49 protein-coding genes (1 of these 49 running past the window's edge) are annotated in these 57,671 nt (G+C 42.7%); 38 read left to right on the top strand and 11 right to left on the bottom strand.

The window, feature by feature from the left end:
• The first annotated feature begins 74 nt into the window (after positions 1–74).
• From MHB64_RS20100 to nagA, 9 genes are all read left to right on the top strand, one after another.
• Positions 75–2,102 carry a DUF5107 domain-containing protein gene (locus MHB64_RS20100; RefSeq protein ID WP_341135238.1) on the top strand — a complete coding sequence of 676 codons (2,028 nt, stop codon included), beginning with the start codon at positions 75–77 and terminating at the stop codon, positions 2,100–2,102.
• Between the two features lie 178 nt (positions 2,103–2,280).
• Positions 2,281–3,693 carry an ABC transporter substrate-binding protein gene (locus MHB64_RS20095; RefSeq protein WP_341135237.1) on the top strand — a complete coding sequence of 471 codons (1,413 nt, stop codon included), beginning with the start codon at positions 2,281–2,283 and terminating at the stop codon, positions 3,691–3,693.
• A 339-nt stretch (positions 3,694–4,032) separates the two neighbouring features.
• On the top strand, positions 4,033–4,659 hold the full coding sequence (locus tag MHB64_RS20090) for a carbohydrate ABC transporter permease (protein ID WP_341135236.1): 627 nt from the start codon (positions 4,033–4,035) through the stop codon (positions 4,657–4,659).
• Between the two features lie 160 nt (positions 4,660–4,819).
• Positions 4,820–5,527, top strand: a complete 708-nt coding sequence (locus tag MHB64_RS20085; protein ID WP_094878220.1) for a DNA alkylation repair protein — start codon at positions 4,820–4,822, stop codon at positions 5,525–5,527.
• A 111-nt stretch (positions 5,528–5,638) separates the two neighbouring features.
• Positions 5,639–6,928: an L-cysteine desulfidase family protein gene (locus MHB64_RS20080; protein ID WP_076299336.1), complete on the top strand. Its 1,290-nt coding sequence runs from the start codon at positions 5,639–5,641 to the stop codon at positions 6,926–6,928.
• Positions 6,929–7,124: 196 nt separating this feature from the next.
• Positions 7,125–8,591, top strand: a complete 1,467-nt coding sequence (locus tag MHB64_RS20075; protein WP_341135235.1) for a protein adenylyltransferase SelO — start codon at positions 7,125–7,127, stop codon at positions 8,589–8,591.
• Between the two features lie 38 nt (positions 8,592–8,629).
• Positions 8,630–9,109, top strand: a complete 480-nt coding sequence (locus MHB64_RS20070; protein ID WP_341135234.1) for a DinB family protein — start codon at positions 8,630–8,632, stop codon at positions 9,107–9,109.
• A gap of 164 nt (positions 9,110–9,273) precedes the next feature.
• Complete coding sequence (locus MHB64_RS20065; RefSeq protein ID WP_280786482.1) at positions 9,274–10,062, top strand: DeoR/GlpR family DNA-binding transcription regulator; 789 nt, start codon at positions 9,274–9,276, stop codon at positions 10,060–10,062.
• A 23-nt stretch (positions 10,063–10,085) separates the two neighbouring features.
• Positions 10,086–11,228 (top strand): N-acetylglucosamine-6-phosphate deacetylase, encoded by a 1,143-nt coding sequence (gene nagA, locus MHB64_RS20060; RefSeq protein ID WP_094869272.1) that lies wholly within the window; start codon positions 10,086–10,088, stop codon positions 11,226–11,228.
• Positions 11,229–11,255: 27 nt separating this feature from the next.
• On the opposite strand, the gene MHB64_RS20055 is transcribed toward nagA, so the two are convergent.
• Together MHB64_RS20055 and MHB64_RS20050 are read right to left on the bottom strand one after the other, a co-directional pair.
• Positions 11,256–12,029 carry an AraC family transcriptional regulator gene (locus MHB64_RS20055; RefSeq protein ID WP_341135233.1) on the bottom strand — a complete coding sequence of 258 codons (774 nt, stop codon included), beginning with the start codon at positions 12,027–12,029 and terminating at the stop codon, positions 11,256–11,258.
• A gap of 18 nt (positions 12,030–12,047) precedes the next feature.
• Entirely contained in the window at positions 12,048–12,629 is a 582-nt protein-coding gene (locus MHB64_RS20050; protein WP_094869274.1) for a LysE family translocator, read from the bottom strand.
• Between the two features lie 86 nt (positions 12,630–12,715).
• Here MHB64_RS20050 and MHB64_RS20045 point away from each other — a divergent pair, with 86 nt between their 5' ends.
• Complete coding sequence (locus MHB64_RS20045) at positions 12,716–13,336, top strand: GNAT family N-acetyltransferase (protein ID WP_341135232.1); 621 nt, start codon at positions 12,716–12,718, stop codon at positions 13,334–13,336.
• A 185-nt stretch (positions 13,337–13,521) separates the two neighbouring features.
• Here MHB64_RS20045 and MHB64_RS20040 read toward each other — a convergent pair whose 3' ends face one another.
• On the bottom strand, positions 13,522–15,105 hold the full coding sequence (locus MHB64_RS20040; RefSeq protein WP_094869276.1) for a helix-turn-helix domain-containing protein: 1,584 nt from the start codon (positions 15,103–15,105) through the stop codon (positions 13,522–13,524).
• Between the two features lie 211 nt (positions 15,106–15,316).
• Between MHB64_RS20040 and MHB64_RS20035 the strand changes: the two genes are divergently transcribed.
• The 14 genes from MHB64_RS20035 to MHB64_RS19970 all read left to right on the top strand — a co-directional run bounded on the left by MHB64_RS20035 (position 15,317) and on the right by MHB64_RS19970 (position 34,833).
• Positions 15,317–16,327 (top strand): ABC transporter substrate-binding protein, encoded by a 1,011-nt coding sequence (locus tag MHB64_RS20035; RefSeq protein WP_341135231.1) that lies wholly within the window; start codon positions 15,317–15,319, stop codon positions 16,325–16,327.
• On the top strand, positions 16,324–17,367 hold the full coding sequence (locus MHB64_RS20030) for an NAD(P)/FAD-dependent oxidoreductase (protein ID WP_341135230.1): 1,044 nt from the start codon (positions 16,324–16,326) through the stop codon (positions 17,365–17,367). The genes MHB64_RS20035 and MHB64_RS20030 overlap by 4 nt, the downstream gene beginning before the upstream one ends.
• 192 nt (positions 17,368–17,559) lie before the next feature.
• Complete coding sequence (locus tag MHB64_RS20025) at positions 17,560–18,564, top strand: Gfo/Idh/MocA family protein (protein WP_094869279.1); 1,005 nt, start codon at positions 17,560–17,562, stop codon at positions 18,562–18,564.
• A gap of 27 nt (positions 18,565–18,591) precedes the next feature.
• The gene (locus tag MHB64_RS20020; protein WP_094869280.1) at positions 18,592–19,512 is read left to right on the top strand and encodes a helix-turn-helix domain-containing protein; all 921 of its coding nucleotides are present in this window, start codon (positions 18,592–18,594) and stop codon (positions 19,510–19,512) included.
• Positions 19,513–19,529: 17 nt separating this feature from the next.
• Positions 19,530–20,612: a Gfo/Idh/MocA family protein gene (locus MHB64_RS20015; RefSeq protein WP_094869281.1), complete on the top strand. Its 1,083-nt coding sequence runs from the start codon at positions 19,530–19,532 to the stop codon at positions 20,610–20,612.
• A 140-nt stretch (positions 20,613–20,752) separates the two neighbouring features.
• Complete coding sequence (locus tag MHB64_RS20010; RefSeq protein ID WP_094869282.1) at positions 20,753–21,457, top strand: response regulator transcription factor; 705 nt, start codon at positions 20,753–20,755, stop codon at positions 21,455–21,457.
• A gap of 3 nt (positions 21,458–21,460) precedes the next feature.
• Entirely contained in the window at positions 21,461–22,843 is a 1,383-nt protein-coding gene (locus MHB64_RS20005; RefSeq protein ID WP_094878211.1) for a sensor histidine kinase, read from the top strand.
• Positions 22,844–22,936: 93 nt separating this feature from the next.
• Positions 22,937–23,470, top strand: a complete 534-nt coding sequence (locus MHB64_RS20000) for a hypothetical protein (RefSeq protein ID WP_094869284.1) — start codon at positions 22,937–22,939, stop codon at positions 23,468–23,470.
• Between the two features lie 128 nt (positions 23,471–23,598).
• Entirely contained in the window at positions 23,599–24,720 is a 1,122-nt protein-coding gene (locus MHB64_RS19995) for an FtsW/RodA/SpoVE family cell cycle protein (protein WP_094869285.1), read from the top strand.
• Positions 24,721–24,750: 30 nt separating this feature from the next.
• Complete coding sequence (locus MHB64_RS19990; RefSeq protein WP_094869286.1) at positions 24,751–25,770, top strand: LCP family protein; 1,020 nt, start codon at positions 24,751–24,753, stop codon at positions 25,768–25,770.
• 177 nt (positions 25,771–25,947) lie between these two features.
• On the top strand, positions 25,948–27,123 hold the full coding sequence (locus MHB64_RS19985) for an MFS transporter (protein ID WP_341135229.1): 1,176 nt from the start codon (positions 25,948–25,950) through the stop codon (positions 27,121–27,123).
• Positions 27,124–27,447: 324 nt separating this feature from the next.
• Positions 27,448–30,489 (top strand): RCC1 domain-containing protein, encoded by a 3,042-nt coding sequence (locus MHB64_RS19980; RefSeq protein WP_179281543.1) that lies wholly within the window; start codon positions 27,448–27,450, stop codon positions 30,487–30,489.
• Positions 30,490–30,794: 305 nt separating this feature from the next.
• Complete coding sequence (locus tag MHB64_RS19975; RefSeq protein WP_341135228.1) at positions 30,795–33,971, top strand: GNAT family N-acetyltransferase; 3,177 nt, start codon at positions 30,795–30,797, stop codon at positions 33,969–33,971.
• The gene (locus tag MHB64_RS19970; protein WP_094878208.1) at positions 33,958–34,833 is read left to right on the top strand and encodes an amidohydrolase family protein; all 876 of its coding nucleotides are present in this window, start codon (positions 33,958–33,960) and stop codon (positions 34,831–34,833) included. The genes MHB64_RS19975 and MHB64_RS19970 overlap by 14 nt, the downstream gene beginning before the upstream one ends.
• On the opposite strand, the gene MHB64_RS19965 is transcribed toward MHB64_RS19970, so the two are convergent.
• Positions 34,830–35,225: a hypothetical protein gene (locus MHB64_RS19965; protein ID WP_341135227.1), complete on the bottom strand. Its 396-nt coding sequence runs from the start codon at positions 35,223–35,225 to the stop codon at positions 34,830–34,832. The genes MHB64_RS19970 and MHB64_RS19965 overlap by 4 nt on opposite strands.
• Positions 35,226–35,482: 257 nt before the next feature.
• Here MHB64_RS19965 and MHB64_RS19960 point away from each other — a divergent pair, with 257 nt between their 5' ends.
• Positions 35,483–35,872 carry a BlaI/MecI/CopY family transcriptional regulator gene (locus MHB64_RS19960; protein ID WP_094869292.1) on the top strand — a complete coding sequence of 130 codons (390 nt, stop codon included), beginning with the start codon at positions 35,483–35,485 and terminating at the stop codon, positions 35,870–35,872.
• The gene (locus MHB64_RS19955) at positions 35,872–37,698 is read left to right on the top strand and encodes a M56 family metallopeptidase (RefSeq protein WP_341135226.1); all 1,827 of its coding nucleotides are present in this window, start codon (positions 35,872–35,874) and stop codon (positions 37,696–37,698) included. The genes MHB64_RS19960 and MHB64_RS19955 overlap by 1 nt, the downstream gene beginning before the upstream one ends.
• A gap of 256 nt (positions 37,699–37,954) precedes the next feature.
• On the opposite strand, the gene MHB64_RS19950 is transcribed toward MHB64_RS19955, so the two are convergent.
• On the bottom strand, positions 37,955–38,581 hold the full coding sequence (locus MHB64_RS19950; protein ID WP_341135225.1) for a glycoside hydrolase domain-containing protein: 627 nt from the start codon (positions 38,579–38,581) through the stop codon (positions 37,955–37,957).
• A 253-nt stretch (positions 38,582–38,834) separates the two neighbouring features.
• Between MHB64_RS19950 and MHB64_RS19945 the strand changes: the two genes are divergently transcribed.
• Together MHB64_RS19945 and MHB64_RS19940 are read left to right on the top strand one after the other, a co-directional pair.
• A complete protein-coding gene (locus MHB64_RS19945) occupies positions 38,835–39,953 on the top strand; it encodes a copper amine oxidase N-terminal domain-containing protein (RefSeq protein WP_341135224.1) in 1,119 nt (372 codons plus the stop codon).
• 16 nt (positions 39,954–39,969) lie between these two features.
• Entirely contained in the window at positions 39,970–40,245 is a 276-nt protein-coding gene (locus MHB64_RS19940; RefSeq protein ID WP_341135223.1) for a hypothetical protein, read from the top strand.
• 78 nt (positions 40,246–40,323) lie between these two features.
• Here MHB64_RS19940 and MHB64_RS19935 read toward each other — a convergent pair whose 3' ends face one another.
• Complete coding sequence (locus tag MHB64_RS19935) at positions 40,324–40,878, bottom strand: helix-turn-helix domain-containing protein (protein ID WP_094869297.1); 555 nt, start codon at positions 40,876–40,878, stop codon at positions 40,324–40,326.
• A 122-nt stretch (positions 40,879–41,000) separates the two neighbouring features.
• Here MHB64_RS19935 and MHB64_RS19930 point away from each other — a divergent pair, with 122 nt between their 5' ends.
• From MHB64_RS19930 to MHB64_RS19905, 6 genes are all read left to right on the top strand, one after another.
• Positions 41,001–41,582: a LysE family transporter gene (locus MHB64_RS19930; protein WP_373455815.1), complete on the top strand. Its 582-nt coding sequence runs from the start codon at positions 41,001–41,003 to the stop codon at positions 41,580–41,582.
• Positions 41,583–41,679: 97 nt separating this feature from the next.
• Positions 41,680–43,080, top strand: coding sequence for an ADP-ribosylglycohydrolase family protein (locus MHB64_RS19925; RefSeq protein WP_341135222.1), 1,401 nt, complete (start codon positions 41,680–41,682; stop codon positions 43,078–43,080).
• Positions 43,081–43,167: 87 nt separating this feature from the next.
• Positions 43,168–43,971, top strand: coding sequence for a CAP domain-containing protein (locus tag MHB64_RS19920; RefSeq protein WP_256989746.1), 804 nt, complete (start codon positions 43,168–43,170; stop codon positions 43,969–43,971).
• A gap of 472 nt (positions 43,972–44,443) precedes the next feature.
• On the top strand, positions 44,444–45,994 hold the full coding sequence (locus tag MHB64_RS19915; RefSeq protein WP_341135221.1) for a spore germination protein: 1,551 nt from the start codon (positions 44,444–44,446) through the stop codon (positions 45,992–45,994).
• A complete protein-coding gene (locus MHB64_RS19910; protein WP_280786463.1) occupies positions 45,984–47,168 on the top strand; it encodes a Ger(x)C family spore germination protein in 1,185 nt (394 codons plus the stop codon). The genes MHB64_RS19915 and MHB64_RS19910 overlap by 11 nt, the downstream gene beginning before the upstream one ends.
• Before the next feature lie 30 nt (positions 47,169–47,198).
• Positions 47,199–48,305 carry a GerAB/ArcD/ProY family transporter gene (locus MHB64_RS19905; RefSeq protein WP_179281545.1) on the top strand — a complete coding sequence of 369 codons (1,107 nt, stop codon included), beginning with the start codon at positions 47,199–47,201 and terminating at the stop codon, positions 48,303–48,305.
• 126 nt (positions 48,306–48,431) lie between these two features.
• On the opposite strand, the gene MHB64_RS19900 is transcribed toward MHB64_RS19905, so the two are convergent.
• Genes MHB64_RS19900 through MHB64_RS19885 form a run of 4 tightly spaced genes read right to left on the bottom strand, consistent with a single transcriptional unit; the run spans position 48,432 to position 52,571 of the window.
• Positions 48,432–49,547 carry a GerAB/ArcD/ProY family transporter gene (locus MHB64_RS19900; RefSeq protein ID WP_094869303.1) on the bottom strand — a complete coding sequence of 372 codons (1,116 nt, stop codon included), beginning with the start codon at positions 49,545–49,547 and terminating at the stop codon, positions 48,432–48,434.
• A 23-nt stretch (positions 49,548–49,570) separates the two neighbouring features.
• Positions 49,571–49,813 (bottom strand): hypothetical protein, encoded by a 243-nt coding sequence (locus MHB64_RS19895; protein WP_341135220.1) that lies wholly within the window; start codon positions 49,811–49,813, stop codon positions 49,571–49,573.
• Between the two features lie 5 nt (positions 49,814–49,818).
• Positions 49,819–50,985 carry a Ger(x)C family spore germination protein gene (locus tag MHB64_RS19890; RefSeq protein ID WP_179281546.1) on the bottom strand — a complete coding sequence of 389 codons (1,167 nt, stop codon included), beginning with the start codon at positions 50,983–50,985 and terminating at the stop codon, positions 49,819–49,821.
• Positions 50,986–50,990: 5 nt separating this feature from the next.
• Positions 50,991–52,571, bottom strand: a complete 1,581-nt coding sequence (locus MHB64_RS19885) for a spore germination protein (protein WP_341135219.1) — start codon at positions 52,569–52,571, stop codon at positions 50,991–50,993.
• A 157-nt stretch (positions 52,572–52,728) separates the two neighbouring features.
• Here MHB64_RS19885 and MHB64_RS19880 point away from each other — a divergent pair, with 157 nt between their 5' ends.
• The 3 genes from MHB64_RS19880 to hcp all read left to right on the top strand — a co-directional run bounded on the left by MHB64_RS19880 (position 52,729) and on the right by hcp (position 56,217).
• Positions 52,729–53,187, top strand: coding sequence for an SHOCT domain-containing protein (locus MHB64_RS19880; RefSeq protein WP_094869307.1), 459 nt, complete (start codon positions 52,729–52,731; stop codon positions 53,185–53,187).
• Positions 53,188–53,430: 243 nt separating this feature from the next.
• Entirely contained in the window at positions 53,431–54,831 is a 1,401-nt protein-coding gene (locus MHB64_RS19875; protein WP_341135218.1) for an MFS transporter, read from the top strand.
• Positions 54,832–54,924: 93 nt separating this feature from the next.
• Complete coding sequence (hcp, locus tag MHB64_RS19870; RefSeq protein ID WP_094869309.1) at positions 54,925–56,217, top strand: hydroxylamine reductase; 1,293 nt, start codon at positions 54,925–54,927, stop codon at positions 56,215–56,217.
• A 329-nt stretch (positions 56,218–56,546) separates the two neighbouring features.
• Here the strand turns inward: hcp and MHB64_RS19865 are convergent, their stop codons facing one another.
• Positions 56,547–57,020 (bottom strand): hypothetical protein, encoded by a 474-nt coding sequence (locus MHB64_RS19865; protein WP_341135217.1) that lies wholly within the window; start codon positions 57,018–57,020, stop codon positions 56,547–56,549.
• Between the two features lie 269 nt (positions 57,021–57,289).
• Between MHB64_RS19865 and MHB64_RS19860 the strand changes: the two genes are divergently transcribed.
• Positions 57,290–57,671 carry the 5' end (the start) of a hypothetical protein gene (locus MHB64_RS19860; protein WP_341135216.1) on the top strand. 896 nt of this gene lie beyond the right edge of the window, so 382 of the gene's 1,278 nt are visible here — the first part of the coding sequence; the start codon lies at positions 57,290–57,292; the stop codon falls past the right edge of the window.

The raw sequence follows: 57,671 nt of genomic DNA, 5'->3' as shown, positions 1-57,671 counted from the left end.
AATTCTGTTAATGGTAGCTTTAGTATTTAGCAGTGTAAAATTGGATTAACTATATGGGATTGGATGTGACGTGAATGAGTGTGGTCATTTCAACATTAACTCTTGAAGGTGCATTATTAGAAGGAGAGAATCCTCTTCCAATGTTCAGAAACAGAGACCATCATACTAAAGTAGGGGATAATGGTACACTTACTCCAGAATTGAGACAGCAGCTGGGTGAACATACAGGTGGGAGATATTTACCTTATCGCATGCAGGATCGGTATACACGTGAAAGAAAACTGCTGGTTATGAAGTCGATTGTATTGGAAAATGACATCTTAAAAGCAGTCTTTTTACCTGAGTATGGAGGTAGACTCTATTCGCTTAAAGATAAACGTACGAACAAAGATATATTGTATACAAACCCTGTCTTTCAACCGGCTAATTTAGCTATTCTTAATGCTTGGTTCTCTGGAGGAATCGAATGGAATGTGGGACAGGTAGGTCACACCTTTACGACTGCATCTCCCGTACATGCTGCCAAATTGATGGATGATAAGGGCAATGAATTTCTAAGAATTTATGAATATGAGCGTTGTAAAAACATTTTTTGGCAGATTGATTTTCATCTTCCTCAAGGGGCAAAGGAGCTCTCTGTCTATGTAAGAATCATTAATGATAACGAAGCGTCGGTTCCTATGTATTATTGGACAAATATTGCAGCACCGGAAACTTTGCAATCAAGAGTATTCTCATCCACTAGTAAGGTTATCTATATTGATCATCAAGTGAAGGGGTTTGGATTGGGAGATTTGCCAGTGCTTCCTTCAGTTCCAAATGAAGACTCGTCATATCCAATGAGAATTCCCTTCTCTAACGAGTATTTTTTTCAGACAGAAGCAGATTATAAATCCCCGTGGGAAGCGATTGCCTATGAGGATGGTAGTTTATTCTACGAACGTTCGACTAGCCTCTTAAGATATCGTAAGTTATTTTGCTGGGGCAACCATGCAGGTGGTAGAAGATGGTGCGATTTCTTAGCGAAGCCAGGCGAAGGTAATTATGTTGAGATACAAGCTGGGCTTGCTCCAACACAGATGCATGGACTAGACATGCCTGCAAATTCAATATGGGATTTCACTCAAATATTCGGTGTTACTCAGGTGGATGCACATAAGGCAAATCAAAGTGACTGGTCTGAGGCTCGGGATTTTATTGAAACGCAAGTCAATGAACAATTGCAAGAAGATGAGGTGTATATTCTTCATGAGAAGTTGCAAGCTTATGCTAATTTAACACCATCAGAACTATTGCACTCAGGCTCAGGCTGGGGAGCACTCGAGGACATTCGCAGAAAGGCCCATGCTGAAAGGTCTATTCCGGATGGATGTCTATTCTTGAAATCCAGTATTGCAGCACCGCAGCTTCCATGGTTAGCCCTGTTACAAGAGGGAGGCTTGCCAGAGGGAGATGTACAAAATATTCCGGCCTCTTGGATGGTCCAAGAAGAATGGATGGAATTGCTTCGTACCAGTCTAGGGGATGCAGATAATCAAACGTGGACTTCCTACTTGCATTACGGCATTATGCTCTATGAGTATGGAATGGAAGACCAAGCTATGACTGCATGGCATCAATCGCTTGAATTGCAGCCGTCTGCTTGGGTTTATCGTAATCTGGCGATTACCTCTGAACAGAGAGGAGAGGCAGATCAGGCTCTGGTCTATTATGAACTGGCGTATTCTTTGTACAATGGCTTTCCAGACAGTGCATTTGCAGATGAGTATATTAGCATGTTAATTAGAAATAAACAATTTGCTAAGGCATGGAGTGTGTACGAATCACTTCCTGAAGAGTTCAGGCAAAGTGATCGTCTCCAAATTATTATTGGAGCTGCTGCTCAGGCGTTGGATCATAATGAATTCCTATTAAACTTATTCCAGAAAGAATTTGCTGTGATTCGTGAGGGCGAAGTTACGATTGTGGAGCTGTGGTATGAATTTCAAGCTAAAAAGCTAGCGGAGAGCCGAAATACTGTATTATCTGAAGAATTAATGAAGGAAGCTATCACCCTATATCCACCGCCTAATAACATTGATTTTAGAATAATTGGCGCTTAAACGAAGAGAGAGTTTCGATGATTTTAATCGAAGCTCTCTTTTTTAGGATGCTGAAGGTGATTAAAATTTAGATAAAATTGTGCATGCTTTGTTCAATATCGTCGATGTTAGACCTGACTTGCTTCGTTATATACTTACTTGTGAAAGCACTTTCATATTAGAGGGGGATGCTACACACGTGAAAAAAAGACAAAAGAAGCTCACCGGTTTGTTGCTTGCTATGTCGATGGTACTAACGTTATTGGCTGGTTGTGGATCAAGCAATACAACGAACAATGCTGCCCCGCCTGAAGCAACTAAGGAGAACACCCCTACTGCTACAACTGAGGCTACCACCGAAGTTAAAGCTTCTGGACTAGAAGGTAAGGTAGTATTCTGGTCGATGTGGAGCAGCACAGAACCACAAGCGAAGGTTATTGAGTCAGCCGTTGCTGAATTCAAGGCAGCTAATCCAGAAGTTGAAGTGGATCTGAAGTTTACCGGTCGTGATATCTTAAAATTGATCAAGCCTGCTTTGGATGGAGGAGAGAAAATTGATATCTGGGAAGCCGATCCAGGTAGCCCAGCTGGTATTCAAGGCATGAAAGATTACGTTATGAAGCTTGATGATTTGCTTGCGGAGCCGTCCATCGGAATGGAAGGCAAGTCAGTAAAGGATTCAATAATTCCAAGCTTATTAAGCTGGATACAATCGCTATCCACAAAGTACGGTTTAGAAGAAGGTATTTATTCGATTCCGCAGCAACCGTATGCAGTGCTCTTTTTCTATAACAAGGAAGTGTATGAGAAGGCTGGGATAACAAAAGCACCTGCCTCTTGGGAAGAGTTTCTTGCAGATGCTGAAAAAATCAAAGCAGCAGGTTCAGCACCGCTTACCTTTGATGACGCATATCGGGACTTATTTATTGGATCTTATCTGGCAAATGCGATGGGGGCAGATTGGGTAAGCCAGCTTGTGCAAGATAAGACCGGTGAGATGTGGAATGATCCAATCATTCTTCAATTCGCTAAAGATATGGCTAATTTAAACGCTAAAGGTTTTTTCTCTAATAAAATTGCTGGAAGTAAATATCCTGCGGCTCAGCAGGATCTCGTGCTTGGTGGGTCTGCCGCTTATCTAAATGGAACATGGCTTCCGAATGAAGTGCTTGCCACCTCAGGACCAGATTTCAAATGGGGCACGTTTCAATTCCCGGATGTTCCAAATGGAAACGGTAAAGGTGGAAAACAAGGGCTGATCTTTGGATCTCAAGGGATGTTCATTAATAAATCAAGCAAGAATGCAAAAGCTGCTTTTGAACTTATCAAACATATCGTTAGTAAGCAGATACAAGAAAAAATGGCGAAGGATGCACTTGCGATCCCAGCAACCATTGATTCTGAATGGCCTGCGATGCTTGCAGAAGCAGAGGCTGCTTTTCTAAATGCAAAAGAAAATATGCCTTGGGGTGGAGGTATTGGTGATGGAGGCGACTTTACGCTTGCTACCATTGTACCTACCTTCATGGAACTTATCACTGGCAAACTGAAGCCAGAAGAATTCGGGCCGAAGCTAAGTGCGGAAGCTAAGAAATTCTACGCCGGTAAATAAAACTGTAGTCTATATGTGGCGGTCAATAGCGGCAGCTGCATATAGATTATTTAGAGTATAAGAAAGAATAAATTGCAATTTACGCGTTCTATTTATTCTGGTACTTGAAAAAGGATTCTAACTAAAAATTAGAGGTTGACATGGCGTGTGGACAGAGCGGAGGGTCGGAAGAACCCTCCGAACCCGTAGCGGCTGGTTCATAAACGGTCAACATGCTAATTTTGGTTTTGAGCCTTATAATTTCCTTGAAAATGATGCGGGGGATACAAAGATGAGAATTAGTAAACCGATTATCATGCTATTCCTTCTGCCTGCTATCCTGGGATCGGATTGTACTTTTTGAACAGTCTAGTTTACACGGTAACCTCTTGCGTAGGTATTATTGTTGTTGCAGCTCCGGCTGCTTATATATTGGGACGAATTCAGTTTAGGGGAAAACGGTTAGTTGATTTAATGTTTATCTCGGCATTATCGGTTCCGGGGCTACTGATTTCTATTCCATTGTTTTCGTTATTTTATTCATTGAATTTAACAGGCTCAACATTTACGTTAATCTTTGTATACATTTTTACGAATGTCCCTTTTGCTGTATTTTTGCTTACAGGGTTCTTTGCATCCATTCCGAAAGAACTGGAGGAATCAGCAGCGATCGATGGATGTGGGCCGATTAAAGCTTTTATCAAAATCATCTTACCTATGGCACAGGCCGGTATTTTGACGTTAACGATTTTTAATGTGATGGGGATTTGGAATGAATATTTTTATGCTCTGATCTTTGCAAATAATCCGGATCGACATCCAATAGCATTAGCGCTTCAATCCATCGTAGTAGGATATACGAATACTGGTAATTATTCGGGTATTTTTGCTGCATCACTTCTGGTATTTTTGCCCACGTTTATACTTTATCTTCTTGTGTCCAGAAAGATCGTTGCTGGAATTACAATCGGTTCTGTAAAAGGTTGAGGTAGTAACCACCTAGTAATATAGGTGGTTATTTGCGCACCCATAAGGATTTCTTCAGAAACTCAACTTGCGACAAGGAAACCCATACAGTACACTTTCTTTAACTAGTACAAACCTAAGATAGCTTGGGAGAGAACTTTGAAAAAGGAAGTGTTAAATAGTGGATCTAGAGATGGTCATGCAGGAGCTGGAAGCGCTTGGCAAGGAACGAACTAAGAAAATATATATATCTAATGGAGCGAAGGAACCGCTATTTGGCGTGGCTACCGGAGCAATGAAGCCAATCTTCAAGAAAACAAAAATAAATCAGCCATTGGCTGAGGAACTTTACGCGACAGGGAACTATGATGCCATGTATTTTGCCGGCATCATTGCTGATCCCAATGCAATGACGGAAGCGGATTATGACCGATGGATGGATGCGGCTTATTTTTATATGCTGTCCGACTTTGTAGTGGCAGTAACCTTGGCAGAAGCAGATATTGCACAACAAGTTGCCGATAAATGGATTGCGAGCGGTGAAGAGCTGAGAATGTCAGCGGGCTGGAGCTGTTACTGCTGGCTGCTTGGCAGTCGGCCGGATGTTGAGTTTTCCGAAAGCAAGCTTGCCGGTATGCTTGAGATGGTGGAAAATACGATTCATGATTCTCCAGAACGTACCCAATACGCAATGAACAACTTCATGTACACAGTGGCCATATCTTATTCGCCACTTCATGATAAGGCCAGTGAAACCGCAAGAACTGTAGGGCCCATTGAAGTTGATAAGGATAAGGCAAAAAGTAAATTGATTCACGCGTACGCAAATATTCAAAAAGCAGTCGACAAAGCTCAGCTTGGTTTTAAACGTAAGCATGTAAGATGTTGATCTAGCAGAAGCTTCTAGAGAAGAAAAAGGAAAAAGGATTCCCTGAAACTTCACTCTGCGTTACTATATAGAAATGACTCCAAGTGGGAGAGAGAAGGGGGAAAAGCATACATGGGCAACTTATTGGAAATTTTGCACAAGGAAGTCGTACCGGCAGAAGGCTGCACAGAGCCGATCGCAGTTGCGTATGCCGTCTCCTTGGCGGCAGAGCTTCTCGAGGAAGAAATAACGGGGATTCAGCTGCATCTCAGCGGTAATATTATTAAAAATGCAATGGGAGTGGGCATCCCTGGGACAGGCCAGACAGGTCTTCCTATCGCAGCAGCCCTCGGTGCGGTGGTCGGACGGTCGCACAAGGAGCTGGAAATTCTATCAGGCCTGACTCAGGATGAGCTAAAGCTGGCCAATGACCTGCTTGATCGAAAGCTGCTAAAAGTGGAGATAATGGACACTCCTGAGAAGTTATATATTGAAGCACAGGTGAAGACAGAGAATCATACAGCGACTGCCATCCTTGCTAAAGAACACACTAATATAGAATATCTGGCTCTGGACGGGAAAAAAGTGACACCTAAGAAGTCTAAAGCAGATTGTGGCAAGCCTGGACTTTCTGATACTGAAGCCTATGAAGGCTCTGTAGATCGGATATTCGAGTTTATAACTACGGCTCCATTTTCAGATCTTAGCTTCCTCTTGGAAGGCGCCCGGATGAACAAAGCGATTTCCGAAGAGGGACTCCGGGGCGATTATGGGTTGCAAGTAGGGAAGAAGATGAATCAGCAATCAGCTGTGAATTTGTTCGGCAATGATGTAGCGAACAAAATAATAGCGGCCACTGCTGCGGCTTCAGATGCTCGTATGGATGGCAGCGCAATGCCTGTGATGACAACAGCGGGCAGCGGTAATCAAGGCATTGCATGTACGCTTCCCGTTATTTCTTTGGCGGAATTACTTGGTAAGGATGAAGAGACGCTAGCTCGGGCGCTTGCACTAAGTAATCTGGTCACTGTGCATATCAAGCATTATATCGGGCGGTTGTCGCCTTTATGTGGTTCAGGAATTGCAGGTGGAGTTGGAGCGAATAGCGGGATCATTTATCTCATGGACGGCACTCTTGAGCAGATCAAGCATGGGATACAGAATACGATAGCCTCTTTATCAGGCATGATTTGCGACGGTGCAAATTCAACCTGTGCGCTGAAGATATCTACCTCCACTAATACGGCGATTCAGGCAGCCACACTGGCGATGAACAATATTGCTCCTACGACCAAGGATGGAGTTATTTTCGAAGAGGTGGAAGATACTATCCGCAACATGGAGCGACTGGTTCAGGAAGGTCTGGCGGATACTGACAAGACCATTCTAAATATCATGCTCTCCAAAGGCGGAGCGAATTAGCTTCCTTTAAGGTCATAACAGGTTAGAACATCATAATATAAGACCGTCCGGTTCCCTACATGAATGGCAGGAGACTGGACGGTCTTTTTATCTATTCAGTAAGGGTATTTGTCATTGCGAAGATTTGCATTAAATTTTAACATAACTTATTCTGAGATCATAAAGGCATAAACTGATGGTATAAAAAGGAGATATTATGACGGAGAAGATAGATATAGGATGGAACTTTGAGAACAGTTATGCTCATCTGCCGGAATCCATGTTTACAAGGATTAAACCAACTCCTGTACGTAAGCCGGAGTTAGTTATTTTAAATGAACCATTGGCTGCTACCTTAGGGCTGAATAGTACAGCACTACATAGTAAGGATGGTGTTCAGTATCTTGCAGGGAATGAAATCCCTGAAGGTACTGTGTCGCTTGCTCAAGCGTATGCTGGACATCAATTCGGACATTTTACCATGTTAGGTGACGGCCGAGCTGCGCTTATTGGTGAGCAGATCACACCCCAAGGTGACCGCGTAGACATTCAGCTTAAGGGTGCGGGAAGAACACCCTATTCTCGTGGTGGCGATGGCCGAGCCGGACTCGGACCGATGCTGCGTGAATATATCATTAGCGAAGCCATGCATAGCTTGGGTATTCCCACCACTCGCAGCTTGGCAGTGGTAACTACTGGAGAAACGATCATTCGAGAAACAGAGCAGCCTGGTGCTATTCTGACCCGGGTTGCTGCAAGTCATCTACGGGTGGGTACCTTCCAATATGTTGCAGCGTGGGGTACTGTTGAGGATCTCCGTACTCTGGCAGATTATACATTACAAAGACATTATCCGGAAGTTGATTCTAAGGAGAATCGTTATCTTTTCCTGCTTCGGGAAGTGATTGGACGTCAGGCTGAATTGATTGCCAAGTGGCAGCTGGTAGGATTTATTCACGGAGTGATGAACACCGACAACATGGCGCTTAGCGGAGAAACGATTGATTATGGTCCTTGCGCCTTCATGGATGTGTATCATCCAGAAACGGTATTCAGTTCCATTGACCAGCAGGGTCGTTATGCCTATGGCAATCAACCGGGCATTGCCTCTTGGAATCTCGCGAGATTCGCGGAGACTCTCCTGCCATTGCTGGCTGATGATCAGGAACAGGCGATTCGGCTCGCTGAAGAGGAAATTGCAGATTTTAAAGAGCGGTCTTACCATCATTGGCTCACAGGTATGAGGGCGAAGCTCGGAATCTTCAACGAAGAGGTAGAGGATGTAGCGCTAATTGAAGATTTGCTAGATTTGATGCAGAAGTATCGGGCGGACTATACCAATACCTTCCGTGCCCTAACTTTAGAAAAGCTGGAAGAAACCGCTCTGTTTGGTGCAGCGGAATTTACGAAGTGGCAGGAGTTATGGCAGGCTAGACTTAGCAGACAGCAGCAATCGAAGGAGGTTTCGATACAGCTAATGCGCAGTAGTAATCCTGCGATCATTCCGCGGAACCACAGGGTAGAAGAAGCACTCCAAGCGGCAGTACAACAGGTAGATTACAGTGTGATGGAGCGATTGCTTAAAGCTCTTTCCAATCCTTACGCTTATTCCCCTGAACAGGATGAATACTCGGCACTACCTAAGGAATCAGCACGTCCATATCGAACCTTCTGCGGTACCTGATTTGCTGATAATGATCTAAATAATGAGGTGAAGTAAGAATGTTTCATGCATATGATGTTCTGGCTAACCAGTTGCTAGCTAATGCGAATGATCCAAGTTGGTATGTGCCCTTTGAGGTAGCCATAAAAGACCTAAGCGAAGAAGAAGCTTTTTGGAAAGTAACGGAAGAAAGCAACAGTATTACTGAGATAGTGCAGCATCTGCTCTACTGGAATGAAACTTGGCAAACAAGATATAAAGAAAAGAGTATCCATGCGGTTCCTTCAGTGGATAACAATAATACCTTTGTCGTTGCAAAAGGAGTAACGTTCCAAGAGCTTCAGCAACAACTCTTAGAAGTTCTTTTACGTTGGCAGGAACTGATTACAAAGGAACAATTGGATGCCGATGTTCAAGAATTCCAAGGCAGTCAGTGGTGGGAAGTAATGGGCAATGTGACAACACATAACGCGTATCACGTGGGGCAAATCGTTTTTATTCGAAAGATTCAAAAGAGTTGGAATCGCACTAAGAAATGAATTGAAGGACGTTAACAGATGTATGTTCATCTGGCTAACGTCTTTTTTTTGCGAATATCAATGAAAATAAGTTGTGTGAAAATACTTATAGATACTTATAATCACATATATAATACTTGTAAATACTTAATTAATAACTTATGATGACTTTAGGAGGTGCATACATGATGTTTCAAGAGGAGAGATTGTTAAAAATACTCGAATATTTGAAACAACACCAATCGATGAGTGTTCAAGAGATCTGTACGCAATTTGATGTATCCAGAGATACCGCACGTAGGGATATTGTTAGATTAGTACAAGAAGGTGTTGTGATCCGAACGCATGGAGGGGTATCGTTACCTGAGTTACAAAAAGAATTGTTATCTTATCAGGATCGTTTGATCGATGAATCTGAGAGTAAACAGAGGATAGGAAAGGCTGCGGCGCAGCTTATCCAAGATCATGAGACTGTGATTTTAGATGTATCTACCACCGTGCAGTTTGTAGCAGAACAAATCAGCGCGAAGGATATTACGGTGGTCACGCACTCGATTGATAATGTAGGGATCTTGTCCAAACGGGAGGATCTGCAAATTTATGTTCTTGGTGGTTACTTGAATGTGAAAAATCGCTTGTTATATGGCCCTTCTATTATCGATAAACTTAGTGAAATCCGTGCTGATAAAGCCTTTATTGGAGCATCCGCGATCTGTGCTGATGGGCTCTACTATCCATATGAAGAAGATGTACGGGTGAAGAGAGAAATGGCCCGAAGATCAGAACAAGTCATCTTAGTGGCTGATCACACCAAATTTATTGGCAAATCATTTTTCCGTCTAGACTTTGAGTTCGTTGACATTCTAATTACCGATCGGGAACTCCCAAGTGAGATCAGAGAAATTCTAGATCAGATGAACATCACAGTGATTGAATGTCCAGAAGAAACTGAAGAGGCTCGAGAGCAAGACTGATAACGAAACAGAGGAGGATATTTATGTCTTATATTCTGCAAAATGTACAAGTGGCGCTTCAGAATCGTATTGTCCCAGCCGCTAATGTGTGGATTTCTGAAGGGGAAATTATGAAGATAGATACAGAGGATCTTTCGATTCCAGAGGGACAACATGAACGGATCGATGGTGGTGGACATTTGTTAGTACCCGGGATGATAGATGTTCATATTCATGGCGCCAATGGCTTCGATATGATGGACGGTACGGAAAAGAGTATTCAAGAGGTCTCAAGTGCTTGTGCTTCATCTGGCTGTACCTCATTTTTGGCTACATCAGTGAGTTCTACGCTAGAAGATCTTTTAGAAATGATTCGTAGTGTCAAGCGTGTGATTGGACATGAAGTGGGCGCAAAGATCGCAGGTATTCATTTAGAAGGACCTTACTTGAATCCGAAGCGAAAAGGAATGCAGAACGAAAAATATCTACGCCACCCCAACTTAGAGGAAATGAACCTGATTTTTGAAGAAGCGGGTTCACTCATTAAGATGGTTACAATTGCTCCGGAGCTGCCGGGAGGGATGGAGCTCATTTCCTTTTTGAAAGAAAAGGGTGTAGTTATAGCCATCGCTCATTCGGATGCCACATATGAAGAAGCTAAACAAGCCTTTGCGTCGGGGGCAAGTCATGTTACGCATTGTTTTAATGGCATGCGGCCTATCCATCATCGGGATCCAGGGGTAATTGTAGCTGCTTTTGAAGAGAAGCATGTAAGTCTTCAGGCGATTGTGGACAACGTCCATCTGCACCCTGCAATTATTCGATTAATGCATACCTTGAAAGGACCAGAAGGAATGGTCTTGATTACAGATGCACTGCAAGCTATGGGATTAGGTGATGGGGATTATATGTTCGGAGGCCATCATGTTACAGTATCCGAGGGGGTAGCGAGACTGAAGGATGGAACGCTAGCTTCAAGCACAGTGACTATGAATGAAGCTTTACGTTATACTGTCGAAACTGGGATTCCATTGTTAGACGCCGTAAAGATGGCTTCAACTACGCCGGCCAATATTCTTGGACTTCAACAAAAGGGGACAATAACATCTGGTTTTGATGCTGATCTGGTCCTCTTGGATGATGAATTTAAAGTGTGCTGGACAATGGTAGATGGTCAAATTTTATAAATCATGATGAATACAGGTTACTTCTGCTCAATGCAGCTGTAACCTGTATTCATGTGCGGTTATGCCAAACACGCTTTTAAAATGCCGGTTCAAATGAGTTAAATCCACAAATCCACACTCTACTACAGCGGCATAAATATCCTTAGTTTTCTCAATGGATTGCTTGGCATGCTCTACCTTGCAATTTAAGAAAAATTGATAAGGTGATATTCCAGTATGTGTCTTAAACTCTCGGATAAATTGATATTTGGAAAGTCCAAACTCTTTACAGAGATCATCTAGTTTCAATACATGTTCTAAACTGCAGTACATCATTTCCTTTGCTTTTTTGACAAATTTATTATTACTCCTGTGCTCTGTAACTAGTTCAGTATTAGATACAACATGAACCAGGTTTAACAACAGCTCACTGCATAAGGACTCCTCTTTACCATTCTGGATGGCATGACTTAGCGCTAATATGCACTGTGCCAATTTGTCATCATATAGGATGGGAGAGGAGAAGCGGAGTTCTTTTTTTCGTAGGATCTCTTGTATCAAGGTTGGCTTGATATATAGCATGACATAATCAATACCTGCTTTATCATATGAATTGCCGTCATGCGTTTGCTCTCGATTAAATAGCATTACGCCATTTTTATGAGAGGATTGCAAGCTACCCTCAAGATTATATTGCTGAATGCCACGTAAGGTGACACCAATTGCGTATTCTTCATGGCAATGTTTTTTATAAGTGAAATCACTCATGCTAGCTGACAATGTTAGGATATCTGCCGACTTTTTATAGTTGAAACTCTCCACGCTCTTAACCTCCAAGACTTATAGGATTCCCGATATCATAATGGCAGAGTATACTAAAAATAATGCCATCAGAGTATTTAGAACTTTTTGATGATTTTGCAGAAATGCTCTGAAGATTGCCCCGAATACAACCCATGTCGTAAAAGCAAAAAATCCGATCACAGTTATAATTATAACAAACATAAATAAGGTAAGAGAAGAAGTATAGAATGGCATTACATAGCTGGGAATGACTGTTAAAGTAAATAAGAGCACTTTAGGATTCACAAGCTGCATAAGTAAACCCGAGCGAAAATTGGCATTTGGATTAGGCTTGTCTTCCATTGATCCCATCTTATAGATTTTGTAAGCTAGGTAGAGCATATATATACTCCCAATGACTTGCATAATGATCAGAATATTTGGGATGATCTCTACCAGAACACGATTCATTAAGGTAGAAAGGATAAGCAATAGCCCAAAAGCCATCGTAGCCCCGTATACATACCGCATGGTTTTCTTAGCCCCTGAATGTTGCACGGAAGAAAGAATAACAATATTGGCAGGACCAGGTGAACATGTAACTACAATGCAATAGAGAAGAAAGGAAATTATATTCATGATGACCTCCAGTAAAAGTTGTCTTATGAATATAAACCTCCTACCTTGATTGTTTATAGTACATTATTGCAGAGGAGATCAACATAATGAATAAGACGAAGCATCTAACTATTAGTACACTCACTGAGGGTGATTATGTATCTACATGCCGGGTTTTTGAAAAATCAATATCAGATGCCTTTAACAAAGAGGGATTAGGTCACTTACAAGAGGACATACAAAGTGAAACCGATCATAAAAAGCAAAAGGCGCTATCTTCACTGAAACAGGCAAACACGGATATTTATTTCTTTATCGCTAATATCAATGGGAAGGTTGTGGGTACAATTTCCTATGGTCCATGTGGTGAGACTATTCAAATCTGTGCAGAACATCAGTTGGATCATTTGGGAGAATTGGGTAGTTTATACGTGTTGCCAAGCTATCAGGGACAAGGGATTGGTTCGGCATTAATTAAGCAAATGATGATATTTCTACACGAACATGGGATCGAGCAATTTTGTTTGGACAGTGGCTATAAACGCGCACAAATCAAGTGGCAGCGTAAATTTGGGGAGCCTTATAAGGTAATAAAAGATTATTGGGGACCCGACTCCGATCATATGGTTTGGTTGTGTAATGTAAGTGATCATTTAGAAAAAGAGACTTGTAAGAAATGTTTAACCTATAAGCCTTCAATGAGTAAATTCGCTTCCAGTAAATTGTGAAATAAAAAAGACAAAGTGCCTTCCTTGCATCATTCCCGAAACAGCTGCTGGCAAGAGAATGGTAGTTATGATGCCAGCAAATGCTGCTTTTATGATTTGGCCAGCTATGATAGCTGGCTTTTTTAAGCGTGATCTTGGTTTCGTTTGATAGAGTAAAGAGAATCTTTAGCCAGATTGCTTTCAAACTAGCGAGCAAGCAGTAGCTTCATCTGCACGTCCATTTGGCTGTACATGGAGATGGGGTCGCTGACAGCGAAATGCTCTGGGTCTATGGAATAAACACGATTATTTTGTACAGCCTTTAACTGCTTCCAGATGAATGTCTTCTCCAGCGTTCTGAATCGAACCGGATCAAGAATGCTCACAAATAATCGGTCGCCTGCGTATAGCGAAAGTTGCTCCTCAGTAATCAGGCGATAAGCCTCACGGTTTAGCATCTCTTGCTCAATAATGGGAGGGGCTGTCATGCCCAGGCCATCATATAAATTATAAGCTCCACGACACCAGAAGTTGCCAAACACATAAATGGAATCGGTGCGTATTTCGATAACAGAAACCGTTTCTTCTTTGGATATGAATCCTCGTAATTCGGTTCTGTGACGCTCAGCTTTCTGTTCATATTGCAAAATTAGCTGCTGCGCGATCCTCTGTTTATTAAAAGCTTCGCCAAGCATTGCCAGTAAAGTCATTGGTTTATGGTCGTTTTGGGAGAAGATCATCGTAGAGGCAACGGATGACAGTTCTTCACATTCCTGTTCGTTTGATACAAGTATATATTCCGGATTTAACTCGGCGATCTCTTCCAGTTGATAAGGAATATTGTTTATACGGTGAATATCCAGACTAAGGTTTCGCAAGTAGGGTCTGTTGGTTAAATTCTTTGCGGCTGCGATGGGCCGGATGCCAAGTGCGAGTAAATGCCCAAGGCAGGTTAGTGCACAAATATGAGCTGGTTTGTTCTCATAGTTGCGGACAAATTGTCCGGGAGTTAGGCCCTCCGTCTGCTTAAAGCGGCGGTTAAAATAAAATTCATCCCGATAGCCAACCTTGACGGAGATCTCTTGCAGGCGCTCGCCTTTTAATAAGAGCTGTTTTGCTGATTCCATCCGCAATGCCGTGATGTACTCCAAAACATGTTTTCCAGTAATTTGCTTAAACCAGTGGGTGAATCTGCGTTTGCTGATTTGGGCTCGCGCAGCAAGCTCCTCTACGGATATCTCCTCGGTAAAGTGCTCTTTGAGCTGTTCAATAATAGCTAGTACAGATTGACGTGTTGTTTCGGAAGCAGGCTGATCTTCCGTGCTCTCTATCATGATTCGCATCAACTTTTGGAATCTCGTGTGATTGTCCATTTGCCGTGCAGCAGACTTATCATTCTGATATTTGCTGATTTCCCTGACGATGCGCAGCGGAACTTTAGTAGAGGAAATACGGCATTCACCGACTTGCAAATAGGTTGCGACGGGTCTGGCTGTGTTGCCTAGGATAGAAAAGTTGAGCAACCAAAACAAGCTGCCCTGACCGTGAAATATGCTCATGTCGATAATCGATCCAGGATTAAATAGCCAGCAGCTTCCGGCCTTTAACGTATACTCTTCATCATTCCACCCTAGCGTGCCCTCACCTTCCTCTGTGACTAACAAGGTATATGAGGTCAACGGTTGCGGGGGGATTCCACTTGATGGGGAAGTAACAACATGTTGTAAATGGTGCAATTCAAAATAAAGGGTATGTACCGGCTTTGTAACCTCTAAACCGTTCCTGTCCAAGTGAAAACCTCCAAGCTTAGTTGAGAATCGTTATCAATTAAAGGAATCATACAGCAAAGCTACATAGATATCAATCGATTCCTTCTAGTTATTAAGCAGCCCAATAGTATAAAATAACGTCCCATCCTATCCTTGTCGGAGTTAAGGGCAAAAACTATACTGGCTATAGTTGATAATGATTATCAATAAAACAGAGAGATGGGCGGAGACAATGATGGTAATTCAAAGCAAGAATATACGGAAAGGTCTAACTGTACTTTGTATCGCAATGGCATTAAGTGCGTGTGGCAGCAACGGCGGAGGCAGCGAAGCAAAATCGACAAATACAAGGGCGGCTGCAACAAACCAAGGAAGCGGACAAGAAAATATATCAGCAACCAAGTTTGTGATGGATGCTTACGATAAACAGGTGGAGATTCCAAGTTCGCCCAAGCGGATTATTTATACAGATAACACAGTCGGGGATATTTTGCTATTTGGCGTTCAACCTATTGGACTGATTCAGGATGGGCTTCAATATGCCGTGTACAGGGATGAAGTGAAAGACGTTGCCGATGTGGGCTGGCCGCCGAGCCCGGAGAAGTTGATTGAGCTGGAGCCTGATCTAATTATTACCTCGATGACGGATGCGCAGCAGCTTGAAGTTATGAGAAAAGTTGCGCCAGTTATTCAGACGAATGAGTGGGATCCAATGCCTGTACGTGTGAAGAGGATTGGCGATTGGCTAGGCTTTGAGAAAGAGGCGGATGAATTTCTAGCGAAGCATGAGGCTGACATTAATGAAATGTGGGATTCTCTGCTGCAGAAGGGCACCATTCAGAGCGGTGAGACGGCTTCTGTCTTTCAATATATGCTAGGTCAAAATAGACTTAGCGTGTATACGACCAGCTATTTGCCAACGTTTGTCTATCATGAGAAAGGATTCAAACCGACAGCAGGTATCCAAGAGCTGATTGATGATCCAGAGAACTACGGATACTCGGACATATCTGCTGAAGTGCTTCCGAATATAGCAGGAGACCGAATCTTTATTGTTTATTTTGACGGTCCTGAGCTTAATGAGGTTAAGCGAATGATCAACGAGCCGATCTGGAGAGATTTGCCGGCCGTAAAAGCGGGGAAAGTTTATTTTGTAAACGGGGGGCTGGGCATTACAACAGATCCGCTCGCGAGAGAAGCGCTAATTAAGCAGCTTCCAGTTATGTTGGGAGAGCAGTCATGAGCCATTCTCTGGAATTATTCGATGTTACGATTATTGGCGGCGGCCCTACGGGATTGTACACGGCCTTTTACAGTGGCATGAGAGAACTGAAAACCAAGCTCATAGAAACTCAGGACGAATTGGGTGGACGCATACTGACCTACCCGGAGAAAATGATTTGGGATGTTGGAGGGATCACCCCTGTCCGCGGGGAAAAGCTGATCGACCAGTTGGTTCAGCAAGCACAAACCTTTGAGCCGATGATTGTGCTCGGCCAGCGTATCCAGCATTGTGAGCGGCAGGAGGATGGGAATTTTCTGCTGACGACAGATGCTGGTGAGCAGCATCTCACTCGGACGGTTATTCTGGCCATCGGTTATGGCGCTCGCAAGCCGGCAAAGCTGGAGATCGAGGGAGCAGATCGTTTCGAAGTGATCAATCTGCATTATACGGTGCAGCAGCTGGACGGCTTTCGCGGCAAGCGGGTATTGATCTCTGGCGGCGGTGATGCCGCGGTGGATTGGGCTGTTGAGCTGGAACCGATTGCGGCCAGCGTGACGATAGTCCATCGACGCGGTGAATTCGGAGGACACGAAAGGACTGTAAGCCAAATGAAACAGTCTTCCGTGACGATCCTTACCCTCTTTACGGTAGAAGCGCTTCATAGCCAGGATGGTACAACTATAGACACTGTCACCGTAGCTCATACTGTTACAGGCGAGCAACAGAAGCTTGAGGTCGATGCGGTGGTCGTCAGTCACGGGATGAGGTGCGATTACGGTTCGATCCGTAATTGGGGGCTTAATATGAATGAATGGAACATGCAGGTAGACGACCAAATGGTTACCAACATTCCGGGTATCTACGCGGCGGGTGATTTCGTTACTTATCCGAGCAAGGTGGAGCTGATTGCGGGTACTTTCACCAGCGGTATTTTAGCGTTAAATAGTGCGAAGAAGTACATGGAACCGGAAGCCCCTTACATGGCCTACGTCTCGTCCCATAACGACCGTTTCAAAGAGAAGAACCGTGCGCTAGGCGTTGTGGAGGAAGAGGAATAAAATAGCTGATGAACTTGCATGCAGACAGGGCTGCCCGAATGGGGTGGTCCTTTTTGCTCATTTATAACTTAATTACTTTTGTGTCGTAATATTATATATTAAATGTCGCATTTCCCTACTAATAAAGGGCTTTGTTATGTGATATTTTATTAGTAGATGTCAGAATAACATATATACAGGAGGCACAAGCAAATGACGATAAAAATTGGTAAGATTAGCTATTGGCATGTACATGCTTGGGACTATACGAAGCAAGCTCAAGAACATGAGGATACTGTATTGGCTGCGGTTTGGGATGAAGATGCAGAGCGTGGGAAAAAAGCTGCCGAAAGCTTAAATGTTCCTTTTTTCGATTCACTGGAGGACCTGCTTGCGCAAGAGGATATAGATGCTGTCATAGTGGATGCGCCTACCAATGTGCATAGAGATGTAATTGTTGCTGCGGCTAAAGCGGGCAAACATATTTTTACGGAAAAAGTAATTGCCCCTACACATAAAGAAGTTGAAGAGATCATAAGCGCAGTGGAAGAGAACGAGGTGAAGCTGACCGTATCCTTGCCACGTCTAAATGATGGATACGCGTTAACGATTCAAGAAGTTCTAAGTCAAGAACTGCTCGGAGAGATCACCTACGTTAGAGTACGCTTATCCCATAATGGGGCTACAGAAAACTGGCTTCCCGATCATTTCTATAGCTTGGAACAATGTGGTGGCGGAGCTTTGATTGATCTGGGCTGTCATCCTATGTATTTGACGAAGCTTTTCTTAGGTCAAGAGGTGACCGGTGTAAGTGCTAATTTTGGTTATGTCACGGGCAAGGAAGTAGAAGATAATGCAGTGGTAACATTATTTACGAATTCAGGAGCAATTGGTGTGGTCGAGGCTGGTTTCGTGAATAGTCATTCGCCGTTTACCATCGAGGTACATGGAACCGAAGGAACTCTTCTTTACGGAACACCAGAGGATAAGCTTCTCCTTAGAAGTAACAAATCCGCTGACAAAGAGGAAGGATGGAAAGAAGTAGCGCTACATGCTAATCGTGAAAGCGCATTCCATCAGTGGGTTAATCATATCCAAAAGGATACTTTCGCCACCGAGAATGTTCAAATTGCTGTGGACCTTACGAGATTAATGGAAGCGGCGAATCGTTCTGCTAAAGAAGCTCGTATGGTTCGGTTAGCAGATCTAGACGCTTAACCGGTCTCCACCTGTCAGGAGGATGTTATATTGAGTAACTTTCCCTATGAGATGATGTTTGAGAAACATGATATGCTCGAGAGATTGGATATTTCAATCCAATGGGGACATTACGAGATTACAGTTCTTAGATTTCATTTGATCTCTTTTCCGCCGGGAAGAGTCATAGATTTCCATAATCATTCTGAGTTCGAGTTTCATTTTATTCCACGAGGAAAGGGAGAAGTTATTCTTGGCGATCTGCAATACCCTTTGTCGGAGGGAATGCTCTATTTAACCGGACCGGGTGTCATGCATCGCCAAGAGGCGGATCCAGAAGAATCCATGGAAGAACTGTGTCTACATGTGGACATCAAAGAGAAGATCAGAGAGGACGTAGATCCTTGGGAGGTTGCGGAGGCTGAGACCTGTGTTCAGAAGCTAAAGCAGTTACCGCTAGTTCCAGCACAAGATTATCACAGCGCTATGAAATGTTTTCTTGAAGCCTATGAAGCTTGTGAAGGTAAATTAACGGGATATTATACTTCCATTAAACATCTCGTAATTAGCATTTTATTAAAGGCAGTAAGAGCGTATGATGCTGGTGGAATTCGAACAGAAGCGCCTGTTAGAGATATGTCAACTTATCGGTACCAATATGCCATTCAATATATGGAAGCTAATTATTCAGGAGCCGTTACTTTGGAGAATGTTGCTGAAAAGCTGAATATTAGTTCAAGGCAGCTGCAGCGAGTGTTTAAACAAGTTAACGCCGAACAATCTTTCAGTAGGGCGCTTGAGGATATCCGGTTGAAAGCGGTCTGCCGTAAGCTTGAAGAAAGCAATTATCCGATCGAACAAATCGCTCAATCCGAAGGATTTACGAATGCAACGTATTTGCATATCGTATTTCGCAAGCGTTTAGGCATGACTCCAGCAACTTATCGAAATACAAAACAAACTAATTAGAAGTGAGGGTGAATGAAATGAGTAAAGTTTTTCGCGTAGGAATTATTGGGTGTGGTGGAATCGCGAACGGGAAGCATCTACCAAGTTTGAGCAGACAAAGTAAGGTTGAGATCGTTGCCTTCTGTGACATTATTAAAGAACGTGCGGAAGAAGCGGCGGAGAAATACGGAAGTTCTGAAGCTGTAGTCTATACAGAATATACTGAATTGTTGAAAGATCATTCTATTGATATTATTCACGTGCTAACGCCGAATGACGCTCATGCAGAGATCTCAATTGCAGCCCTTGAAGCAGGAAAACATGTCATGTGCGAAAAACCAATGGCTAAAACGGCAGCAGATGCCAAACGAATGGTGGAAGCGGCGAAACGTACAGGCAAGAAGTTAACCATTGGATATGACAACCGCTACAGAGAAGACAGCTTATATTTGAAAAAAGCATGTGAGTCCGGGGAGCTTGGTCATATCTATTTTGCAAAAGCACATGCCATCAGACGGAGAGCGGTACCGACATGGGGCGTATTTCTCGATGAAGAGAAGCAAGGTGGAGGGCCACTGATCGATATCGGAACCCATGCGCTGGATCTAACGCTGTGGATGATGGATAACTATAAACCGAAAGTCGTGCTGGGCACCAAATATCATGAACTCTCGCAAAAAGAAGAGGCCGCCAACGCTTGGGGACCTTGGGACCCTAAAAAGTTCACCGTGGAGGACTCAGCGTTTGGGATGGTCGTAATGGAGAATGGCGCCACAATTATGCTGGAAGCGAGCTGGGCACTCAATTCATTGGACGTACATGAAGCGAAGTGCAGCTTAAGCGGAACTGAAGCAGGCGCTGATATGAAGGACGGACTTAGAATTAATGGAGAGAAATTCAGCAAGCTGTACACCAATAAAATTGAGCTTGGGGCAGGCGGCGTTGCTTACTATGAAGGAAAAGCAGAGAGTGCACCTGACATCGAATTAAGAAAGTGGATCGAAGCTATTGAACAGGATAAAGACCCGGTTGTAACACCTGAACAGGCATATGTTGTTTCGCAAATATTAGAAGCGATTTATGAATCTGCACAAACGGGTAAGGCTGTGTATTTGGATTAGATTTTTGACAAGCATAGCGATATAGAGTAATATCCACTTGTGATTTAATTACAGGGATCTGAGACAAGACTCTCTCTTTACCGGGAGAGTTTTTTTGTTTTTTTTGCTTGTTTGAATACTGGTTTATAGGGGTGAAGAGCATGAATACTGTAGAGCGAAATCAAGTTCTTATTGTGGAAGATGACGATAATATTAGACGGTTTATAGCTATAAATTTAACGAATAATGGGTTTATGGTTAGTGAAGCTGCTTGTGGAGAAGAAGCATTGCAGAGCTTTGAGGCGAACCGGTCAGACGTTATTGTTCTGGACATCATGCTGCCGGATTTGAATGGGTTTGAGATTTGCCGGAAGGTAAGAGAGCAGGACCCTGGGGTCATCATCATTTTTTTAACAGCACGAGGACAAGATCTGGATAAAATCAATGGCCTTGAAATGGGTGCCGACGATTACATTGTGAAACCTTTTAATCCATTAGAACTGGTGGCACGGATTAAAGCGATATTGCGCCGTACAGAAACAGCTCTAAAACCGCAAAGAACTATCCTTCAAGCCGGACCGATTCGCCTGGATCTGAACTCGAACAAGATGTTTAAACACGATGACATTATTGAATTAACCCCGAAGGAATTCCAGTTGCTGAAGACCTTTCTAGAGCATCCGGATACAGCACTATCTAGGAATGAATTAATGAACCTGGTCTGGGGTGAGGATTATATTGGCGATCCAAAGACAGTAGATGTTCACGTGCGTAAGCTAAGAGAGAAGATTGAAGAGGACGCCTCTAACCCGCATTGGATTGAGACTGTATGGGGGCTCGGATACCGCTTTAGAAAGGATGGTTGAAGAATGGGTATTCAGAAAAGATTAGTAGGAAGCTATTTTGTAGTGATCTGTCTTACGGTGCTCATTCTTGAGATTATCCTTAATTTATCTGTACGTTATTATTATTTTCATAATATAGAGCAAACCCTGATGAATCAGGCGGAACTGTCGGCTTCTTTTTATCAGCAATATTTTAGCGACGAGGATTTAGAGGCACAATCGGATCGGTTGTTAAAGGGCTTTGCCAGTCATTCCGATGCACAGGTACAGATTATTAATGCTGAAGGTCGGCTTTTGCAGGATTCGAACGGAATCCAAGGCGATTTTGCGATGACAGATAACATGGATGTACAAGCAGCCATAAAAGGGCAGCCTAACAGTTGGAAGGGTGAGGACCCTGTAACCGAGGAAGCTATTTTTACGGTGTCCTATCCTTTACAAGCCAAAGATAACATCATTGGGGAAGTTAGGTTTATTACCTCTTTAACGGAAACGATACATACAGTTAATCAAATTGCGGTTTTGCTGATCGGGGTAGGTATGCTCGTGATTGGTATCGTCACCTTGCTTGGATTATTACTATCTTGGACCATAACCAGATCCATTAAAGATCTGAAACAGGCGGCAGACCAAATGTCCGAAGGAGATTTCAGCATAAGAGTACAAAAGCGCTATCAAGACGAGCTTGGATCCTTGGCGGATACATTAAATATGATGGCCAGTCGAATCTCGAACAGTGAACAGCTTAAGAATGATTTTATCGCATCCGTATCCCATGAACTGCGTACGCCATTGACCTCGATCAAAGGCTGGGTAATCACCTTGAAGGCGGGTGGGGAGAGTAATCAGGCTCTATTTCATGATGGGCTAGATATCATTGAATCTGAGAGTGACAGGTTAACTCATATGGTAGATGAACTGCTCGATTTCTCCAAATTGGATAACGGAAGAATCGCAATTCACCTTACAACTGTGGATCTAACAGGGCTGTTGCAGCATATTGGCAGACAACTCACCCCTAGAGCAACCCGACAAGGCATCTTGCTCGAAGTGAAAATAGAAGAGAATTTGCCTGTCATTCAAGCTGACGAGAATCGTGTGAAGCAAGTCATGATTAATCTCATTGATAATTCGCTCAAATTCACTAGTTCCTCAGGTCGAATTCTTATTACTGCCCATACGGTTTCAGGGAAAGTTGTAATTACAGTTGAGGATACTGGGTCAGGCATCGCAGAAGCGGATTTAGAGAATGTGCGGCGAAAATTCTACAAAGCGGACCAACAGGCGTCAGGCAGCGGTTTGGGTCTGTCTATCTCGGAACAGATCATTACATTGCATCATGGGGAACTACGAATAAGCAGTACTTTAGGCAAGGGGACGATTGTCCAATTTGACTTGCCGATATAAATAGAGCTCAAATTTAACTATTTCATAACCACTTTCATCTCTTTCACAGATAAAATACTATATATGCGGACAAGCGAGGAGTCGATGATCCAAATGCCGAGCAAATTCATAAAAATAGGTGCTATGTTAACAACGTTAATTTTGCTCGGAGGATGCGGAGTGCCGGCAACACCAGGAGAGCTGATTAAGCCTCCATCATCAGAAGCAAGCCTGCAGCGAGACAAAACGAGTCAGGAATTTATCAAATGGCTTCCCGACAAAGCTCAATTGATAACTCCGTTGGAAGGACAAGAGGATCATGCTATCTCCTTTGGGGATATGGATGGAGACGGTATTGACGAAGCTGTAGTTGTATATGAGTACAGCAAAAACAAAGGTTCTTCTATAAAAGCGATGCTGCTTAGGCAGGAAAATGAAGCGTGGCAAAAGATTTCGGAGGTTGAGGGGTTTGGGTATGGCCTGGATTATGCCGGATTCTATGATGTCGATGATGATGGCCATAACGAACTCGCACTGGGCTGGTCATTGGGCGAGGCAGGGAACGGACTGGATATTTACACGCTGAGTGAAGATAAATTAAAGCTGTTATCGAAGAAGGCGTATCAGGACAAATTTGATCTGAGATAATCATTCCACTTTATAATCCGCTGCACTTCAGCTTCATCTTGAAGCAAGATGTATTTGTGCACAGGCGGATTATTTATGATGCTCATTTTACAACAAGAAAAATACAGAAATTAAATAGAGGTTGTTTCATGTTTATCTCCACCAAAATTGCAAAGCTGGACAGATCCGTACTTTTTCTCGTAACAGGCCTAGTTGGTATTGGTACTGTTGCTATTTATGGAGCGACTACGGATACACGGTTAGACGGACTTTACATCAGTTCATTGTATTTATTTGCTTTATTTTGCATACCCATGTTATTCATCGCATTGGTAGATTATAAGATTCTATTAGGCTGGTTAGCGTATCTCTTTTATAGCGTGGGTATTGGTCTACTTGTGCTAGTTAAGCTGGTTGGGGAAAACCTCAATGGTGCCGTGCGTTGGTTAAGTATTGGGAGCTTTCAGCTCCAGCCCTCCGAGCTGGCTAAAATATGTACGGTATTGCTCATTGCTCATCTATTGGGTAAACGAGAAGGACAGCAGCTTCGCTTTTTTCAAGATTTAGTACCGGTTTGTTTCATTTTTTTAATTCCTTTCATTTTGATCATGGATCAACCCGATTTGGGTACAGCGCTCGTTTTTGCTGGCATATTGCTTAGTATGCTTTGGATTGGTAACATCCGTGCTCTATATATGATTTTGATCCTCGGTGTGGTGATTATTTCGATCGGCACGATACTATGGCTCTACTATGCCAATTTCGACTTGTTATCCAAGATTGTCGAGCCCCATCAATTGTCAAGAATTCAGGCTTTTTTAGACCCTCAGAGTGATCCGGATAAATCTTGGCATGTCAAAAACGCAATGATTGCCATTGGCTCCGGTGGATTATCGGGTAGTGAAGGTATTTTTTTGCGAAAAGGATATATTCCTTACGCGTATTCCGATTCGATCTATGTGGTCATCGGTGCAAAATACGGTTTTATAGGTTCATCTGTGCTGCTGATGCTTTATTTATTGCTCGTCTATCGAATGATCTTTATCGCACTAGAAAGCAGGGATCGTGCAGGAGCATATGTTGTCACCGGATTTATCGCCATGATTATCTTTCAAGTTTCTGTTAACCTTGGAATGCATCTTGGATTGCTGCCCCTAACGGGGATATCCTTGCCGTTTATTAGTTATGGAGGTAGCTCGTTACTTACTAATATGATTGCGATTGGCATAGTGCTAAGTGTGAAAGTCCATAAGGATGAAAGCACGGTTTGAAAAAGCTACTGGAACTGAGTGGAGGGAATTATGACTAACAAACGCAAATGGACAACAACTCGTAAAATTCTGACGAGCATTGGACTTGTCTTAGGCGCAACGATTATCGGAATTGGAGTATATGCAGGGTATTTATACAAAAAAACGGATAACGCGATAGAGCGCATGGCTGCTCCAATCAACGTCCAGCCAACCGCTGCCCTAGAGGAAAAAAAGGAGACGGTATCGGTTGAACCTATGATTTTTCTGCTTGCCGGGGTAGATAGTCGGGACGGTGGTGGTGGGGTAATGAATACCGATGTGTTAATGCTTGTCAGCTTCAATCCTGACACGAAGTCGACGAGTTTCTTATCTATACCGAGGGATTTGTTACTAAAACCTAAATCATTGCCCTCTCGAAAAGCTAATTATTATTATGCATACCATTACATAAAAGATAAAACTGAAGCTATCCCTAATACAAAAGAGTTTTTCAGCAATTTACTAGGTCTGCCAATTGATCACATGGTGGTGGTGAATTTTGATGTGCTGAAGGAGACGGTGGATTTGCTTGGCGGGCTAACCATTGATGTCGATATGGATATGAAATATATCGATTCGGCAGATGGAACGAACATCGACTTGAAGAAGGGCTTGCAGAAGCTGGATGGCAAACATGTGCTTGATTTTGTGCGATACCGCAAATCGAATCAAGGAACGGCTGAATCCTCCGATTTTCAGCGCAATGATCGACAGCAGCAAGTAATTAAGCAGATTCTGGATAAGCTAGGGAATTTCCAAGGCGTGTCCCAATGGGGGAATGTATTGGACATCATCGGTGAAAATGTGAAGACAGATATTCCACAAGCAGATCTCCAGCAATGGTTGTTGAACTTCCCTAAACTCAAACCAGATCATATCAATTCCTTACATGTGGAATCTCTTTGGAAGAGTCCATACGTGTATGTGAATAAAGAGGATCTTAAACAAGCACTTACTACTCTGAGTACGGAAGCGGGCGTTAGCTCCGAAAGTTCATTGCACTTGGAGAATATTGGGACGGTAGATTGAAAGGTTATCACTTAAACTGCTCTTAGGAGCAGTTTTTTTGTGTTCTACTAATAATCCCGATAACCAGTAAAGTAATCCGCCATCGGGTAGAGGCCTGACTTCCAGGCATAGTACGATGAACACAGCGATTATGAATCGTATATTGTTTTGGTTTACTTGAGAGGAGAAGGGGATTTCATGAAATACAGACTGAGTATTATGTTTCTTATCGTACTTACAGGGATGATATCGATAGCCGCATTTAATCCGATTATTGGCCCGCTTGCCCGAAATTTGGGACTTAGTGATTTTCAATCAGGATGTTTGGTATCGGTAGCGGGACTTTGCTGGCTGCTCGGAGGATATTTCTGGGAAAAACAAACATTCATGATCCGAAAATGGCTGCTCGCTTCGATTATGTTCGTCTATATGGCAACACTAGTCATTTTTGCATTGCTGGCTGATTATGCAGTACATGCTGAGAGCAAAACCAGCCTATTTTGGAGTTTCTTTATCCTTCGTGCAATCGCCGGCTTTTTCTTTGGAGGTATTCCGGCATTAGCACAGGCTTATGTTATGGGCTGGAGTACAAAAGAGACCCGTACTCAGGGAATGGCATTATTCGGTGCAGCCAATGGACTTGGCTTCGTAGTAGGACCTGCAATGAGCGGAGGAATGGCTTCGCTGGGACTCACCTCGCCAATGTACGCCGCAGCGATATTATTATTCACCTTAGCTATTTTGTTTCTAGTGTTTATTCCTAAAGAAAAGAATATCGAGATTGAACGGCAGGCGATTTCACTTTCACCCAACGACAGACGGATACGCCTCTATTTATGGATTGGACTTTTGCTATCGTTTGCGCTGAATATCGTGCAGGTTACTATCGGATTTTTTGTGCAAGACAGCCTTGGATATAGCACCCAGCAAGCCACTCAGTTAATTGGAACGGGTCTGGCTATCTCTGGAGTAATGGTGGTGCTCTCGCAAATTGTGATCAGCAAATATCTCAAATGGCATCCTAAAAAGGTGCTGCTCGTAGGGCTATTATTTGTGGCTTTGGGTCTGCTAGGTTTGTTATTGTTTATCAGATTTGCTTATGTGGACTTTACATTCTTGGGAATCGGCATCGGCTTTACATTGCTTGGCTACAGTGCCGGTGCTTCAATGGCGGTTCAAGACCATGAGCAAAGAAGCGTTGCTTCCTTTATTGCGGCCCTACAAGGTGGCGGATCATTCATAGGTCCAGTTATAGGCACAGCTTTATACACCGCTAATATGGCACTTCCTTATTCTTTCTGCGTGCTGTTGATTGGCATTGTAGGTATCGCGAATTTGAAAAATAGATCAGCAGATCGTGTGGAGAGTTGTTAAATAGAATGGCTGCTCCTAGAGTAGATTCGAAGCTGTCGAGGGAGACTCGACAGCTTTTTATTATACTACGCAAAATAAATTAGCTAATACAGAAGGCATGGTCTTATTTTCGTTACTCAATAGTTTTACAAAACCTCCTTTTTTTCAATAAGTGTTTTATGGAAATGATAGTATAATATTCCTGAAGGAGAGTGGTGAAGTTTAATACTGCAAGAGGTCCCATGTTCAGAGATTAGGAAGAAACATTGGTTAATTAAGGATGCGAAGGAGTTTAGAGAACATACTATGAATTTATTTAAGAGAGTAGTCCCAAGGAATATAACATTGATAGTTTTAATACTACTGCTAATTACCGGAACGTTTATTACCGCAGTTCCTTCTGCTAAAGCCTTAGAAGTAGGGAATCAGGGAGCTAATACCGGTGTGAAAGTGCAAAAGATTGTTGCCAGCAATCTTCAATCCTATGCTTTAGATATCCAAGGGAATCTGTGGGCTTGGGGTCAATATAATAGCTTTGGGGAGATAGGGAATGCAGCTCCTCAAGAAGTTTCTTTCTTTAAAGATAAGCCGATTAAAGATATTCAAGGTGGTAACCAATTTCTACAGGTACTTCTAAAAGACGGTACGGTATGGGGACGGTTTAACTATTCAAAAGATACTGCATCATTTAGTCAGATTAAGGGGCTTAAGCAGATCGTACAGATCAGCGATGCCAAGGCATATGTCTATGCCACACAGAGTGATGGTACCGTCTGGATGTATGTGCCTTCTGAACCCGGCAAAGCAGCGGTAAAAAGACCTGAGCTTTCAAATGCTGACTTTAAGGCATTCTTTGATACATACGCTATTAAAAACGACGGAACAGTGTGGAGTATCGGCAATAAATCATCGGTTCCTATCCAGGTTGAAGGTCTTTCTGGTATCAAGAAGATTATTGATGGGCAAACGAACCAGCCCAATTATGCCTTGTCAGAGGATGGACAGGTATGGGGTTGGGGTGTCTCAACCATTTATACTTCAAGTTCAAACACAGGTGTAATCAATCTCAAGCTTCTGCAGGGAGAAGAAGGGGCAGTTGAACGGATTGAAGGATTAGAGAGCATTCAGGATATTACTTCTGGAGAGAACTTTTACACCGTTCTGAAAGAGGATAGGACAGTCTGGGCCTGGGGTTTCAACGATCGAAACCAACTGGGAGATGGGACCACCAAGTATTCTGTGGAACCGGTCAAGGTTTCAAATCTGAACAATGCCGTTGGATTGAGCAACGGATGTATGGCGGCTCATTCTTTTGCGCTTCTGGCGGATGGAAGTGCAGTAACTTGGGGAGATAACTCCAAGCAGCAGTCTGGTACCGGGTCAGATCAAAAGACTATTGCTACTCCGGAAAAAGTTGCCTTTTCCGCGTTAACAGTGGACGCAGAGAAGCAGTTCACATTTACTTATGATGGTGTTAAGGGAAACGAGCTAGGGCAAGCTGCCAGCAATGGTAAGGGCCTGGTTATTATTCCTAAGTTGACGGGATTCCTTGTATCAAAAGATTGGGGTGCAACCTGGAGTACAAAGCCTTTACCGATCAATTCAAGCAAAATAAGTATCACTTATCAACATGATCGCTTCTTTTTAAGTGATCAGAATTTAAGCTTACCTCATCTGTATTATTCTCTGGATGGAGAAAAGTGGATCGAAACAGCAGTTGAACTACAGTCATCGGTATTGAAAGCTTACACGATCACTTGGCAGAATAATCAATTCATTCTGTTGTCTTATCCGGATCAAACCATGAAGACGGAAGTTTACACTTCCACGGACGGAAGCATGTGGAACTTGCAAGGCACGGTTGGTGAACGTCTCGATCAGATTTACTGGAATGGTAAACGTTATATGATGACTTACGGGGGATATGCGTACTATGGCTCCGCTAGTACTCGTAATCAATTCCTTTATATCCTGAGCGATAAACGAAATGTTGAGCTGATTGTGTATACATCTGATAATTTAAGCCAGTGGACTCAACAGTCTGGTAAAGTAAATAACAATCTGAAATATAAAGCAACAATAAATGGAAAACCGATTCGTAATTATTGGTTGACTTTTGATGAGCTTCAGTCAGATGGCACGCTAGTATTTTATGATACCGAAGGCAATAACCTCAGTACTAAGGATGGAATTAATTTCAAGCTTGTCAGAACTTCAGAGATGTTCTCCGGTCTGTACAGCCGCAGCAAAATATTCTGGAATGGCAAGCAATACCTAATCTACGCTACTCGATTTCGCGAAGAGGGTATAGTATTTGTATCTACCGATAAAGTGAAATGGCAGCAGCAGAAAATTCCTAATATGCCTTTGGGGATGATGGTGACCTATACCGGGAAAGGTTTTGTTGGTTATTCAGGTACCCGTCTGGCCGTATCCAAAGACGGTTTAAAGTGGGATTTGAAGCAGAGTGCGAAGCCTGATGCTTCCTACAGTCAAGTTGTAAAAGGAAATGGAACATATGTCGCCGTTGGCTCACTTTATACGTATGCAGTTCCAACTGTTGCAACGAGTAAGGACGGAAAGAATTGGCAGCAGATGCTGCTGGGTAACAGGGAGGATACTACAGTAAACGGTCTGACCTCCGTGGCTTGGAATGGTAACGTTTTTGTAGCGGTAGGATTGCAATATGCCTGGACATCCAAAGATGGTATTGCTTGGAACAGAAACAATAAGCCTCTGGATGCCGAAATGAAACACGTGATTTGGACTGGCAAACAGTATGTAGCTATCGGGCATGCTAAAGGCAATGATAAGAAGTCGATGATTTACTCTTCAGAGAACGGAACAACCTGGAAAAAAATCTACAACTGGTCTGGTAAGCTGACGGACATTGCTACTCATAACGGAACCACTGTTGTAGTCGGAACTAATGGCAGTAAAGCCATCGTTTTACAGAGTACTAATTTAACCAAATGGAATCTGCAGACCTTTACGCTGGGGAATGATCTCCCTAATTGGAAGCAACAGCAGAACGACTATGAAGAAGCTTACACTTTCTTGAATGTACAATGGGCGAAGGATAAATTCATCATTGTATCGGATCATATTTATAGCTCAGCTAATGGTCTGCAATGGACATCAGTAAAGGGACAATATGATCAATATATAGAAACCCATGCCGCCAGCAGTAACGCTAGTAGATTGGTTTGGACCGGAAAAGATTACCGTTTCATAAGCAGCAACAGAATCGGAGTCTCGAAGGATTTAAAGAGTTGGAACTTTTATGAGCATAATGAATTCTATAATTTTAATGAAATGCTTTGGACAGGCACTGACATGTTGGTGACTGGAGCTGATGGATTGCTAGTGCATTTGCGCGAAAACTAATAGATTACGTAACAGGCGATTCTCACAAGTGATTTAAACTATTAGAAACCTTATGAAAAGACGAAACGTATTACATCAACAACTATGCGTTTCGTCTTTTTGTATGCATAAAATAAATAATCAGACAAATGAAATTTTGATGGAGCAGAAAGAATTTTTTATCAAGTTTTTTACCTCGTAACTGCCTTCCAATTAATAGTATAATAAGAACTCGTAGGAGTTATTTGAATAAAGTTGTAGAGATGTTATCTAGAATAACTTTTTGCGAATACATACTCATATTTGAGGAATAAGGAGATGAGAGCATGACTGTAAAGACTACAGCGGAACAAATCCGCATTATCGAATATGATCCTTCTTACGCTAAGGCGGTCGCAGAAATGTGGAACCGTAGCAACGAAAGCTGGGGAGGAGGCACCAATCAGAGAACAGAGGATACCGTGCGCCGCGAGATGGAAATCTCGTCCAATCTGAATGTGTTTCTCGCCGTTGATGGTGAGGAAGTGGTCGGCTTCTGCAGTTTTGCTCATTACCGTCAAGACGAAGGAGCTTTGTATGTTCCGCTGTTGAATGTGCGACCTGATTATCACGGATACAAGGTAGGTCGTAACCTGATTTTGAACGCTGTTCGCCGAACAGTTGAAGCGGGCTGGCCGCGACTTGATCTGTTTACTTGGGCAGGTAATACGAAGGCCGTACCGATGTATAAGAAATGTGGATTCTTTTGGGAAAAAAATGAGGATTACGTCCATCTGATGAACTTCATTCCGACGGTTCTGCAAACGGAAGCACTCGCTCCTTATTTTGAGCAGCTGGATTGGTATGCAGATAGCACCCGTGAACTGCCCATTCAGCCGGATGGTCGCCGGGAGCGTGGTTTTGATTTCTTCGATTACACTTGGCAAAAGGGAGAACTTTCCTTACGTACAGAATTCGAGAAGACCGGTCGCGGCTTGACGGCTCTTGATACACCTGACTATGAAATCTCCACGGAGATTGACGATCACGATCTTGTATTCGGTTCCACCTACAAGATTCGCTATCACATCAAGAATCGTTCGGCGTCTGATCTGGCTATTGAGATCAAAGGCCAAAATGACAAAAATATTCGTTTTGCCTTGTCTGCTGCACCAACACTGGCGCCAGGAGAAACAGTTATTGTAGAAGGTGAGTTCGAGCTTGATCCGATTCGTGAAGAGCAAAACGACAAGAAGACTCACCCCGTGGTTATGAGCAAATGGATCATCGGTGGCAAGCGCGTTGAGTTCCGTATAGGTGTTACTCCTAAATTCCCGCTGAAAATGCTGATGGAGTTGCCAACACGTGAGCTGTATCCGGGTCTTCCCGCTGAGATATATTTGAATGTTGAGAATAATTTTGCAGCGGAAGCGGAATTTTCTTTTGATTTGCCAGAGGAAGAATTTTTGACGTGGGCGGATCGGGCAGTGAGCTTCTCGGTTCCAGCTAAAGGTAAGGCTTCCATCCGGGTGCCCTTTACCCTAAATTCATATGGCCTTTATTCACGGGATATTGAGGTAACGGCCGTTCCGGCTGGAGAGAAGGCAGTGTCCTTCATCAGCCAATTATCTGTGCTAATGAAAGGAACACATGGCCGCTTTGGTGGGGAAAACGGGGATCAGTGGGTGGCTGTAAACGGCGCCTACTCCGTACATCTTAATAATAACGATAATGGGATGTGGATTGAATATCCCGGCTCGAGCCATAATTTCTGGCTGACCCATCCGAAGTTAGGTAAACCATTCGCCGAAGAATTCTCGAAGAAACAGGCTAAAGAAGTGAAGATCTATTCCGAAGGAGAGGGCCAAGTTTTAGAGACCCTTTATGAATCGGATGAATTCCCGGGTCTGGAGATAAAAAGAGTGGCTAAGCTCTTTGCAAACGGAATCGCTGAGTTTTATAGCGAGGTATGCAATACTAGTAACCAAACGTTGGAAGAGGATATGTATCTGCTAACCAATTTCGGATTTTTTGGCAAACGGCTCATCCTGCCTTATCAGGGTCATTACGTAGACATGGGCGATTCTTATTCGGGTGATCCGGGTAATTGGGACAGCGCTCAAATTACGGAAAATTGGTTGTTTAGCAAGGAAGAAAATGTCACATGCGGCGTTTGCTGGGATCCTTCGCTGAAGCTGCTTCGTCCGGAGTATCCACTTGGTCTGGAGCATAAACTTGGTCAAATCTCTGCTGGAGATGTCGTACGAACAAAGACACTGGTGTTCGCTTTAAACACCTTCCTGAAGTGGTCGGATTTCCGCACCTTTGCACGGAAGCAGGTGGATCCGATCACACCAGTGTTGGATGATCATCTTGAACTAACACTCGGTGGTGGAAATCCGTTTGCGGCGGGTGCGCTTCATGCGGAGTTAATCGAACGAAAGATGACTTCGCTTAATGGAAGCCTCGAACTGTATGTACAAACGGATAGAGGAGAGGAGCAGAAAGTCGCTGAGATGGAGCTGCAAAGAGAGCAGAATCTGCACTCCGCGGGCTTTGAGCTCTCACCTGAGGAAGTGGAATCTTCTTTAGAACACAGCCAATCAGGACAGAAGGTTCGAGTCGTCTATCGTGGAGAGGATCGTATTCAAGAGCGAACAGGCCTCTGGTTCCCTCAAACGGAAACAGCAGCTGTTATCTGTGGCACAGAAGAGGGACCAGCGGGGCCTATTTACACTGTGAGCAACGGAGTTCTTTCTATTGCAGCTGCTCCTGATTTCGGCAGTGTTGTGCATTCCCTGAAGCACCATGGAGAAGAATGGCTGGATAGCTCCTATCCTGAAGCAGCACCACGTTCCTGGTGGAATCCTTGGCACGGTGGACTCGGTGTGGGGATTTCAGGCATAGGTGGATTTAGTCGGTTGGAGGAGCCAAGAAGCGCAGCTTGGACCGAGAAAATGGATATTCAGAGCAATGTATGGAAAGGATTACGTATCACTACTTCGATCGAGAAGCAGGAAAAGAACCGAGGAATTATTGTTAATCAGCATTACCTTATGCTCCCAGGTGTCCCTGTGCTCTGTGTGTTGCATTCGGTGACCAATAACAGCGGAATGACCCTGCCGAATTATTCGTTGTCGGAGGAAAATTATATCAAACCTTCACCAGTCTATGCCGAAGGATGGATGGAATTCTCCAAGGAGGGCAAGTTCTTATTAGGCACGGTTGAAACCTATCTTGAGGCCAAGGGACTCTTGCGAATTGGTGCAACTTCGCGTAAGGATATGCTGCATATGGTGAGCAGTCATCCGAATCAGAGTGCCTCGGCGTATGTGAACAATAAAGTATTTAATCACGGGGTGCATCATCATCTTCCACTTCTAAATGGAGAAACCGTTTGGACACAGCCGTCCTTCCTGATCATGGGAGAACTCGCTCTGAATTCAGAGGATGTCCGCAGTCTTTTGAAGCTGACCTTTGCTAGACCTACTGACGAAAAGGAGATCTTAAATGCCGATCATTGATATTCACATTCATCTGTCGGACATCGACAGCTTTCATCAAACAGCACAGGATCTCTCTAAAGTCGATTACACTGCTGCTGGGCTCAAAGCGGAGTTTGATAAGAACGACGTTATTCTCGGCATTGGAATGGGGGTCACGGAGCAGACGAAGGGAGCTTTCCCTGACTCGACTTCCCCTAATCCGATGAGCCTTGACTTGGAGGACACTGTTCCGCCTTTCTTAATGGAATGCGTGGGGATCAATCCGAACATGCTTGGAGGAAAGGATGCACTAGAGGAGCTGGATCGAATTGAGGCACGGCTGCAAGCTCCCGAGGTAGCTGGTATTAAGCTCTACGCCGGGTACTATCATCATTACGTTTATGACAAAATCTATTCGCCGATCTATGAGCTGGCAGCAAAGTATGGCACGCCTGTGGTCATTCATACCGGTGATACGTACTCGATGAACGGATTGCTAAAGTATGCACATCCACTTACCGTGGACGAATTAGCGTTTCAACGACGTGATGTGAATTTTATGATCTGCCATCTTGGCGATCCGTGGGTGATGGATGCCGCCGAAGTGGTGGCCAAAAATCCAAACGTCTATGCCGATTTGTCCGGTCTTGTGGTCGGTGATCGGCCTCATTTTGAACGGTTCATGAATGAACCTCTGTTCATGGATCATTTTCGCCGGGCGCTGGTGTATTCCGACCACTATGAGAAAATGTTGTTCGGCACGGATTGGCCACTCGCTCCTATTGACCTGTATGCGGAATTTATCCGCCGGCTTGTCCCTGAGCAGCACCATGAAAAAGTATTTTACGAGAATGCCTTCTCCTTATTTCCACGCATCCAGCAGCGGATTGCAGCGCTCTAAGTATTACGAACAAGAGGTTGACCCAAAAGCCATGAAATGGCTGCTTGGGTCAACCTTTTTTTACGTAGGATATACTTAGGCTTTTTGAGTGGACGCTCCGCGAGCGGACCATTGTTCCAATCGCTGTGCTCTCCAGATTTTTTCATTCCTCTTAGTGGTGAAAATCTGGAGACCAAGGGGACACCTGTCACTTTTCCACAATCAGTCCGTTCTCTCCGCTGTTTAAGCGGAAAATTTTTTACAATTTCAATTGAAATATAACCGGAACTTCCGGCGATTTCTGCTTCGCGACAAAGAAAAAGTGACGCTAGAGGTCGGTTGGCTTTCGCCTTGCCTACAATCAACTTAAGCAGGCCGCCATCGACCGGAAATATAACAGAGCACGTCTCCAATAACCCGGTGACGTGCTCTGTTGTTGTATTATTTTTTATAGCTTTGAAGTCAGGAAGGGCTGTCTTTTGAATAAAGAGACCTACTTATGGGACAGCCTTTTGTTTTTTTGTAAAAGGATATTAACTTATCTAGCAACTCTTTAGTGCATATAAGCGTCTATGATGTATACATTAACGCTGAAACAATGGGCTTGCTTTTTTATTATACAATTGTATAATGATTTTATTACACAATTGTATAACGAGGTGAAATAGTGATGAATAACAAAATCAAACGGCTGCCCGATGCTGAATTGGAAATTATGCTGGTGATTTGGAGGGCGGAAGATTGGGTTAACTCCTCCTACATTTTGAATCAGCTGGGGGATAAGCGTAAGTGGGCACTTGCAACTTTATTGACTGTGTTGTCACGTCTAGTTGAAAAGGGCTTTTTGTTTTGTGAAAAAGAGGGACGTAGCAATCGTTATCTTGCCGCAATTTCGGAAACGAAATATAAAGAGAGCGAAGGGAAGTCCACGCTTGAGAAGCTGTTCGGTAACTCTGTGCAAGATATGGTGATGTCTTTATACAACGGAAAGGCAATCGATAAAGGTGATCTTGCAGAGCTGAGGGAAATGCTGGATAGAGTAGAAAAGGAGGAAACCTGATGATAACAAGTCTTTTTTTAGATTTTCTGGTTATTTCATTAACTACAAGTCTAGTTATTATCGGTTTGATCTTGTTAAGGCCTATGTTAAGGAGACATTATTCAGCGAAATGGAGTTATTGGATATGGTTGATTTTAACCCTGCGATTATTGCTGCCGTTCAACTTTTCCTTTACTAATCCTCCTGTAGCCATTCAAATACCAGAAGGTCAGGGGATGGCCGCAGTCTTTCAGGGTACACCTTCTCAGAATTTACAGGCTGATCCATCTGTAATCACTCAAACAGCTCAGGCAGGGAATGTAAGCCATATCCCATCAATTCTGGACATTTTAGCATTCATGTGGCTTGCTGGAGCTGTGTTATTTTTAGCGTATCATTTGCTGAGCTATTTCTTTTTCAGAAAACAGGCACTGCGTTGGAGCAATCCTATTCTTGGGGAGAATATAGTCACCAAGCTCAAACAAGTTTCTAAAGAAATGAACGTAACAGCCTCCATTCCAGTTTTGATAAGCAGTAAAGTTCCCAATCCGATGTTAATGGGCTTTTACAAGCCAGCTTTGTTTTTGCCTCATGAACAATATAGTGATGAAGAACTGGAGTTTATCTTAAAACATGAGTTGGTTCATTACAAAAGGCTTGACATCGTTTATAAGCTGTTGTTGCAGATAGTGCAGGCACTACATTGGTTTAACCCGTTTGTTTGGTTAATGATGCGCGAAGCTGCCCACGAGATTGAGATTTACTGTGATGATACGGTTGTACGTGAGCGAGGCGCGGCCTATCGGAAGAGATACTGTGAAGCGATTTTATCGGTCATGCAAAGCAGTGCCACTCGGCATGTAGCTTTGTCAACGAATTTTGCAGGAGGAAAACACTCGATGAAGCAGCGATTCGGTAGTATTTTAAATATGAAAGAAAAACGAAATGGAGTAGGGGCTTTTTTTACAGTCATAATGTTGGTTGGAGTGACAGCAATATTAGCTGCATGTACGAATCTAAATGGTCAATCTACAGATAAGACGCTCAAACCAGGTACGATTTATTCCTATAGCTCCAGCGGTGAACAAGTTGTTGTGCATAATGCTGGAAATGAATATTCCGTTGACGAGAACGGTAATGTCTCTGTCTCCTATCGGGAGGGGGAGATCCAAGCGCCAACGCCTTTAAAACTTGATACAACTGGAACAGAAATGGGGATGGGGAGAGGAGAGACTGGCTTTTTTATTTCCGAGGATAAAACCGCTATTGTCTATGGATTTGCAGATGGAAAAGAATCTCCACTTCAGGTATTAATCAGTGATAACATGGGAGAAACGTGGAATACCTACAACATTGAAGGTTCAAAAGGTTATGACACGAAGTTCATCGGATTTACAGACAAACAAAACGGCTGGATTGTCTCCGGAGGTTCTGCGGGTGTGGGACGTTCGTTGAATTATGTATATCTGACCTCTGATGGTGGGAAGACATGGACGGAGATTGGTAATCCTAACGATTTGTACGCGGAAAGTTTAACAGGAGCTGGCTTCTCTAGCAAGGATATCGGCTTCTTGGGGTTCAGATACTATGAAGATAATGGGCCAGTTATTTATTGGACCAAGGATAAGGGGCAGTCATGGGAAAAGCTCGCGGTGACTCTTCCGGATGTCTTCAATGATTATAAAAAAACGCCGCTTTCACCTATTTTCAATGGAAAAGAAGGGTTGTTTCCTATTCTGCTCACTAAAGAGGGAAATACAATCGGTACCATCTACCTGTCGAGTAAGGGCTACGGCTTAGAGTGGACATATGATTCAGCATATGATCAGCTTGAGGATTCTAAATAGTAACAAAAGGCTTTTAATTGTATTGAATACAGTTAAAGTGAGAATTCAGCCCTTTGTAGACGAAATAAGTGTACAGAATGCAGTTATCTCGTTAAAAAATATACGGAGAGGGGATAGCGGAACGTCGATCGACTTCCACCTCTACGCATGCAACCAGCGGCATACCCAAAACACAAGGCAGCGATTCTCCAATAAGGAGAACCACTGCCTTGTTGGTTTTACAGGTACCCCTTGCTCTGGCGTGCAATGAATGAGCTTACTTTTTCCAGCCACCGCCGCCATTCGATGAGGATTCTACATAATCTACGTTGATTTTGCCAGTGCTAGATCCGAGCTCAGTGTTGAAATTATATTGTCTGAGATTCCAATCATCGAAGGTTCCCAACCAGCTATTATCTACGATGAAGGTGTAGCGTGTTGTAGCAGAATAAGTGCCACGGATATAAGAACAGACCGCTCTTGATCCATATACACCCATTTTATAGCCCTTGGGATTTTTGGTACTGCTGTCTAATACGGATTTTATGCCTTGAAAATAAGGCACAAAATTGTTTGTGATTTCTGATGAGGTCATATCACGGTCTATGGCAAAATAAATAGGAGTGCTGCTGGTTTGTCCCATATCGCTTGCTAATCCTACAGCAGTTTCAGCATCTGCAACACCGTTGGCATTCGTAAAGTGATCGAGCGATTTACTGATTTGGTAAAGGGATACGATATATAATCCTCCGTCTGATATTCGTGTCACCTCGGCTGATGTGAGACCATCCTGATAACCTTCTACACGATTCAAATATCGGCCAACAAATGTGAAGCTATTGTTTTTAAGTGTAGTTAATCTTGCCGCTGTTACATTAGTAGCAGTATCACAACCTAGAGCCATTTTATCTGCCTTCTTTCTATTTGTTTGTTCAAGGTTTGGCGCCAACCTCTTCAACAATATATGAAAAAAATTTCACAGATTCTTGGGGGAACAAGCAAAAGAGGGGAAAAAGGCAGAAGGAGAGGGTCGGTTCGTTGGGGGAAACTGATATTAAATTTACTAATATTGAAAATTTATAGGAACGTTTGGAAAAAAACTGCGTCAATACAATATGAAGAGTTTATAGTTCGCTAACATGGAGGCTGGTCAATGTATGGATAAAAGATGGTTGCTAGCTCCAATATTTGTTGTATCATTGCTTACTGCTCCAGTAGCGAATGCGGCATTGCCCGCTTATTTCACTTACATTATGGATGGAGGCGGGAAAGTAACGAGTTCAGCACTAGTAAAGGAAGGAATGACTTATGTTTCAGCTAGCCACTGGGAAGCGGCAGGACTTAAGGTAGTATGGGATAAATCCCATCAAAGAGCAGAGTTTACTGGATGGGGGAAAAAGATAGCCGTTCGAATTGGAAGTAAACAGGGAGTCCTCGATGGTAAGCTTGTAAACGCGGAGGGTGTTCCATTTGAGCTTAATGGCCAGCTCTATGTACCAGCACGCTTTCTTGTAAATTCATTAGGAGGAACAACGATTAGCTGGGATGCGACGAAGAGGATATATACTGCAACTGGACTATTGAGCTTTGCAAGTGCCAGTGCACAATTCGGTGGATCTACTTATACAGTAGATAAGAAAACTGGGAGTTTATATTTAACAGATTCCGCAGGACATACTCGCTTACTAGCGAACCTCGGATCGCAGCTGTTCGATGCTGTTCAGTTCAACTTTCAGAAGACGCCAAAAGGTCTACTCTATCTAACCTTAACAGATGTTTACGGAGAACCACATATCAATAATAAATGGTATACGATGATTATTAAGGATGCAATGGTCATTCGCCAAGCGAGTGTAGGATATTATATTCGTTACGGTGACAATGTGAAAATAGCTGGCAATCAGCTCCTGCTTACCGATGGGAAAATATTACGATTAATTGAAGATGGAACGGGTAACGTAACGGAGAAGATTGATCTGACCACACTAGGGGATATTTCGGATAATTATTTAGTGGAGGGAATGGACGAGGATTATCTGATGATACGGTCCAATCAACAAGGTTTCCTCATGATGATAGATCGTAAAACAGGGACCAAGACATTGTTGTACAAGGAACTCCTTGACGTAGAACAGCAAAAATATGCTGAAACAAACGACCTCCCTTATTATGGAGACAACCTGAAGTTCCTGAAAAGAGAAGGTGATGCCCTACTTTTTAATAATGATTATGTACAGGACGGTAAGATTTACAAATTTATGTTGGGCGGCTCATAACTTGCAGGAGGATGTTATGAAAATTTCAAACAAAAGATTTAGCTTTTGGCTGTCTCTACTATCCATAATGATTTGTCTAATTAATTTATCCGGTGAAGATGATAAAAATTTGCTGCTTTTTTTTACGTCACCGACATTAATGTGGTTAAATCCTTGGCTTACAGATCTGCACTATGCTATGGAAAATGAGCGCATTTGGCAATTGATTCTCTATGGCATTCATTTTGGGACTGCCATCTTGGTTGGTTTGGTGGCAGATTTGCTATTATCCCGATATAGGAGGAAGATATAAGCAAACGGAACTTCAAATATCCGCAGGTTATCATTGAAAGACGGGATCCCAAGGCTCAAGTGCCTTGGTTTTTTTTTGCTAAGAGGGGTAGTATAAAATCATGCTTAAACGGGTTATTGTTGGTCCTGGATTATGATATACATGCGGCTTGTCTGCCTTGAAGGTGATAGAATCACCAGATTTTAAGAGGTATTCGTTGTTATTGACACGTAAAGACAATTCACCGTCAAACACGGTGATTAATTCTTCGGTACCTTCCATATGAGAATTGGCATCAAGGTACCCACCCTTGTCTATCTCCACGGTATAACCTTCAAACCGTTTACTTTCTTCAAATGGAAAAGATAGATACACTCGATATTTTCCGTTATCTTCAAGCAGTGGCTGAATGTCACTTCTTAAGATTATTCTTGTGTCAGGTTTTGGATAATCTATCAGGGCAGAAAATGAAATTTTTAAGCCATTGGCGATTTTCCAAAGAGTTGTAATGGTTGGTGTCGATTCGCCTCTTTCGATTTGACCAATCATTGTTTTGCTGACTCCAGTTAATTCCGCAACCTTTTCCAGGCTTAAATCTTTATTTTTTCTTATCTTTTTTATATTTTCCGCAATAACCAAATTTATTTCTTCCACTGTAATTTTCCTCTCTCCATTTACTTTATAACGATCGTGATATACAATAAAACGCACGTATGTACGTTATAACGTCTTATAAATGCATTATAACATACAAGTTGGAAGGGAGATATAATTTAGTGTTTGTTTCTTTGTTTTTATATGCATTTGTTGCAAGTTTTACTCCGGGACCCAATAACATTATGGCAATGACTTTTGCAAACCAAGTTGGGCTGAAAAAAACAATGAAATTTTGTTTAGGAGTGGGCACAGGATTTTTTATAATTATATTGTTATGTTCCTACTTTAATCTACTTTTGAATAATCTTCTTCCACAAATTAAATCTATTATGGCTCTATTAGGCGGAGTCTACATGCTGTATTTAGCAGTTAAAATGATTACAAGTAAACAACCAGAAAGTGATGAAGATGGAGATAAACACAATAGCTTTATTGCGGGAATGCTTTTACAATTTATTAATCCGAAAGGGATTTTATATGGGATCACAGTTACATCTACATTTATCCTTACCTATCATTCTTCCTCCTTTAGATTATTGAGTTATTCTTTAATTCTTGCATTCATCGGTTATATGGGCACTTTTTGTTGGTGTTTGTGTGGTTCTCTTTTCAAAAAAATGATATCTAAATATAGAAGTCAATTTAATGTACTGATGGGACTGTTGTTAGTGTATTGTGCAGTTTCGATAGTGTTGGGTTGAAGGATTATTAAGGGGAAATCATCTAGTTATTTTTTCACTTCTAAAGCTTGTGATATTGAGGTATTGTGGATAGATACGGGGACAAAGGAGATGCAATATGCTACCATCGCTTACATTTCTTAAACTTCAATTGGAAGGAGTTCTGCGTAATAAATTCGAGCAGGGGCATCAAACCTCCGGTTATTTAGCCAAGTTGGAAAAGCTTCCTGCAAGCTATGATGCCTATCTAGAATTCGCCCATAGCTTGGCTGTCATTCCAATGAGGGACAACTGGCCTTACTATGAGCCGAACGCTTTAGATGAGATATGGCGGGAATGTGAACCGGCACGGCCACTAGGTCAGGTCGGGATTTTGAATCTGAAGGATAGCTCCAAGCGTGTAGAGGCAGGTTTCCTTGCTTCAGTCTGTGGCTCAATGCTGGGCAAACCGATAGAGGTTAACCCCAGCTTGTCAGAATTACGTCAAGCGTTAACTTCTGTAGGGGAATGGCCACTGAATGATTACATTTCTGAAGAAATTCTCCATGCGCTGGATCGTCGTCATTGGTCTTGGTTTGAGACAACACGGGGGCGAATTCGTTATGTGGCACCTGATGATGATATCAATTACACATTAATGGGAATGATGGTGTTAGAACAATTCGGTGATCGTTTTACGAAAAGAAATTTAAGAGATTTATGGTTAAATCATCTTCCGTTAAGTACAACTTGGGGTCCGGAAAGGGCAATTTTGATGCGATCAGGCATTAGTTATTTGGAACATGATAAGGAACTATTCAATCATTCTGAAATAGAGGCTTGGCCTGATTTTATGGTGCAGGGTACGGAACTGTGCGGTGCGGCGATTCGTGCAGATGCTTATGGATATGCCTGTCCTGGTCAACCTGCTCTGGCTGCTGAGCTAGCTTGGCGGGATGCGAGTTTTACTCATCGCCGGACCGGCATTTACGCCACGATGTTTATTGCTGCTGCGATTGCTGCTGCTCACGTGCTGCGCGATCCCATTGAAATAATCAATACGGCTCTGCAGTTCGTTCCTAAAAGAAGCCGATTTTACGAGATTACTAATGATTGCCTTGAGATGGTAGCGAATGCAGATGACTGGCTGGAAGCGTATCAGAGTATTAACCATAAGTATGCAAATTATTGTCACTGTGAGGTTTATCAGGAAATAGGAACCTTAATTAATACCCTGCGCTTTGCAGATAATGTTGGCGATGGAATATGCAAGCAGGTGATGCAAGGCAACGATACGGATAGTTTCGGGGCAACGGCTGGCTCTCTGCTTGGGGTTTATTTCGGTCCTGATCATTTAGAATCAAGATGGCTTAAGCCTTTTCAAGATCGGATTCATACGGGGCTTTCTAATTTTCATGAGCAAAGTCTTTCTTGTTTGGCGGAGCGCATGGGGCGTTTACCAGAGCTGCTGCATTCCGGTCGATATCAAGTTCAACCTAGTGAGCTCTATGTGAACAAGAATACGGATCTCGATACATAATAAGCTTACAAAAAAATCCACAGCAATGTATGTTGCTGTGGATTTTTTTGCTTTTTATTTTTTGAATTAGAGATGAATAATTCAATCGTGCTTTACAAAAACTTTATTCGATTAAGTCACAACTTTGCCAAATCAGGAGGGGTCGTTATCAAACCATTTATCGTAATAGTAGCGCTATTGCTTGTTACAGCTTGTTCGGGTAATCAATCAGCCAACAACCAAATGACTACTCAACAAACGAAGGTTGGACATCATGCTGGCAAAACAGCTACAACGTCAAACTTGACTCAAGCGTCTTCTATTTCCACAGAGAATGCAGGCAATTCAACGATTAAGACTAAACAAGTACCCGGTGATGTATCGAAATGGCTGGATGGATTTATCCGTACTACTCCACCTACAGGTGGTACAACAGCGGATCAAACCACTTATCCGCAAACTTCCGCTAAGCCACAATATTCTGCTAATCCGCAACAATCGGCCAATCCACAATATTCTGCTAATCCGCAAACCTCCACCAGTTCATCGGCATCTGTGCAGAAGGTGTTGGAATTGGTGAACAAAGAAAGAACAAACGCAGGCTTGAAACCCCTTAGTTTGAATAGTGAGCTGTCGAAAATGGCTTTGGCCAAAGCGCAGGATATGTCCGACAACAATTATTTTGACCATCAGTCACCAACTTATGGATCTCCGTTCGATATGATGAAGGCATTTGGGATCTCCTATAATACAGCAGGGGAAAATATCGCCAAAGGCCAGTCGAGCCCGGAAGAAGTAATGAATCAGTGGATGAACAGCCCTGGTCACCGTGCCAACATCCTGAATAGCTCCTTTACTGAAATTGGAATAGGATACTACAACAGCGAGTGGGTTCAAGAATTTATTGGTTAGTATGATCAGCAATATAAACAACATATGTTGTACAGTTAATTTTAAAAGCCCATGTCCAAAGACATGGGCTTTATTTATGATTCACTATTTCGTCTGGTTTCTGCCGACATGCTCGGATGGTTGACCTTGCGATGATGGAGGTTGCTGTGGCAACCATCTTTGAATCACTGGCCATATTAAATAAGTTATTGTGCCTACAATCAAGAAATTAAAGATGAGGCGTTCGGAAGGGCTCATTACACGAAACGAGGCCGTTATATTACGATAAGATTCTTGTAAGCTAAAGATTGAAATGATGTCAAGCAGAAAGATAAGTCCTAATCCTAAGAAAAGTAACAGTACAGTTATGAAGAATATTTTCATACCACTTCCCTGCCTTCATTGTTATCTTCCAATAATATTTGCTGCTAATGGGCAGAATAATCACGCAAAGCGCAGCAAATAATGGAGAGAAAGGTGAAGGGGCATGGAAATGGATGGAAATGCAAGTAGTAAAAGGACTGGAAGCAATCCGCAATGGACTGTCCCTTCAATACCGATTGATTCAACAGAATTAAGAGTCAATGTAGAGCAGATTCGCCAAAAGACAGGGAATAGTGGAGATATAATTATTCGTGAATTTACGATAGGGGGCTCGGAGGAGGAGCTTCAAGCCGCAATTATTTATGTGGATGGCATTGTTAACAATACAACCATAAATCAATTTGTAATGGAAGTCTTGCTAAACGTCATGCTGAGTAGTGAACAAAGGTCATTAAATGATCTGGTCCAAGTCATCACAGATAAAATTGTTCCTATCGGTGGTCTGAAGACGCTTGTTCAATGGGATGAACTTTATGATGCTCTGCTGTGGGGGCAGACCATTTTATTAATTGATGGATCGAATGAAGCCCTAGCAATTGCTACATCGGGCGGTGAATTTCGCGCCATCGATGAGCCTGGTACGGATACCTCAATTCGAGGATCTCGTGAAGGGTTTGTTGAAAGCTTAACAACCAATATTTCGATGGTTCGGCGGCGCATAAGAAATCCTAATTTATGGCTGGAATCGATGACGTTAGGACAAGTTACACATACCAGGATAGCAATCATGTACATAAATGGGATCGCGGATGATGCCATTGTTGAAGAGGCGAAGCGACGTCTACGCAAGATCAAATTGGATAGTATTCTGGAATCGGGATATATTGAGAAAATGATAGAAGATCAGAGGTTCACTCCGTTTCCGACGATCCTACCTACTGAACGCCCAGATACCGTTGCTGCTAATCTTTTAGAAGGTAAAATTGCAATTTTGGTGGATGGAACCCCCTTTATGCTAATCATCCCAGCCGTTTTTAATCAATTCTTTCAAATTACAGAGGATTCTTATCATCGGTATGACATTAGTGCGGCGTTGCGGCTGTTACGAATCGTTATGTATATCATTTCGTTGATTGGACCTTCTTTCTATATCGCAGCAACAACCTTTCATCAAGAAATGATACCGACACAGTTAGTGATATCGCTTGTTTCACAGCTAGAAGCAACGCCATTTACTGCTTTTGTTGAAGCGCTATTAATGGAAATTATTTTTGAGATTCTACGTGAAGCAGGTGTTCGCATGCCAAAAGCGATTGGATCAGCAGTATCCATCGTTGGAGCACTTGTCATTGGGCAGGCAGCTGTACAAGCAGGTTTAGTGTCAACGGCAATGGTTATTGTTGTTTCACTTACAGCTATCTCAAGTTTAGCGACACCTGTTTTCTCCATTGCTGTATCCGCGAGATTGTTACGTTTTCTCCTCATGATCAGCGCAGCAACGTTCGGTTTCTTTGGAATGATTCTTACCTTGATTATGATCATTGCACATATGTGTAGTTTACGTTCATTTGGTGTTCCTTATATGGCTCCTTATAGTCCGTCGATGCATGCAAAGAATGATCAGGTTCATGCGGCTTTACCGATTTGGATGAGACATTTGGTTCCTAAATTAATGAAGAGGCCTACAACAGAGCAAGTGGGTGATCCGGATGAAGCGTAAATTAGCAGGATTTTGGTTGTCGATGGTTATGATTGTTCTGCTTACGGGATGTTGGGATAGTCGAGAGCTAACGGATATTGGTTTTGTGGTTGCGATGGCGATTGATAAAGGTGAGAAGAAAAACATTCGGGTTACGGTTCAAATTGTTAATCCCACAAATGCTTCAAGTACACAAGGTGGGAGCAGTCCAGTACCCTTACCTCCAACCACATATTCAGCAGAAGGGAATAATGTATTTGATGCCACTCGTGTTCTTTCGAAAAACCTTTCTAGGCAATTACATTATGGTCATTCGTTAGTTCTCTTGGTAGGTGAAGAATTGGCTGAAACACAGGGGATTAAGAAACTTTTTGACGGTATTGAGCGGGATAGTGAGTTTCGTCCTTCCGCTACAATGGTTATCGCGAGGGGAACGACGGGAGAAGAGATCATTAAACAACCAACAAGTCTCGATAATTCACCTGCTATTAAGATTAAGAAAATGGTAGCTGATACCGAGAAAGCATTTGGCGAAACTATTGATGAAAAAATATACCAAGTCATTCAAGCCATCGTTTCATCGGGTAAAGAACCGACCATTACTGGCGTTCAACTCGATCTTACAAATAAAGAAGATAAGATTATGACTAATGGGATTGCTACTTTTAAAGACGGGAAATTAATGAGGTGGCTAGACGGGAGTGAAAGTCGTGGATTCTTATGGGTGTTAGGCAGAGTTCGTTCGACATTGTTAACCATGGCTTGGAATGGGCAGCCACATACAATCGGGATCGAGAATATACGGTCCAAATCATCATTTCATTCAAGCTTTGATAAATTCGGTAAACCAATAATTGAGGTGAAGATTGGCGCGGATGCAAATATTGGAGAGGTTGATGTCCCCATTGATATCACTAACCCTAAATTGTTCTTGCAAATTGAGCGTCTGTACACACAAGCCGTTCATGATGAGGCGCTAGCCACGATTAAATTAATGCAACAGCAAAAGTCGGACATTTTTGGATTCGGTGAAGTGCTGCATCGTGATTATCCTAAGCAATGGAGAACGTTGAAGCGGGATTGGAATGATGTGACCTTCCCAACAATTGAAGTACAAGTGAAAGTGGAGGCTTATTTGCGTAATACTGGATTACGGAATAGAACCATATTGGAAAGTATCGATATTAGTAGTTGAATCCATTTTTTATAGAGAGGAGGGAGGATATTGGAAAAAGCAAAGATCAGTCCCCGTCAACTGCTTATCCTTGTATTAATTTTTGAAATCGTGAGTGCGATTATCTCCGGATTTGGTGTGGAAGCCAAACAAGATGCATGGATTACCGCAATCCTAGGGATGCTCGGGGGCATTTGTTTATTTCTGATCTATCATCGATTGTCACTATTTTATCCGGATCTTCCGCTTACGGAGTATGCAAAAAAGATATTAGGACCTGTAGTGGGACGTCTCGTCGCCTTGTTATATGTCGTTTATTTTTTGTTTAATGGGAGCTTTGTAGTCCGTGATTTTGCTTCAATGGCTGTATCCTTTGTGTTTATGCAGACACCCTTTCTCGTAATTATTGCTTTGATGCTGTTCACGGTTATGTATGTCGTTGGAAAAGGGATAGAGGTATTGTCGAGGACTGCGGAGCTTTTTTTTGCGGTGTTATTTCTCGTTTCTATTACCGTTTTAACTTTGATTCTTACGTCAGGGAATGTAAATCTTCAAAATGTAAGACCTGTGCTTGAAGAGGGGTGGTTAACCGTGCTGAAGCAATCGATTCCCGGCACCGTTGCATTTCCTTTTGGTGAGATTATTGTGTTCTTGATGTTGTTTCCCTATGTAAATAAGCCACGCAAAATAAAGAAAACAGTGATCACAGGCTTATTGATCAGCGGATGTTTTATTGCGTTTGTTACCCTTTTAAATGTGTCTGTCCTCGGGGCAGATCTATTTACAAGAACACAATATCCATTGCTGACTACCTCGCAGTTAATTGAAGGTCGTGCTTTTCTGGAACGCCTTGATGCATTGTTTCTCGTCACGGCCATTGTGGGAGGTTTTTTTCGGCTCGGCATTTTCTTATATGTGACGCTATTAGGTACGGCAACCTTGTTCGGAATTCCATCCTATCGTAAATTAATTATCCCTGTAAGTATGGTGATGTTCATTTGCTCCCTTGCGATAGCTGGCAATAATGTAGAATTTATCTATATAGATATGCGTATCACTCAGTACTATCTCCAGATTCCGATGTTGTTTATCATTCCACTCATACTTCTAGTGATGGGCTGGTTTCAAGAGAAGAGGAACCTAAAATCTGCGAAATAAAGAGCTATATTATGCTGAAAGATTCTATAAAGATCAAACGAATATTGCGCGTATGCTCTTCAAGCTTGAAAAGAAAGGCTCCAAGTTCAATTTCAGTGTAATCGATGACCTTGATTAAAAATTGGATCAAAACTGTTGATTTTTATGCTTCTTCATGTGGAATCGAATAAATGTGACCAACAGAATCAGAAGGAACGGCAGGATGTAAGCCAAATTAGTGATCAAGGGCCAAGTAGTGTTCACGATTTCTGTAAGCTCAGATTCTTGTGTGTAAGTTGTCACAGACAGCAGAAGGCAAATAAAAGCAAGCGGGAAGACAATTAGTTTTTCATTTTCTAATCTCAGAAGCTCCTTCATGACTTTAATTAGAATAAGCAGCAGGATTGAAGCCTTGAAATAGAAGCCAATAATCAATGAAAAACCGATCACGGACTCGACCCGCTCTATCGTTTCCTGAAAATAAATTAACCTCGCCAACTGGTACAATGAATATTTCAAGCTGCCGGACAGGGGTCCCAGTACCATAATACTGCTAATGACAGAAGTAATTAACGTCAGGGCATTTATGATGAGTGCCAGATACATTTGTTTTCCTAGCTTTGATTTATCTTCTTTATGCACAAAAGGTAAAATTATGGAAAAAACGATTAGCTCGGAATAGGGAAAGCCATAGACTACATATGCAGCACTTAGGATAGGTCTAACTCCATCAGGCATGATGGGCAGCAGGTATTCGGGATGATACAAACCTGCTACGAGAATCCAGACCAAGATAATAAATCCGAACATTAGAGACATTAAGACTGCGGCCATACGGGCAATTACTTCGATGCCAGCGAGCGCTGTCATGGCAATCGTTATAAAAAACATCGTATTTACCGCATAAGTAGGCGTTTCTTTTAACATCGTACTTTTGAAAAAGGTACCGATCTCTATGACAATTCCTGCGACATTCCAAAACAAAACACATGTGAAAGGAAGTAATAGAACGAGAGTCAGTCCGTTTCCAAGCACAGCGCGGCTTTGTTCCACAAGTGATAGCTCTGGAGCTCGTCTATTTAAATAGAGAATACCGGTTAGCAGAAGCATTCCTATGGCCGAGGCAATGATGAGAGAAATCCAGGCTCCATTGCCAGCAAAATTAGTTAGTGAAGCAGGGACGATGACGATTGAAGAACCTGTCATAAAGAAGAGAAACAGCATGGACATTTGGATAGAGCTAACACGTTCTTGCTTATTCATACGTTCCTCCTCTTTCTATACGCTTATGAAATAGCCGGATTGATCCAATGGACGATGTGTTCAGCTGGACCCGTAAGTAGATTGAAGAGCGAGTCCAAATTAGGCCACGGTTTTGCTGCTACGAAGATAAACCCGAGATAAAGAACCGGCAGCAGAAGGACTCCATAGACCACTCGATCACGAACGGAGGCCTGTCTAAACTTTGGGATGTCATGGGCTAGCATAGCGGAAGCTAATATCAGTACACAGATAATTTGTCCCAGCATAGCCACTACTCCTTTGTCCCGAATATAGTACCTGAATTCATACCAGTGCTTAGCACTTTGACTTCAACATGGATATCGAATTCAGTCTGAGCAAGCTTTTCCTTCCATACAGGCCCCAATTGTTTCCACTGCTGCGGATTTCTTCGATAGATCTGATTACCAATTCCAAGTGCATCTACTTTTTTTGTTTTAAAAAAATCAGTAGTATGTTTTACCTGCTGTTCAACCTGAGCTACAATTCGCTGTTCAAATTGCTTCATGTCTTTAACAGTTTTTAAGTGTGAACAGCGTAACTCTCCGATTGTACCTTCAATAGCAATTTTTACACCGACGGAAACAGAGCCATTGCTTACGGTTGGAGTAAGCTTACTGTTGAAGGTGAGCACTTCAAGAGATTCCTTTTTTCGTAGCGCATTTTCGGTCTCATTCGTGCAAGGAAATTCTAAGACTCCATAAATATATCTGTCCATTAGCATCATGAACGCCTCAGTATCTTTCTCCTTCAGAAGTTCTACCATTTTCCCGTCTTGTATTAACGCTAGTCCTGATATTATTGCTTTATTATCTACACGGGTCTTATGCAGGTATGGTAGAACAGAAGTGTTGGAGGGACTGCACATTTGAATAGCCAGCTCATAAAGAGGGATTTTGGAAGTTTTTGCGGCATATAGGGCACCACTTGTTTCCATTCTCTTATACTGTTGACCAATGGTTTGTTCAATAAACGGACTTACATCTAAAAAAGGCGCCGCGGCTTGTTCAGCAATGAGGGGAAGAACGGTACCACGTGGCTCTTGATCCCTAGAGAAAAAATCAAGCACTTCCCTTATGTTCAGGTTTCTAGCTAATTGTTCACCGATTAAAATGACACGCATATGATCCCATTTGGCTTTTCGGCCGAATTTTGCAGGGATCTCTCGTATGGCTTCAAAAAAGGTTTCTCCACTCGTTGAAATATTAATCCCCTTGGACGCTGGATTCCCTGACTGCCCCATTTCAATTTTGGTGGAAGGATTATAGAAATGAGTCGTTATCACAAAGCGATCATCTTCCCCTTGGTCAATGGCTACTGCTTGTACATACCCATACTCGTCAAGTTCTTTATTATCCCAGCATCCGCTAGTTAGGCTGAGAACAAGAAGGCAGATTAGCAAGGTAGTAAGTCGTTTCACTATATCTACTTCCTTCCTGAAGTCTTTTTATATAAATGACGACTACGAGGTGAATGAAGCAGTAGCTTTCTCGGAAGTACGAAAATTGAAAAACGTACTTTTTTAAGGTCAAGTGGCGCCAACGAGTCTAAATACGGCTCACCTAAAGAGCGTAAGGTAGTCAGATGGAGATAAATCAGTATAAAACCAACCATGATCCCAAGCCCTCCGAACGTTGCCGCAAGAATCATTAATGGAAACCGCAAGATCCGCAGTGCAATGGCCATATTGTATTGAGGGAGCGCAAAAGAGGCAATACCTGTTAAGGCGACCACAATGACCATAACCGGAGAGGCAATTTGCGATTGTATAGCTGCTTGTCCTATGACCAATGCACCAACGATGCTGACGGCTGACCCGATCGGCCTAGGTAAGCGTATGCCCGCTTCTCTTAATAGCTCAAAGAAAAATTCCATGATTAATGCCTCAATCAAGGCAGGAAAGGGGATGCCTTCGCGCGTGTTAAGAATGGCAAGTAGCAAAACAGTGGGAATTAGTTCGGAATGGAAGTTAGATAACGCGATATAGGTGCTAGGCAACAACAGCGCGATGATGAAGGCAGCCACTCTAATCAACCGTATTAAAGATGAAAAAATGGTTCGGTAGTAATAATCCTCGCTATTCGTAAAAAATTCCATGAAATTTCCAGGACAGATCAATATGGAAGGACTTCCGTTTACCATAGCAATAATTTTCCCGTCGAGTAGAGCGGTTATAGCTGTATCTGGTCGTTCTGTGTAGCGGACTTGTGGGAAGGGAGAGTAGAGAGAATCCCCGATCCACTCTTCGAGATAGGATACGTCAATAATCTCTTCCTTTTCGATATCAGCTATACGTTGCTTGAATTGTTGTAACGTTTCTGGTTTCACTACTCCATCCAGGTAACCAAAGGACAACGTTCTTTGAACCTGCTTACCGGAAGTGAAGAACTCAAACTTAAGATTAGTAGTCTTTAGTAAGCTACGAATAACACCGATATTACGCTCCAAGCTTTCTATAAAGCTGATGTGTGGACCCTGTACGGTTGGCTCAGTAATAGGCTCCGAGGTTTGACGCTGCTCAACATCAAGGGCATAATATGCGACTGCTTTCTGCCAGCCATCAAAGAGAATGACAACCTTTCCGTCAAGAATTCCCTTAACGACCTGATTGATATTGTCCATCAATTCAAGGAGTGGAGAAGTAACCCCATTTTGTTCAAAGAAAGAGATGACATCGTGAACATTTACATCTGAGGCGGGACCTAGCTCATGCGGAACTAGATTTTGCAAAGTATCTTTAAAATGATTTGTAGGGTCAGACTTGGTAAGTGTATTGAAGTAGATTGCCAAGGCTTGATACCTAAGATCAGGGCCATAATTCCAAGGGATAATCTTTAGATCTGAACAATTGGCAAAACAATTGCTAATAATCTGCAAATTGTCCTCGAGAGATTCAGATATGGCAGGGGACAAAGGTACCTTGTTTGAACGCTCATTTTTGGTTTCTGTTTGTGGATGCAGCTTTGGATTTGCCGGAGGAATCTTGGGGCTGAAAAATTTCCGCATGCAGTTCTCCTTAATAAATTAGATGTTAAGTGATTTTTATTTTCTCCCTGATTTAGGAATTTATTCAGTGGGGATTCAGTGACTGAATCTATGAAATTTGAAGCAGAGGATAAATATAGAAGCGGACTGTAAATATATGATAAGATAGGGATATCTTATGAATGAGGTGGATAATATGATACACGAAATCAGCGGCGGTACATCATCTCTTGAACTATACGAGGATTACCTAGTAATTAAGCCTAGTAATGTTCAGAAATTGGGAGGACAAACTCAAACGATTCCCTTGGATTCCGTTATTACGATCAGTATAGTTAAGCCCTTTTTAAAAGTCCCTTATTTACAAGTAATTACATCCAGCCTTCAAACATCCAAAAAGGATAATTTGAAAGGAGCGAGTGCTAACGTTGTTCTTATTCAACCGGGAAAAATGAAAATCGCCGAAAAAATCCGTGATTACATAGCAGTATATAAATCAGAAAAACACAATCGCCCTAATCCTCCAGCTCCTGTTGGGTCGATCGATGATTTGAGACAGTTAGCAGAACTTAAGGATTCCGGTATCATAACTCCAGAAGAATTTGAAGCCAAGAAAAAGCAAATCCTTGGATTATAAAATAGACTTTTTTCGTCCACAGACTACGTTTGATTAAATAACTTCCATAGATGATGTAGCCTTCACGACACAAAATACGAAGCAGCTTGTTCTCCAATTACGGAGAATAAGCTGCTTCGCTGTCTTTTTAGGACTTAAAAGACAGCCCTCTCTTTATCCCATCTTTATGGGATTGGTCCTGGCAATGGATCTACTTATAATTGTTAGTATTCTTAGACAAATATGAGTGGGGACGGGATCAGCATGAATGTTGCAAAAAATAAAGAGCTAACGGACACCCGCAGGCGGCGATTGGGTATGATGGCGGCTATTTGTATGGGAGCCTTTATTTCCCATTTTACAGCCGGAATTATGAATGTATCGCTTCCTTTTTTTATTAATCATTTTCAGACAGAGCTTGCGAAGGGGTTGTGGATCACAACAGGGTACCTACTAGTGATTACTGTGCTTCTCCCTGTGATGGGGAAATTGGGTGATCGTTATGGGTTTCGCCGCATTCATAATCTCGGATTTGTGATTTTTACAGTTGGTTCGATCTTGGTCGCTTTTTCACCTAATCTGCCAATATTACTTACGCTTAGAGTTGTGCAGGGCATAGGTGCTGCGATGTTCCAAGCAACGAATATTGCGCTCATCAGCATCCATATGCCGAAAGAGAAGAGAGGACATGCACTCGGAATTCTGAGTACGGCTGTCGCAGTGGGCGGGATGACTGGCCCTATTGCGGGAGGGTTGATTGCGGAGTGGCTCAGCTGGCAGTGGCTATTTTTGATCCATGTTCCTGTGGCGATTGTGGCTACAATTATGGCTTACCGGTACATTCCGGGCCGCGTGCAAGATCGTAAGTCGGGAACTGTCAGCATCGTGGGGGCGGGCTTGTTCATGGCATGGATCACCTTGCTTCTTCTCGTAATTACAAATGGGAGCAAGTGGGGATGGGTGTCTGCGCAGACGATGGCGAGTTTGATGGGGGTTATCCTGCTGTTGGTCACGTTTCTATTATGGGAACGGAGGCAAAAGACACCTTTTCTACCTCTTCGGGCGCTAAGAATTCCTGCTGTATCGGTTGGGTTGATCGTGAGCAATGCCTCTTTTATTCTTTCTAATACGTTACTTGTCCTTATTCCGTTCTTTTTGATGGGAGCAACGGTTCAGTTTTCGTCCTCTACTACCGGTTACATGATGGCTGCTTATCCCATTGCATTAGCCTTTGCAGGTCCTCTTGCTGGTTACTGGTCCGATCGTTATGGCTCTCATCGATTGATGCTAATGGGGCTAAGCTGCATGGGAAGCGGGTTCGTACTGTTGCTATTATTTTTAGAGAATATCCCGGTCTCTGGAATCGCTGCAATTCTATGTCTTATTGGACTTGGGATGGGACTTATTGCTTCTCCGAATAATAGCTATATTATGCAGCAGACGCCTAAGGAACATGTAGGTTCCATTGGAGGAATCATTGCCTTAACACGAAATGCGGGTATGGTGTTTGGCTCTGCGCTTGGACTTGGGATGGTGAGTAGACAGATCGGGCAAGAGAGTCAACTTCAGGCTATCAAAATGGTTTTTGGCATTAATATTTTCATTTGTATAAGCGTTATTATAATGATGGTTGTGATCCATAGACGGACAATTCAATCTTCTTGATGTGAAAAATGTGTGTGTAATCACAACTCAAGGTAGGGTGTTCTGTTACGTTGAGAGTATCGAAAGACTATCTGAAATATGGAGGATAACGATATGTTTTGTTACCAATGTGAACAGACACCGACTGGCGGCTGCACCGTTGTTGGAGTATGCGGCAAAAATGAAACCATTGCTAGTTTGCAGGATACGATGATTTTTGCCTTAAAAGGAATTGCAGCCTATGCGACTCATGCTCGGCAGCTAGGATATAGTGACCCCGAGGTCGATCGTATTACCCACGAAGCGTTGTATATGACCTTGACCAATTCCAATTTTAATACGCAGGAGCATTTGGAGATGGCAATGAAGGTCGGTGATGCGGCGGTTCGGATCATGGATGTACTGGATCGCGCACATACGGATCGCTTTGGCATTCCGCAGCCAATTACAGTCAGTCAGAACAAAATAGAAGGTCAATGTATTGTAGTGACAGGGCATAATTTGTATGCGCTGGAGGAATTGTTGCGGCAGACGGAAGGAAAGGGCATCAACATCTATACTCACTCGGAAATGCTACCTGCTCATGGCTATCCTGCGCTAAAGAAGTATAAACATCTGAGAGGAAACATCGGCAAAGCTTGGTACGATCAACGCAGACTTTTCGAGCAGTTTCCAGGTGCGATTCTTGCAACTACAAACTGTGTGATGCCGATTAAGGGTACGTATGCAGACCGCTTTTTCTCCTATGAAGTCGCAGGGCTGGAAGGGGTAGCGAAAATTACAAATGACGACTTCTCCCCATTAATTAACCGGGCGTTGTCATTACCTGCGGCAGATGTAGATTCAGATCTTGTACTCACGACAGGATACCATCATGAAACGGTAATCGGGCTGGCACCTGAGATTATTCAAGCTGTCAAAGACGGGCATATCCGCCGGTTCTTCGTTATTGCAGGCTGTGATGCACCAGGTAAAGATGGGAATTACTATCGCGAGTTGGCAACTTCCTTACCGAACGAAACCGTTATTTTAACTACTTCATGCGGGAAGTTCCGTTTTAATGATGTCGATTATGGCACTGTTGGAGACACTGGCATTCCGCGGTATATAGATCTTGGGCAATGTAATAATTCCGGCTCTACGGTGAAAATTGCGTTGGCTTTGGCTGAAGCATTTGACTGCTCGGTGAATGAGCTACCTGTGAGTATTGTACTGTCTTGGTTTGAGCAAAAAGCAGTAGCTATTCTGTTGGGCTTGTTCAGCCTTGGCATTCAGGACATTCGTATTGGGCCGAAGCCGCCGGAGTTTATCTCGCCTGGTGTGCTGGATGTGTTGGTAGAGCTTTTCGGATTAAAGCTGATTACTACCGCTGAGGAAGATATGAACGCGATGTTGGCGTTGTCGTAGGTTAATCATGTTAGAGACATTGGCCGCAGGCGCTTGTAATCAAGATAAGTGATACAACACTAACGCAAATAAAACTATATTTTTGATAACTTGCCGTTTCAGATAACGCAGTGAATCGTACCCTATGTGACGGCGTGAAATAATTCAACAGAGGGTGTCCCAAAAGCCATAAAATGACGGAGGGACACCCTCTTTTTTAAAAATGAGGGAGTGAAGATCATCTGATTGGCGAGCCTATAACAGAGGAGACGGCTCAACGCTGGTTCGATGCATCGCGTGATTACTGAATGAATTGAAAGAGTGCACTTCATTATACAGGCAGGGTTTTATTATATGATCATCCCCATTTCACGGAGTCTATCTTTAATTTTCTTTAAACGAGCTTCTTTTTCGGTAGCTTCACTTAATACCTCCACAGATGATTCGTTATACTTCTTTATAATCCTCTTTAAAGTTAATTCTTTTATTTCCTTTTTACTCTGCATTGTAACAGGAGGGACAATGGCATGGTTTTCTATGGTCTTGGGATCTGCAGAAATTCGTTCTAGTAAACGAAGCAGAAGTATCAGTCTTTTGTGTCCCAGCCTCGGAACTTGGTATAGTTTATTCCATGTGGAATTTAGTAGATGATCAAGGTTTGTATATCCCTTGGAGTATAGAGCATTTATGAGGCCCGTTAAATTTGGTCCCTGCTCTTCCGCATAAGCAACAGTTACAATACAAGCAATATCCTTACCATAAAGATGTGCTGGAAGTGGGAAAAATTGTATTAATTCCGCATTTCCATCGATGATGTCATACATGATGATTTACCTCCATTTAAATATTTGGTCATTATTCACGTATAGAATTCTGTTTAAGGCTGTACAAAATTTTATTACCCTCTGCATTATTAAAACCCAAGTTACTGATCATTTTCTGAACATCAGCAAAGCCCATTGCATGAGCTTGTAGAATATTCAGAAGATTCTACTATTTAATAAGTAACAATCGACTCTAATATGCGCTGCTGCGTTTCGTAATCAACACTATGTAATGGTATGATGTAAGCATCAATTTTATGGGGTGCACTATGATGGATATTCGGATCAAAGAACTGCTTGACGCCACACAGCAAAAATATGGATTGGACAACTACTACTTACACTCTCATGAAATTTATCGCGACGTTATGATGCTGGGAGAAACCAACTATTTTCTTAGTATGGAATGGTTTCCTGCTCATATTAAGGAATGGAAGGGCGATTACAATCCGGAAGGAACTGCCGTCATCACGATTGACCTACAATCCCGCAACTATAAAAGTGTGATTTTTGTTGGCGGGAAATCTTATGCGGAGGGGACACCATTCCAAAATATAGATTTTAACGGAGTCATCCGGTGGATTGAAGCTGAGGCAAGGGTGGTATACGGTAAACAATTCCACTTAGAGAAGGAACAGATTGGAGAATATC

This window comes from Paenibacillus sp. FSL K6-2859 (assembly GCF_038008265.1).
GTDB lineage: Bacteria > Bacillota > Bacilli > Paenibacillales > Paenibacillaceae > Paenibacillus_AQ > Paenibacillus_AQ nitricinens.
This window is presented reverse-complemented; position numbering and strand designations above follow the sequence as displayed.

What these genes read in the sequence shown, in the direction of transcription:
- MHB64_RS20100 (WP_341135238.1), top strand. Translation starts at nt 75, where the DNA reads ATGAGTGTGGTCATTTCAACATTAACTCTTGAAGGTGCATTATTAGAA.
- MHB64_RS20080 (WP_076299336.1), top strand. Translation starts at nt 5,639, where the DNA reads ATGGGCAACTTATTGGAAATTTTGCACAAGGAAGTCGTACCGGCAGAA.
- MHB64_RS20075 (WP_341135235.1), top strand. Translation starts at nt 7,125, where the DNA reads ATGACGGAGAAGATAGATATAGGATGGAACTTTGAGAACAGTTATGCT.
- MHB64_RS20070 (WP_341135234.1), top strand. Translation starts at nt 8,630, where the DNA reads ATGTTTCATGCATATGATGTTCTGGCTAACCAGTTGCTAGCTAATGCG.
- MHB64_RS20065 (WP_280786482.1), top strand. Translation starts at nt 9,274, where the DNA reads ATGATGTTTCAAGAGGAGAGATTGTTAAAAATACTCGAATATTTGAAA.
- nagA (WP_094869272.1), top strand. Translation starts at nt 10,086, where the DNA reads ATGTCTTATATTCTGCAAAATGTACAAGTGGCGCTTCAGAATCGTATT.
- MHB64_RS20050 (WP_094869274.1), bottom strand. Translation starts at nt 12,629, where the DNA reads ATGAATATAATTTCCTTTCTTCTCTATTGCATTGTAGTTACATGTTCA.
- MHB64_RS20045 (WP_341135232.1), top strand. Translation starts at nt 12,716, where the DNA reads ATGAATAAGACGAAGCATCTAACTATTAGTACACTCACTGAGGGTGAT.
- MHB64_RS20035 (WP_341135231.1), top strand. Translation starts at nt 15,317, where the DNA reads ATGATGGTAATTCAAAGCAAGAATATACGGAAAGGTCTAACTGTACTT.
- MHB64_RS20030 (WP_341135230.1), top strand. Translation starts at nt 16,324, where the DNA reads ATGAGCCATTCTCTGGAATTATTCGATGTTACGATTATTGGCGGCGGC.
- MHB64_RS20025 (WP_094869279.1), top strand. Translation starts at nt 17,560, where the DNA reads ATGACGATAAAAATTGGTAAGATTAGCTATTGGCATGTACATGCTTGG.
- MHB64_RS20015 (WP_094869281.1), top strand. Translation starts at nt 19,530, where the DNA reads ATGAGTAAAGTTTTTCGCGTAGGAATTATTGGGTGTGGTGGAATCGCG.
- MHB64_RS20010 (WP_094869282.1), top strand. Translation starts at nt 20,753, where the DNA reads ATGAATACTGTAGAGCGAAATCAAGTTCTTATTGTGGAAGATGACGAT.
- MHB64_RS20005 (WP_094878211.1), top strand. Translation starts at nt 21,461, where the DNA reads ATGGGTATTCAGAAAAGATTAGTAGGAAGCTATTTTGTAGTGATCTGT.
- MHB64_RS20000 (WP_094869284.1), top strand. Translation starts at nt 22,937, where the DNA reads ATGCCGAGCAAATTCATAAAAATAGGTGCTATGTTAACAACGTTAATT.
- MHB64_RS19995 (WP_094869285.1), top strand. Translation starts at nt 23,599, where the DNA reads ATGTTTATCTCCACCAAAATTGCAAAGCTGGACAGATCCGTACTTTTT.
- MHB64_RS19990 (WP_094869286.1), top strand. Translation starts at nt 24,751, where the DNA reads ATGACTAACAAACGCAAATGGACAACAACTCGTAAAATTCTGACGAGC.
- MHB64_RS19985 (WP_341135229.1), top strand. Translation starts at nt 25,948, where the DNA reads ATGAAATACAGACTGAGTATTATGTTTCTTATCGTACTTACAGGGATG.
- MHB64_RS19975 (WP_341135228.1), top strand. Translation starts at nt 30,795, where the DNA reads ATGACTGTAAAGACTACAGCGGAACAAATCCGCATTATCGAATATGAT.
- MHB64_RS19970 (WP_094878208.1), top strand. Translation starts at nt 33,958, where the DNA reads ATGCCGATCATTGATATTCACATTCATCTGTCGGACATCGACAGCTTT.
- MHB64_RS19960 (WP_094869292.1), top strand. Translation starts at nt 35,483, where the DNA reads ATGAATAACAAAATCAAACGGCTGCCCGATGCTGAATTGGAAATTATG.
- MHB64_RS19955 (WP_341135226.1), top strand. Translation starts at nt 35,872, where the DNA reads ATGATAACAAGTCTTTTTTTAGATTTTCTGGTTATTTCATTAACTACA.
- MHB64_RS19950 (WP_341135225.1), bottom strand. Translation starts at nt 38,581, where the DNA reads ATGGCTCTAGGTTGTGATACTGCTACTAATGTAACAGCGGCAAGATTA.
- MHB64_RS19945 (WP_341135224.1), top strand. Translation starts at nt 38,835, where the DNA reads ATGGATAAAAGATGGTTGCTAGCTCCAATATTTGTTGTATCATTGCTT.
- MHB64_RS19940 (WP_341135223.1), top strand. Translation starts at nt 39,970, where the DNA reads ATGAAAATTTCAAACAAAAGATTTAGCTTTTGGCTGTCTCTACTATCC.
- MHB64_RS19925 (WP_341135222.1), top strand. Translation starts at nt 41,680, where the DNA reads ATGCTACCATCGCTTACATTTCTTAAACTTCAATTGGAAGGAGTTCTG.
- MHB64_RS19915 (WP_341135221.1), top strand. Translation starts at nt 44,444, where the DNA reads ATGGATGGAAATGCAAGTAGTAAAAGGACTGGAAGCAATCCGCAATGG.
- MHB64_RS19910 (WP_280786463.1), top strand. Translation starts at nt 45,984, where the DNA reads ATGAAGCGTAAATTAGCAGGATTTTGGTTGTCGATGGTTATGATTGTT.
- MHB64_RS19900 (WP_094869303.1), bottom strand. Translation starts at nt 49,547, where the DNA reads ATGAATAAGCAAGAACGTGTTAGCTCTATCCAAATGTCCATGCTGTTT.
- MHB64_RS19895 (WP_341135220.1), bottom strand. Translation starts at nt 49,813, where the DNA reads ATGCTGGGACAAATTATCTGTGTACTGATATTAGCTTCCGCTATGCTA.
- MHB64_RS19885 (WP_341135219.1), bottom strand. Translation starts at nt 52,571, where the DNA reads ATGCGGAAATTTTTCAGCCCCAAGATTCCTCCGGCAAATCCAAAGCTG.
- MHB64_RS19880 (WP_094869307.1), top strand. Translation starts at nt 52,729, where the DNA reads ATGAATGAGGTGGATAATATGATACACGAAATCAGCGGCGGTACATCA.
- MHB64_RS19875 (WP_341135218.1), top strand. Translation starts at nt 53,431, where the DNA reads ATGAATGTTGCAAAAAATAAAGAGCTAACGGACACCCGCAGGCGGCGA.
- hcp (WP_094869309.1), top strand. Translation starts at nt 54,925, where the DNA reads ATGTTTTGTTACCAATGTGAACAGACACCGACTGGCGGCTGCACCGTT.
- MHB64_RS19865 (WP_341135217.1), bottom strand. Translation starts at nt 57,020, where the DNA reads ATGTATGACATCATCGATGGAAATGCGGAATTAATACAATTTTTCCCA.